This is a genomic window from Arthrobacter sp. 05T45 (assembly GCF_056395875.1).
The window spans coordinates 221,754-279,424 of sequence record NZ_JBFTKI010000002.1; the positions used below are offsets into that span (position 1 = coordinate 221,754).

The following is a 57,671-nucleotide window of genomic DNA, read 5'->3' on the forward strand; positions in this document are numbered from 1 at the left end:
GCCGGCAACCCCGAGTCCGCTGCACTGCTGGAACGCGTCGAGGCGAAGAAGCTCCCGGGCGACTTCGAAGCCGCCCTGCCGGTCTTCGAAGCCGGCAAGGACGTCTCCACCCGGGCCGCCTCCGGGAAGGTCCTGAACGCGATCGGCCCGGTCATGCCCGAACTCTGGGGCGGCTCCGCCGACCTCGCGGAGTCGAACAACACCACGATCGAGGGCTCGCCCTCATTCATCCCCACGTCCCGGTCCACCGCGGCGTGGAAGGGCAACCCCTACGGCCGGGTCCTGCACTTCGGCATCCGCGAGCACGCCGCGGCGTCGATCGTGAACGGCATCTCCCTGCACGGGCGCACCCGGGCGTTCTCCGGAACGTTCCTGATCTTCTCCGACTACCAGCGCCCCGCGATCCGGCTCGGCGCCCTCATGGGCGTCCCGTCGCTGTATGTCTGGACGCACGACTCGATCGGCCTGGGCGAGGACGGCCCCACGCACCAGCCCGTTGAGCAGCTCGCCTCCCTCCGCGCCATCCCGGGCCTGGACGTCGTCCGCCCGGGAGATGCGAACGAGGTGGCCGCGGCCTGGAAGGCCATGCTGGAAAACCACGAAAACCCCGCCGGCATCGTCCTGACCCGGCAGAACATCCCCACCTACGCCCGCGGCACCGGCGTGGCCGACGGCGACACCTTCGGCTCCACCGCCGGCGTCGAGAAGGGCGGCTACGTCCTTGTCGAGGCGTCGAAGGACGGCTCCACCGTCGAAGCCCAGGTCATCCTGATTGGCACCGGCTCCGAGGTCCAGCTCGCCGTCAACGCCCGCGAAGCGCTGCAGGCCGAGGGCATCCCCACCCGTGTGGTGTCCATGCCCTGCGTGGAATGGTTCAACAAGCAGGACGCCGCCTACCGCGACGCCGTGCTGCCCCCGGCCGTGAAGGCACGCGTCTCGGTCGAAGCCGGACTGGCCCTGGGCTGGAAGGAATTCGTCGGCGATGCCGGCCGTTCCATCTCCCTGGAGCACTTCGGAGCGTCCGCGGACTACAAGCGCCTCTTCCAGGAATTCGGCATCACGGCAGAAGCAGTCGCCGCCGCCGCGAAGGAATCCCTCGCCGGCCTCACCAACTGATCCACCACCACGGTTCCGGGGGACGCTGTGCCCCCGGAACCCATGATTTCCAGGAGTTATGAAATGACTACCCCCACCCAGCAGCTCTCCGACGCCGGCGTCTCGATCTGGCTCGACGATCTCTCCCGCGGCCGCCTCCAGACCGGCACCCTGCGCAAGCTGATCGAAGAGAAGAACGTCGTTGGCGTCACCACCAACCCGTCGATCTTCCACGCCGCCATCACCGCCGGCCACGACTACGACGCCGTGATCGCCGCCCAGGCCGCCGCCGGCGCCACCGTCGAAGAGACCGTCTTCGAAATCACCACCACCGACGTCGCCGACGCCTGCGACCTGTTCGCCCCCGTCGCAACGGCCACCAAGGGCGTCGACGGCCGTGTCTCCATCGAGGTCGACCCCCGCCTGGCCTGGGACACCGCAGGCACCATCGCCGAAGCGAAGCACCTGTACAAGAAGGTCAACAAGGACAACGTCCTGATCAAGATCCCGGCCACTCTCGAAGGCCTCGAGGCCATCACCGCCACCCTGGCCGAGGGCATCAGCGTCAACGTGACCCTGATCTTCTCGCTGGAACGCTACCGCGCCGTGATCAACGCCTTCCAGTCCGGGCTCGAGCAGGCCAAGGACAACGGCCACGACCTGTCCAAGATCCACTCGGTCGCGTCCTTCTTCGTCTCCCGCGTCGATGCCGAAATCGACAAGCGCCTCAACGCCATCGGCACCGAGGAAGCCAAGGCACTCAAGGGCAAGGCCGGCCTGGCCAACGCGCGCCTGGCCTACCAGGTCTACGAGGAGCTCTTCTCCACCGAACGCTGGGCCCTGCTGGCCGAGGCCGGCGCCCTGCCGCAACGCCCGCTGTGGGCCTCCACCGGCGTGAAGGACCCGGCCTACCCGGACACCCTCTACGTCACCGAACTCGTCGCCCCCGGCGTCGTCAACACGATGCCGGAGAAGACACTCGACGCGACGTTCGACCACGGCACCGTGACGGGCGACACCGTCTCCCGCGGCTACGACGACGCCAACGCCACGCTGAACTCCCTCGACGCGCTGGGGATTTCCTACAACGACGTCGTCGCCCTGCTCGAATCCGAAGGCCTGGACAAGTTCGTGGCCAGCTGGAAGGAACTGCTGGGTGACGTCGAAGGCGCCCTGGCCTCTGCACGGAAGGCTTCCTAACCCACCATGAGCACACTCAGCTACGACGCCACCGGCGCAGCCCGCCAGGCACATGAGCAGCACCTCCCGGCACTGCTGGAAGACCGCATCGCCACCCGGATCTTCGCGAAGGACCACACCCTGTGGGGTCCGGACGCAGAGCAGGAATCCGCTGTCCGGCTGGGCTGGGTCGAGGCGGCTTCCGTCTCCCAGCCGCTGGTCGGCGACATTCTCGAACTCCGCGACGCGCTGAAGGCCGAGGGCGTAACGCGGATCGTCCTTTGCGGCATGGGCGGCTCTTCGCTGGCGCCTGAAGTCATCGCGGGCACCGCTGGCGTCGAGCTGACTGTTCTGGACAGCACCGACCCCGAACAGGTCAGTGCCGCGGTGGCGGACCGGCTGGACGAAACCGCGATCGTGGTTTCGTCGAAGTCCGGCTCCACTGTGGAAACCGATTCCCAGCGCCGGATCTTCGAGCAGGCGTTCACCGATGCCGGGATCGATGCGAAGAGCCGCATTATCATCGTCACCGACCCGGGGTCGCCGCTGGACAAGGCCTCCCGGGAGGCCGGCTACCGCGCCGTATTCAATGCAGATCCAAACGTCGGCGGCCGTTTCTCGGCCCTGACCGCCTTCGGGCTGGTCCCGTGCGGGCTGGCCGGCGTCGACATCCAGGCTTTCCTGGATGAGGCCGAAGAAGCCGCCGAGATCCTCAATGAGGACTCGGAAGACAACATCGGCCTCGCCCTCGGCACCGCCCTGGGCGGCACCACCCMGCTGCGCAACAAGATCGTCATCGCGGAGGACGGATCCGGGATCGTGGGCTTCGCCGACTGGGCCGAGCAGCTCATCGCCGAATCCACGGGCAAGCTCGGCACCGGCGTGCTGCCGGTCGTAGCCGGTCCTGCCTCCCCGGAAGCCACCCTCGGCGCCCCCGATGTCCTGGTCATCCGGCTCGTCGCGGCGGATGCCGACGTGCAGCTCGGCGAGAACGAGGTCGCCATCGCCGGCGGCCTGGCCACGCAGATGATGGTGTGGGAATTCGCCACCGCCGTGGCCGGCCGCCTGCTCGGCATCAACCCGTTCGACCAGCCGGACGTCGAGGCAGCGAAGATCGCCGCCCGCGGCCTGCTGGACGCACAGCCCGCTCCGACGCCGGCGAATTTCACCGACGGCGCGATCGAGGTCCGCGGCGGGGAATGGCTCGGCAACGCCGGCACCGCGGCCGAGGCCGTCAGCGCCCTGCTGGGCGAACTCGGCCCGGACAACTACCTCAGCGTCCAGGCCTATTTCGACCGGCTGGCCTATGCCAGCCTCGAAGGCGTCCGGGACGAACTGGCCGCGGCCAGCGGACGCCCGGTCACCTTTGGCTGGGGCCCGCGGTTCCTGCACTCCACCGGCCAGTTCCACAAGGGCGGACCCGCGATCGGCGTCTTCCTGCAGGTCACGGCCGCATCCGCGGCTGACCTGGCCATCCCGGACCGGCCGTTCACGTTCGGCGAGCTGATCTCGGCGCAGGCCGCGGGCGACGCCCAGGTCCTGTCCGAGCATGGCCGTCCGGTCCTCCGGCTGCACCTGACCGACCGCGCCGCGGGTGTGAAGCAGCTCCAGGAGCTCATCACCTCCCTTGCCGGCCAGGCAGCATCCTCCACTGAAAGCTAAGGCACCCACGCAACCATGCCAGAAACCTACAACGGCGGCAGGAACACGGCCGGCCGGGGGCGCAATCCGCTCCGGGACCCCCGTGACCGCCGTCTGAACCGTATTGCCGGACCGGCGTCGCTGGTCCTGTTCGGGGTGACCGGGGACCTCGCCCGCAAGAAGCTCATGCCCGCCGTGTATGACCTCGCTAACCGCGGGCTGCTGCCGCCGAGCTTCGCGCTGGTGGGCTTTGCCCGCCGCGAGTGGGAGAACGAGGACTTCGCCGCGGAGGTCAAGGAGTCCGTCAAGGCGTACGCCCGCACCCCGTTCGATGAAACGGTCTGGAAGCAGCTCTCCGAGGGCATCCGCTTCGTGCAGGGCGAGTTCGACGACGACGAGGCGTTCAAGCGGCTCTCCGACACGATCGATGAGCTCGACGAACAGCGCGGGACGCGGGGAAACCACGCGTTCTACCTCTCGATCCCGCCGAAGGCCTTCGAACAGGTCTGCCGTCAGCTCTCCAAGCACGGCCTGGCCCAGGCCGCGGGCGACAACTGGCGCCGCGTGGTGATCGAAAAGCCGTTCGGACACGACCTCGAGTCTGCCCGGCAGCTCAACGACATCGTCGAGTCGGTATTCCCGCCGGACGCGGTGTTCCGGATCGACCACTACCTGGGCAAGGAGACGGTGCAGAACATCCTGGCACTGCGCTTCGCCAACCAGCTCTTCGAGCCGCTCTGGAACGCCAACTATGTGGACCACGTCCAGATCACCATGGCCGAGGACATCGGGACCGGCGGCCGGGCAGGCTACTACGACGGCGTGGGCGCGGCCCGCGACGTCATCCAGAACCACCTGCTGCAGCTGCTGGCCCTGACGGCGATGGAAGAACCGATTTCCTTCAACGCGGACGACCTGCGTGCCGAGAAGGAAAAGGTCCTCGCCGCCGTCCGGCTCCCCGAGGACCTCTCCTCCCACTCTGCCCGCGGGCAATTCACCGGTGGCTGGCAGGGCGGCGAGGAAGTCCTCGGGTACCTGGAGGAGGAGGGCATCCCGGCCGATTCCAAGACCGAGACGTTCGCCGCGATCCGGGTGGACATCAACACCCGCCGCTGGTCCGGCGCGCCGTTCTACCTGCGCGCCGGCAAGCGGCTGGGGCGCCGGGTGACGGAGATCGCCGTCGTGTTCAAGCGCGCACCAAACCTGCTCTTCACGGACCACGGCGAGGACGACTTCGGCCAGAACGCCGTGGTGATCCGGGTCCAGCCTGACGAGGGCGCCACGATCCGGTTCGGTTCCAAGGTTCCGGGCACCCAGATGGAGGTCCGCGACGTCACCATGGACTTCGGCTACGGCCACTCCTTCACCGAGTCCAGTCCCGAAGCCTACGAACGCCTCATCCTGGACGTGCTCCTCGGCGAGCCGCCGCTGTTCCCCCGGCACCAGGAAGTTGAGCTGTCCTGGAAGATCCTGGATCCCTTCGAGGAATACTGGGCCGGCCTGGACGAACAGCCCCAGCCCTACGCTCCCGGCAGTTGGGGCCCCGCCTCGGCCGATGAGCTCCTAGCCCGCGACGGACGAACCTGGAGAAGGCCATGATCGTAGATCTTCCCGATACCACCACCTCCAAAATTTCCAAGAAGATCATGGCCCTGCGCGAGCAGGGCGGCGTGATCGCCCTGGGCCGGGTCCTGACCCTCGTGGTCGTCACCCGCTCCGGGCTGGAAGAGGAGGCCATCGAGGCCGCCAACGAGGCCAGCCGCGAACACCCGTGCCGGATCATCGTCCTCGCCGACGCCGGGGCCTCGGCCCCAACCCGGCTGGACGCCCAGATCCGCGTCGGCGGCGACGCCGGCGCCTCCGAGGTGATCCTGTTGCGCGGCTACGGCGAACTCGCCGAGGAAAGCGAATCCCTCGTCGCGGCCCTGCTGCTCCCGGACGCCCCGATCGTGGCCTGGTGGCCGCACGGCGCGCCCAGGAACGCGTGCCAGACCTCGGTCGGGGGCATCGCGCACCGCCGGATCACCGACTCGGCCAATGAAGCGGACCCGGTCGCGGCGCTGGAGAACATCCGCCGCACGTACAAGGCCGGCGACACGGACCTGGCCTGGACCCGGCTGACCAACTGGCGCATCCAGCTGGCCGCGGTCCTGGACCAGGTGGACGACTCGCCGGTGACGGCCGTGGCCGTCGAGGGCGCCTCGGACTCACCCAGCACCGTGCTTCTCGCAGCCTGGCTCACCCTGGCCCTGGACGTTCCCGTGACGATCGTGGCGGATCCGGCCGGAACCGGCATCCGGCGCGTCCGGCTGACCCGGCCCGGCGGCGACATCCAGCTCTTCCGGCCCGGGCTCACCATCGCCGAACTGACCCAGCCCGGCCAGCCCGCCCAGCGGATCTCGCTGCCCCGCCGCAGCCTCAAGGACTGCCTGGCCGAAGAACTCCGCCGCCTGGATCCGGACGAAGTCTTCGGTGAAGTGATTACTATGGGACTGCCGCGTACCAATCTAAGGAGTGTCCGTCCCAGTGAGCGCTGACCCGAGAGTAAGCATCCATCCTGACTCGACCGTTCTGATGGCGGCGATCGCAGCCCGCCTGATTACCAAGCTGGTGGATATCCAGGACCGGCACGGCGAGGCCACGGTGGTGCTTACCGGGGGAACGATGGGCATCGGCTCGCTCAGGGCCGTGGCCGAATCGCCCGCGGCGCGGGCCGTCGACTGGTCCAAGGTGAACTTCTGGTGGGGTGACGAGCGCTTCGTGGCGGCCGGCGACGCCGAGCGCAACGCCCGCCAGGCCCAGGACGCCCTCCTGTCCCACATCAATGTTGATCCGGCGCGCGTCCATGTGCCCGGTTCCACCGATGACTTCGACAGCCCGGACGACGCCGCGGCCGACTATGCCCGCCGGCTCGCCGAGGCGGCGGCCGGTGAGCACGCCGCGGACATGTCCGACGACAGGCCGGAACAGCCGGCGCGGCTTCCCCGCCTGGACATTGTCCTCCTCGGCGTGGGGCCGGACGCGCACGTCGCCTCGCTCTTCCCGGAGCAGGCCGGCATCCGGGAGAAGGAACTGACTGTCGTGGGCGTCCACAACTCCCCCAAGCCGCCGCCGGCGCGGGTGTCGCTGACGTTGCCGGCGATCAACACGGCATCCGAGGTGTGGATGGTGGTGGCCGGTGATGACAAGGCCGGCGCCGTAGGGCTGGCCCTGGCCGGCGCCAATCCCGTGCAGGTGCCCGCCGCGGGGCCGCGCGGCCGCCGGGAAACGCTGTGGCTGATTGACGAGGACGCGGCCTCACGGGTCCCGGAGCAGCTCGTCCGGAAGGGTCCGTCCGGAGCGTAGACGTTCCAGCGCTCCAGCCAGCACGTCTTCGGCGTCCTGGCTGGAGCGCCGCTCTTTAACGTATTCCAGATGCGTCTTGAAGCCTTCTGTTGGCGTTTCCTCCAGGGCAAACTTTGATTCGTCGCGGGTTGCGGTGCCGCCGCAGCGCCGGCAGTCCCAAACTCCGGGGATCTGTTCCTCCGGAAGCTGTGCGAACACGAGCGAGGTTTCATGGCCCTTGGCGCACCGGAACGATACACGAATACGGGGCTGGCGTACGCCGGCCCCGTTCAGTGGTTCGTGGCGGGGAGTTGCCCCCTCGGTGGCGCCCACACGGATTCCTTTGAATCCGGAAGCAGAATGCAGCATCGGGAACTCCTGGCTACTTGGCTGGTGGAAGTGCAAGACGACAGCCACAGTGTAGTTCGTGAGTTCCCGATGCCGGGAGGGCCATAAGGACCCCATATGAAGTTGTCGGACGGGCGTCCTAGGAATCGGCGCCTGTGCTGAACCGCATGAGCAGGCCGAGGGCGATGATCACCACGCCCCAGGTGATTCCCAGGATGACCGTGAACCGGTTGAGGTTCCGTTCCGCGACGCCGGAGGAGCTCAGGCCCGAGCTCATGCCGCCGCCGAACATGTCGGACAGGCCGCCTCCGCGTCCTTTATGGAGCAGGATGAGCAACGTCAGCAGGAGGCTGGTGATGCCCAGGAGGACCTGCAGAATGACATGAAGAACGTCCACGACGGCCTTTCAGAAGGATTGGATTGCGGGGGTCAGGCTGTGTCCGGACTAATCCGTCAACAGGTGACTCTCGAACCTGACAATATTAGCAAACTCGGCAGCGTCCAGGCTGGCACCGCCGACCAGCAAGCCGTCGACGTCGCGCTCCTTCAGGATCGAGGCCGCGTTGTTGGCCTTGACGGAGCCGCCGTACAGCAGGCGGGTCTTGGCGGCGACGTCTGCTCCGAAGAGGGTGGACAGTTCGGCACGGATGGCGGCGCACATTTCCTGCGCGTCCTCCGGGCCTGCGACCTCGCCGGTGCCGATGGCCCACACGGGCTCGTAGGCGACTACAAGCTCGGCGGCCTGCTCCGGGGTGAGGCCCTCGACGCCGGCGCGCAGCTGGGCGAGGGTGTGGTCCACGTGGGTGCCGGCCTGCCGGATCTCCAGGCCTTCACCGACGCAGAGGACCGGAGTAATGCCATGCCGGAAGGCGGCTTTGGTCTTGGCGTTGAGCACGGCGTCGGACTCGTTGTGGATGGTGCGGCGTTCGCTGTGGCCGACCAGGACGTAGCTGCAGGCAAGCTTGGCGAGGAACTGGCCGGAAATGTCGCCCGTGTAGGCGCCGGAGTCGAACTGGGAAAGGTCCTGGCCGCCATAGACGACGGCGAGCTCGTCGCCCTGAACCAGGGTCTGGACGCCGCGGAGATCCGTGAACGGCGGGAAGACGGCGACCTCCACCCGGCTGTAGTCGTGCTTGGCGTCGGACAGGGTCCACGCGAGCTTCTGCAGGAGGGTGATGCCCTGGACGTGGTCCATGTTCATCTTCCAGTTGCCGGCGATGAAGGGCTTGCGGTCGAATTTACCGTTGGTTGACGTGGTCACGTGATCTCCAGGAGTTCTTGGTGTGTGGGAGCAGCCGGCAGGGCGCCCGGTTCCCTGCGGAGGGCACCCTGCCGGCTCAAATGCCGGTGCTTTTAGCGGTCAGTGCTTCTAACGGTCGAGGACGCTCAGGCCGGGGAGTTCCTTGCCTTCAAGGTACTCCAGGCTTGCGCCGCCGCCGGTGGAAATGTGGCCGAACGCCTCATCGGCGAAGCCGAGTGTCCGGACCGCTGCCGCCGAGTCGCCGCCGCCAACCACGGTGAATGCCTCCGTCTCGGTCAGGGCCTGGGCGATGGCCCGGGTACCGCCGGCGAAGGCCGCGAATTCGAACACGCCCATGGGCCCGTTCCAGAACACCGTCCGGGCGTCCTTGATCCGTTCCGCGAACGCCGCTGCCGAGACCGGCCCGATGTCCAGCCCGATGCCCTGGGCTCCGAAGCTGCCCGACTCGATGGCGTCGGCGGCAACGGTCTCGTGCTCGGCGTCGGCGGCGAACTTGCCCGCCACCACAAGATCGGTGGGCACGACGAACTCGGTACCGGCGTCGGCGGCGCGCTTCAGGTAGTCCTGGACGACGGGGATCTGGTCCTCTTCGAGCAGGCTGCCCGCGACCTTGTGACCCGCGGCGGCGAGGAAGGTGAACAGCATGCCGCCACCCACCAGGATCGTGTCCGCCTTGCCCAGGAGGTTGTCGATCACAGCGAGCTTGTCGGAGACTTTGGAGCCGCCGAGGACAACGACGTATGGCCGCTGGGTGTCGGTGGTGAGCTTGCGCAGCACCTCGACCTCGGTGCGGACAAGGTCGCCCTGGTAGGACGGCAGCCGCGTGGCGACGTCGTACACGCTGGCGTGCTTGCGGTGCACCGCACCGAAGGCATCATTGACAAAGGCGCCGTTGTCACCGGTGAGGGCGACCAGCTCGTCCGCGAAGGCGCCGCGCTCGGCATCGTCCTTGGAGGTCTCCCGCGCGTCGAAGCGCACGTTTTCCAGGACCAGCACTTCGCCGTCCTGCAGCGCCGCGGAAAGCTCCTTGGCCGACTCGCCAACCGTGTCGGCGGCAAGGGAGACCTTGAACCCGGCAAGCTCGGCCAGCCGTGCGGCTGCGGGCTTGAGGGAGTACTTCTCCTCCGGCGCGCCCTTGGGGCGGCCGAGGTGTGCTGTGACCAGCACGCGGGCACCGGCGTCCGTGAGCTTCGCCAGCACTGGCAGGGAGGCCTTGATGCGGCCGTCGTCAGTCACTGTAGAGCCGTCGAGCGGCACGTTCAGGTCACTTCTGACCAGAACGTACCGCCCGCGGACACCATCAGCGATCAGTTCGTTGAGGGTGTGAAATGTCATGAGTCTTACCCTAGCCCAGCTTGGACGCTACAAGCTCCGTGAGGTCCACGAGGCGGTTGGAGTAACCCCACTCGTTGTCATACCAGGACACAACCTTGACCTGGTCGCCGATCACCTTGGTCAGGCCGGAATCGAAGATGGACGATGCCGGGTCGCCGACAATGTCGGAGGAGACGATCGGCTCGTCGGTGTAGGTCAGCAGGCCCCTGAGCTCCTCGGTCTCCGATGCTGCCTTGAGGGCGGCGTTGACCTCGGCGACCGTGGTCTCGCGGGAAACCGTGACGGTCAGGTCCGTGGCGGAGCCGGTGGGAACGGGCACGCGGATGGCGTAGCCGTCGAGCTTGCCCTTGAGCTCCGGCAGGACCAGGCCGATTGCCTTGGCCGCACCGGTGGAGGTGGGCACCATGTTGATGGCGGCGGCGCGGGCGCGGCGGAGGTCCTTGTGCGGGCCGTCCTGCAGGTTCTGGTCGGCGGTGTAGGCGTGGATGGTGGTCATCAGGCCACGCTCGATGCCGAAGGCGTCATTGATGACCTTGGCCAGCGGGCCGAGGCAGTTGGTGGTGCAGGAGGCGTTGGAGATGATGTGGTGCGTGGCGTTGTCGTACAGGCCGTCATTGACGCCCATCACGATCGTGATGTCCTCATCCGACGCGGGGGCGGAGATCAGGACCTTCTTGGCGCCGGCGTCGATGTGCTTCTGCGCATCGGCGGCCTTCGTGAAGAAGCCTGTGGACTCGATGACGATGTCGACGCCGAGCTCGCCCCAGGGCAGCTTCGCGGGATCGCGTTCGGCGAGGACCTTGATGATGTTGCCGTCGACGACGATGTTGCCGTCCTTGACCTCGATGGTTTCGGCCAGGCGGCCGCCCACCGAGTCGTACTTGAAGAGGTGAGCGAGGGCTTCCGGGCTGGTGAGGTCGTTGACCGCAACGATCTCGAGGTCTGCGCCCTGTGCGAGGGCGGCGCGGAAGTAGTTGCGGCCGATACGGCCAAAGCCGTTGATGCCAATACGGGTCGTCACGTTTTCAGTCTCCTTGGTGCTCTTGCGAGCACGACTAGTTGAGAAGGCGTTCAAGCCAACTAACAGATCCCGCACGCCATTGGGCAGAGATAATTACCAGATCGGAGGGCGACCAGCCACATTGCTGAAGGCTAACCGCCTTCCGTGATCCATCTTACGTTTAACCGGGACTGCCCCCGCAAGTGCAGGGGCAGTCCGTCCACATTTCGGGCCGAAGGGCCCGTAATGTGAGGTTTGTTACAAACGGAAGTCGATTCCGTCACCCTGTGCAGGGTAAAGGGACCTGCCTAGAGGGTGATGAGACCCGTCGCGTTCTTGCGGGCGGCGTCGAAGCGCTTGGCGACGTCGGCCCAGTTCACGATGTTCCAGAAGGCCTTGACGTAGTCAGCCTTGACGTTGACGTAGTCCAGGTAGAAGGCGTGCTCCCACATGTCCAGCATCAGCAGCGGGGTGGTGCCGAGTGCGACGTTGCCCTGCTGATCGTAGAGCTGCTCGATGACCAGGTTGCCGCCGATGGGCTCGTAGGCCAGGAAGCCCCAGCCGGAGCCCTGCAGGCCCAGTGCCGCGGCGCTGAACTGCGCACGGAACGCGTCGAACGAGCCGAAGGCGTCGTCAATGGCCGCCGCAAGCTCGCCCTCGGGCTTGTCGCCACCGTCCGGTGAGAGGTTCTTCCAGAAGACGGAGTGGTTGATGTGGCCGCCGGTGTGGAACGCGAGGTCCTTGGAGAGGCGGTTGATGTTGGCGAAGTCGCCCTTTTCGCGCGCCTCGGCCAGCTGGGCCAAGGCATTGTTGGCGCCGGCCACGTAGGCGGCGTGGTGCTTGCTGTGGTGCAGCTCCATGATCTTCGCGGAGATGTGCGGTTCCAGCGCTGCGTAGTCATAGTCGAGCTCGGGCAGTACGTACTCGGTCACAAATTCCTCCAATGTCGTGGACGGGTTGTCCGGTTCGGTAACTCTTTTGATTGTGCATCCGGATGCGGGGCATCCGGAAAATTGCGGTGGGATCCAACGGCGACAACCAGCCGCGGCTCCCGGATATTTCATTCCCCGGGATATTCCTGCTGCTGATTCTAGGGGCGGGCTAGTCGTCGAGCATTTCGGGCGTCACATTGGCTTCCGTGCCCGGGATGCCGAGGTCCTGGGCCCGTTTGTCCGCCATGGCCAGCAGCCGGCGGATCCGGCCGGCGATGGCGTCTTTGGTCATGACGGGGTCGGCGAGCCGGCCCAGCTCGTCCAGGCTGGCCTGTTTGTGCGCGACCCGGAGCTCACCGGCATACTTCAGGTGGTCCGGGACGTCGTCGCCCAGGATTTCCAGGGCTCGGTCCACCCGGGCACCGGCGGCCACGGCGGCCTGCGCGGAACGGCGCAGGTTCGCGTCATCGAAGTTGGCGAGCCGGTTGGCCGTGGCGCGGACTTCCTTGCGCATGCGGCGTTCCTCCCAGACCATCAGCGCGTCGTGGGCGCCCATGCGCGTCAGCAGCGCGGCGATCGTGTCGCCGTCGCGGATCACCACGCGGTCCACTCCCCTGACCTCGCGGGCCTTGGCCTGGATGCCCAGGCGGCGGGCCGCGCCGACGAGGGCCAGGGCCGATTCGGGGCCGGGGCAGGTGACTTCCATGGCCGAGGAGCGGCCGGGCTCGGTGAGCGAGCCGTGGACCAGGAACGCGCCGCGCCAGACAGCTTCGGCGTCCGCGGCGGAGCCGTTCACCACTACCGACGGAAGGCCGCGCACGGGGCGCCCCCGCGCGTCCAGGAGTCCGGTCTGGCGGGCGAGGGCCTCACCGTCGCGCACCACCCGCACCACGTATCGGCTGCCGCGGCGCAGGCCGCCGCCGGAGACGACGATGATCTCGCTCTGGTGGCCGTACACCTCGGCGATGGCGGCGCGCAGCCGCCGGGCGGTCGATGCGAGGTCGACTTCGGCCTCGATCACAATCCGGCCCGAGATGATGTGCAGCCCACCGGCGAAGCGGAGCATCGCCGATACCTCGGCCTTGCGGACGGAGGACTTCTTGATATCCAGACGGGAAAGTTCTTCCTTGACTGATGCTGTCAGTGCCATGGCACCTTTCCTAACTATTCCCGAAAATATCGTGATACGCCGTCGCCAGCCGCAACGGATCGTGGACCGGACGGCGACCAGACGCCCCCACTTTACCCAAGACCACCTCGGCACCGAGCATTCCTGCCGCCGCCTCGAAGTCGGGCAGGTTCTGCACCGACGCCGGGTCGGCCAGGATGACGTCGATCGTGAACTCCGGCGCGTATTCGCGCAGCACCCGGAGGTGGTCGGCGGCGGACATGCCGGCCGTCTCCTTGGTATCTGTGGCCAGGTTCATGGTCAGGCACCGGCGGGCAGCGGTGTTGGCGAGGGCCTCGCGCATCTCGGGCAGCAACAGGTGCGGCAGCACGGACGTGTACCAGGAGCCCGGCCCGAGGATCACCCAGTCGGCCAGCTCGATCGCCGTCAGCGCCTCGGTGCAGGCCGGAGCGTTCTCAGGCAAGAGCCGGACGTGCTCCAGGGACCCTGCCACCGCGCACTTGGCCTGGCCGGTGAGGGTCTGCAATGCCGTCGCGCCGTCCGGGGCGGTGACCCGGACCTGGCCCTCGATGGTCAGCGGGACGCTGGACATCGGCAGGACTTCGCCGCGCGCGCCGAGCAGGGCGCCGGCCCACTTCAGGCCTGCGACGGTGTCGCCCAGGAGCTCCCAGAGCGTGACGATCAGGAGGTTGCCCATCGCGTGCTCATCGAGGGAGCCGCCGCGGCCTTTGCCGGGGGCGAAGCGGTGCTGCATGACATCGCGCCACGTGCGGCCCCAGTCGGTGTCGTCGCACAGCGCGGACAGGGCCATCCGGAGATCACCGGGCGGCAGGACGCCGTACTCTTCGCGGAGCCGGCCGGAGGATCCGCCGTCGTCCGCGACCGTGACGACCGCGGTGAGTTCGGAGGTCAGCAGGCGCAGGGCCGACAGCGAGGCGGAGAGGCCGTGGCCGCCGCCGAGCGCGACGACGGAGGGGCCTTTGTCCTGCTGGCTGGCGAAGGCCGCGCTGGCGGGCGGGACAAGGGGCAGCGGGCCGGTCAGCAGCGCCATTACTCGCGGCCCAGGTCCCGGTGCGTCGTGGTCACCGTGACGCGGGGATACTGCGCCAGCCTCCGTGAGAGCTCGACGGCGACCGCCACGGAGCGGTGCTTGCCGCCGGTGCAGCCCACGGCGATGGTGGCGTAGTGCTTGTTCTCCCGGCGGTACCCGTCCAGGACAGGTTCAAGGGCCAGGACGTAGCGTTCCACGAAGTCGCTGACGCCCTGGGCCTCCAGCACGTAGTCGCTGACGTCCTTGTCCAGTCCGGTGTGCGGGCGCAACTGCGGCACCCAGTGCGGGTTGGGGATGAAGCGGGCATCGGCCACGAAGTTGGCGTCCACCGGCAGCCCGTACTTAAAGCCAAAGCTCATGACGTTCAGCCGCAGCGCCACCGGCCCGGTCTCGCTGAAGAGTTCGGTGATGGCGGTGGCGAGGCCATGGACGTTGAGGGAGGACGTGTCCAGGACGATGTCGGCGGTGTCCTTCAATTCACGGACCAGCTCGCGTTCGGCGGCAATGCCGTCGAGGATCCGGCCACCGCCCTGGAGCGGGTGGGGCCTGCGGCCCTGCTCGAAGCGGCGCACCAGGACGTCGTCGTTGGCGTCGAGGAACAGGACGCGGAAGCTCACGCCGGTGGCTTCCAGGGCGCGGAGCGCCGCGCGCATGTCGACGAACAGTTCCTTGCTCCGGACGTCCATCACGACGGCGAGCTTGGACATGGAGTGCGGCGTCCGGGACACCAGTTCGGCGAGCGTGCCGAGCATCTGCGGCGGCAGGTTTTCCACGACGTACCAGCCATGGTCCTCAAGGGCGTCCGAGGCGGTGCTGCGGCCGGCTCCCGACATTCCGGTCACCACGAGCAGTTCAGCCTCGACGGGTTTGACGGGTGTCATGCCGTCCGCATCCGTCTCGGATCCTGCCGTCGACTCTGCCATCAGTGAAGCCCCATCTCTGCCTGTGCGATTTGCTGTTGTCAGGTTTGCGCGCGGGCCGCGGTGATGCCGCTGCCGTGCCGTACCCAAGTCTTTACCCTAGCTAAGTTTGGCGGCACTAGCTAAGCGTCGAGGATTTCGCCGGTGGTCATGTTGACGCCAGGAACCGTGGCGGCTTCCTCGACTCCGCCGCCAGCGAAGTGCCGGACGATCGCGGCGGCCAGGGAGGGGCCAATCCCCTTGGCGCCGGTGAGTTCCTCCTGCGTCGCGGCTTTGATCCCCTTGACGGAGCCGAACTCCGCCAGGAGGGCCTTGCGCTTGGACTCGCCCAGACCGGGCACGCTGTCCAGGGCGGAGGCCGTCATGGCCTTGCCGCGCTTTTGCCGGTGGAAGGTGATGGCGAAGCGGTGGGCCTCATCGCGGATCCGCTGCAGCAGATACAGGCCGGCCGAGGCGCGCGGCAGGATCACCGGGAAATCGCTGTCCGGCAGCCACACCTCTTCGAGCCGTTTGGCGAGGCCGACCACATACACGTCCTCGATGCCGAGCTCTTCCAGCGCCCTTGCGGCGGCATTGACCTGCGGTTTGCCGCCGTCGACGACGACGAGGTTGGGCGGGTAGGCGAATTTGCTCCGCGGTGTTGGCGTCGTGGAGTCCGCGACCGCCGCGGCGGTTGCCGCGTCCAGGGCGGCCTGGTGCGCCGGTTTGGCCGCGGCCGCCGCCTGCTCGTCTTTTTCTTGAAGATAGTGCCGGAACCGGCGGGTCAGCACATCATGCATGGCCGCCGTGTCGTCAGTGGCCGCGGCGCCGGTCACGGCGAACTTCCGGTAGTCGGACTTTTTCGGCAGGCCGTCCTCGACCACCACCATGGAGCCGACCACGTTGGTGCCCTGGACGTGTGAGATGTCGAAGCACTCGATCCGCAGCAGCGCCACGGGAAGCTCGAGCGCTTCCTGGATTTCCTGCAGGGCCTGGGAGCGCATGGTGAGGTCGCCGGCGCGCCGGGATTTGTGAAGTTTGAGGGCGTGCTCCGCGTTTTCACGGACCGTGGACAGGAGGGCGGCCTTGTCTCCGCGCTGGGGAACGCGGATGTCCACCCGGGCCCCGCGCAGGCCGCTGAGCCATTGCGCGAGCTCCGGGGCGTTGCTGGGTTCGGCAGGCACCAGCACTTCCCGGGGCAACCTGCCCTGGAGCCCGGCTTCCTCGCCGTAGACCTGCTGGAGCAGGTGTTCGACCAGTTCCGGGGTGGTGGAGTCCTCGACCTTTTCCACCACCCAGCCGCGCTGGCCGCGGATCCGTCCGCCCCGGACGTGGAAGACCTGCACGGCGGCCTCGAGCTCGTCTTCGTGCAGGGCGAAGACGTCGGCGTCCGTGCCCTCGGCCAGGACGACGGCGTTACGTTCGAAGACCTTCTTAAGCGCCACGATGTCGTCCCGGAGCCGGGCCGCGCGTTCGTAGTCGAGCTCAGCAACTGCCGCGGCCATCTCCCGTTCCAGCCGGTTGACGAAGGGCTTGGCTTCGCCGCCCATGAACGTGCAGAAGTCCTCGGCCAGGGCGCGGTGGTCCGCGGCGGAGATCCGGCCGACGCACGGCGCGGAACATTTGTCGATGTAGCCGAGCAGGCAGGGCCGGCCGCTGGCTTCGGCGCGCTTCAGCACCCCGGCGCTGCAGCTGCGGACCGGGAACACCCGCAGCAGGGTGTCCATGGTGTCCCGGATCGCGCCGGCGGTGTAGGGGCCGAAGTACCGGGTCCCCTTGCGCCGGTCGCCGCGCAGCACCTGGACGCGCGGGTACTTCTCCCCCATCGTCACGGCGAGGTACGGGTAGCTTTTGTCGTCCCTGAACATCACGTTGAAGCGGGGCGTGAATTCTTTGATCCAGGTGTATTCCAGCTGCAGCGACTCGAGTTCGCTGCCCACCACGGTCCATTCGACGCTGCTGGCCGTGTGGACCATGGCATAGGTTTTGGGCATGAGCCCGGCGGGGTTGGCGAAGTAGGTGTTCAGCCGGGCACGGAGGTTCTTGGCCTTGCCGACGTAGATGACCCGGCCGTGCGGATCGCGGAAGCGGTACACGCCCGGATTGGTCGGAATTTCACCCGTCTGGGGTCGGTAACTCGCTGGATCTGCCACACATCAAGTCTACTGAGCCGCCGGCGGTGCCGTTGCACGTGCACCGCCGCATGCCCGGCGGATCCCGGGGGGCCGGGAGCCGCGCGCTATTCGGCCGACTTGCTCTGGTTGTAGCTGGTGGAGCGTTCCTGGCGGCTCAGGTCTGCGATTGCGTCCATGATGCGGTCCGTGACCTGGCGGCGGGCCGGCAGGGAATGGTCCGGTCCGGTTTTCTCGAAGTACAGCGGCTCGCCGACCTTCATGGTGAAGTGCTGCGGTTTGACGGACTTGCTGTCCGCGGGCTGCAAGTGTTCGGTGCCGATCAGGCCCACCGGGATTACGGGCGCGCCGGTGGTGAGGGCCAGCCAGCCGACGCCGGTGCGGCCGCGGTACAGGATGCCGTCGCGGGAGCGGGTGCCTTCGGGATAGATGCCCACGCCCTTGCCGGAGTCGAGGATGTCCAGCAGCGTTTTCAGCGCCTGGACGCTCGCCGCCTGCTCGCCGCGTTCCACCGGAATGGAGCCGACGGCCTCGAAGAAGGACTTCATGGCCTTGCCTTTGATGCCGCCGGTGGTGAAGTATTCAGCCTTCGCGAAGAAGGCCACGGGCCGCGGCATGAGGGCCTGGACGATCACGCTGTCCAGGAACGAGAGGTGGTTCGGGGCGACAATGAACGGCCCATCCTTGGGCACGTTTTCCAGGCCGATGACCGTGGGACGGCACGTGGTGGTTACAAGCCCCCGCGTGGTCCAGCGGATTGCGTCAAACATTGCCATCGGTGTGCACCTCGTTCAGGGCTGTGGTTCCCGGGCGTTCGGAGAGCCGGTTGATCGTCGCGTGAAGCGCCGTGGTGTTGTGCACGATCTCGACGGCACCGGCCGCGTGCAGTTCGCCGTCAGGCGCAAACCCCCAGCCTACGCCGATGCAGTCCAGTCCGTTCGCAGCGGCCCCGGCGACGTCCTGTGCCCGGTCCCCCACCATCACGGCCCGGCCGGCGGCCGCAGGGTCCGCGGCAGCGAGGTCCGAGAGCGCGGCGGCGACGATGCCGGCCTTACCTTCGGGAACGGAGCCGTCGGGAACGGAGCCGTCGGGGGCGGAGCCCGTTCCGGGGCTGGCGGCCTCGTCGGCGGCGGAGCCCCGGATGCTGTGGAAGAGTCCGGCGATGCCGTGGTGCGCCAGGACAGTGCGGGCAAGCCCTTCCGGCTTCTGGGTCGCGACGGCGATGGGCCGGCCCGCGGCGACGAAGTCCTCGAGGAGGCCGCGGATTCCCGGGTACAGCCTGCTCTGCGCGATTCCCGTGGATGCGTAGTGCGCGCGGTAGATGCGGATGGCGTCTTTCAGCTGTGCGGCCGGAACGCCGGCGATTTCCGTCAGGGAATGGCTGAGCTTGGGCCCAATCATGGCGTCCATCCGGGACTTGTCCGGAACCGGCAGGCCAAGCTCGGTGAGGGCCGCGGCGATACCGTCGGTTATACCCCCGGCGGGATCGACAAGAGTGCCGTCAAGGTCAAAGATTACGGGCACTGTTGTATGCGTCACCGGCTTAGTTTCTCATGAGTGTGCGGTTGCCAGAAATTCGCATGCTCCTTCAGGAATACATCAGGGACTACATCACGCGATACATCAGCGGATACATCCGGTGGAGACGTCCCTGCGGGCGGGGACGCGTGCGGCGGAGGCTTACCTGGCCCGCCGCACGGTCCCTGGCGGCCGGTGTTCAGGCGAGGAGCTCGGCGAGGAACGCGGCCGTGTGGCTCTCGCTCGACTTGGCCACCTGCTCGGGGGTGCCGGAGGCGACCACACGGCCGCCACCGGACCCGCCGTCGGGGCCAAGGTCCACGATCCAGTCGGCGCTCTTGATGACGTCGAGGTTGTGTTCGATCGTGATCACCGTGTTGCCCTTCTCCACGAGGCCCTGGAGCACCATGAGGAGCTTGCGGATGTCCTCGAAGTGCAGGCCCGTGGTGGGCTCGTCCAGGACGTAGACGCTGCGGCCGTTGGAGCGTTTCTGAAGCTCGGCTGCGAGCTTCACGCGCTGGGCCTCGCCGCCGGAGAGCGTGGTGGCGGGCTGGCCCAGCCGGACGTAGCCAAGGCCGACGTCGACGAGCGTGTTGAGGTGCCGTGCGATCGGCGAGAAGGCCGCGAAGAACTCGGCCCCTTCCTCGATGGGCATGTTCAGCACGTCCGCGATGGTCTTGCCCTTGTAGTGGACCTCCAGGGTTTCGCGGTTGTACCGGGCGCCGTGGCAGACCTCGCAGGGGACGTAGACGTCCGGCAGGAAGTTCATCTCGATCTTCAGGGTGCCGTCGCCGGAGCAGGCCTCGCAGCGGCCGCCCTTGACGTTGAAGGAGAACCGGCCCGGGAGGTAGCCGCGGACCTTGGCCTCGGTGGTCTCGGCGAAGAGCTTGCGGATGTTGTCGAACACGCCGGTGTAAGTGGCCGGGTTCGAGCGCGGGGTGCGGCCGATCGGGCTCTGGTCGACGTGCACCACCTTGTCCAGGTGTTCGAGGCCCTGGACGGACTTGTGCCTGCCGGCCACCTGCTTGGCGCCGTTGAGCTTGTTGGCGAGCACCTTGTAGAGGATCTCGTTGACCAGGGTGGACTTGCCCGAGCCGCTGACGCCGGTGACGGCGGTGAAGAGGCCCAGCGGGAAACTGGCGTCGATGTTCAGGAGGTTGTTCTCCTTCGCCCCGACCACCTTGAGCTCGCGCTTCTTGTCGTATTTGCGCCGCTTCTTCGGGATCTCGATTTTCCGCCGGCCGGAGAGGTAGTCGCCGGTGAGCGAATCCGTGTTTTCCAGCAGCTCTTGGTAGGACCCGGAATGGACCACCATGCCGCCGTGCTCGCCGGCGCCCGGTCCGATGTCCACCACCCAGTCGGCCTCGTGGATGGTGTCCTCGTCATGCTCCACGACGATCAGGGTGTTGCCGAGGTCCCGGAGCCGGGTGAGTGTCTCGATCAGGCGGCGGTTGTCCCGCTGGTGCAGGCCAATCGAGGGCTCGTCGAGGACGTACAGCACGCCCACGAGGCCGGAGCCGATCTGGGTGGCCAAACGGATGCGCTGGGCTTCGCCGCCGGACAGGGTGCCGGAGGGCCGCTCCAGGTTCAGGTACTCGAGTCCGACGTCGAGGAGGAAGGTCAGGCGGGCCTGGATCTCCTTGAGGACCTGGTGGGCGATCTGGGCCTCGCGGCCGGTGAGGACGAGGTTTTCGAGGAAGTCGGCGCATTCCCGCATGGGCAGCGCGGCGACCTCGGCGATTGACTTGCCGTTGATCAGCACCGAGAGCGACGCAGGGTTCAGCCGGGCACCGTTGCAGGCCGGGCACGGGACCTGGCGCATGTATTCCTCGTAGCGGTCGCGCGCATAGTCGGAATCGGTCTCGCCATGCTTGCGGTGGACGTACTGCACGACGCCCTCAAAACCGGTGCTGTACTTGCGTTCCCGGCCGAAGCGGTTGCGGTATTGCACCACCACCTTGTGGTCCTTGCCGTGCAGGACGGTCTGCCGGACGTCGGTGTCGAGCTTCTCCCACGCCGTCGTCATGGAGAAGCCGAGTTCCTCGGCGAGACCGGCCAGCAGCCGGTTCCAGTACTCCGTGGTGGCGGTGCCCAGGGACCACGGCGCAATGGCCCCCTCGGAGAGCGAGAGCTCGGGGTTGGGGATGAGGAGTTCCTCGTCGACCTCCAGCTTGGTGCCGATGCCGCTGCACGCGCTGCAGGCGCCGAAAGGGTTGTTGAATGAGAAGGAGCGGGGCTCGATCTCGTCGATCGCCAGGGGGTGCTCGTTGGGGCAGGCGAGGTGTTCTGAGAACGCCCTGATCCGCTCGGGATCGTCTGCTTCGAGGTCGACGAATTCGGCCAATATGCGGCCCTCCGCCAGTCCGAGGGCGGTTTCGACCGAGTCGGTCAGGCGCTGGCTGATACCTTCCTTGACCACGAGGCGGTCCACCACCACTTCGATGGTGTGCTTGAACTGCTTGCCCAGCTTCGGCGGATCACTCAGGTGGACGAGCTCGCCGTCCACCCGGGCCCGCGAGTAGCCCTTGGCGGTGAGTTCCTTGAAGAGGTCCACGAATTCGCCCTTGCGGCCGCGGACCACGGGTGCCAGCACCTGGAAGCGGGTGCCGTCCGGGAGCTCGAGCAGCTGGTCGACGATCTGCTGCGGGGTCTGCTTGGTCACGGGCTCCCCGCAGACGGGGCAGTGCGGCCGGCCCACACGGGCCCAGAGCAGGCGCATGTAGTCGTAAATCTCGGTGATGGTGCCCACGGTCGAGCGAGGGTTCTTGGACGTGGACTTCTGGTCGATGGACACCGCCGGCGAGAGGCCCTCGATGAAGTCGACGTCGGGCTTGTCCACCTGGCCCAGGAACTGCCGGGCGTAGGCGGAGAGGGATTCGACGTAGCGGCGCTGGCCCTCGGCGAAGATGGTGTCGAACGCGAGGGAGGACTTCCCGGAGCCGGACAGGCCGGTGAACACGATCATGGCATCGCGCGGCAGGTCCAGGTCCACGTTGCGCAGGTTGTGCTCGCGGGCGCCCTTGACGACGAGGCGCGTCATGTCCGGACGCTTCAGGACGGGGCGGGACGGGGCCGCATCCCGGACTGCCAGCGGCTCGACGGCGGAATGGACTTCAACGGCTGGATCTTCAGCTACAGCTTTAGGCACGAATCTAATGCTAATCGAAAACTTCTTCGAAAAACTATTCCGCGCGCCACGGGCGGCGCCGGATGTGCTATTGGCGGTCGTAGGCGGCGGCCAGCAGCTGCACGGCCTCGGCGAAACTGGCGCCCTGGGCTTTGGCGGCCGCGGCGAACTCGGCGGCGGCGGCGGACAGCGAACTCCAGGCGGCATCGCGGGCACACACAACGGTCCCGTTTCGGCCCTTCGTCACTACGACGCCGGCGGCCTCGAGTTCCTTGTAGGCCCGCGCCACGGTGTGCGGGGCCACGCCCAGTTCGCCGGCGAGGCTCCGCACGGCCGGAAGCCTGGTGCCCGGCGCGAGTGTGCCGTTGTCGGCGCGTTCGATCACGTAGAGCCGCAGCTGTTCGAAGAGCGGGACGGAGCTGGCCGGATTGGTCCGCCAGGATCCGGGAAAACGCTCCCCCACGGCGTCCGCGGGGCTCACTGTTCGGCCTCCTGGACGGCCGGGACCTGTTCGCGGCCGGCGAACTGGGCCTCGTACAAATCCTTGTAGAGCCCCTGCCGGGCCACCAGCTGCTGGTGGGTGCCGTGTTCAACGATTCGTCCGTGGTCCATGACGAGAATTAGATCAGCGTCCCGGACCGTGGACAAACGGTGCGCGATCACGAAGCTCGTGTGACCGGCCCGCAGCTGCTCCATAGCATGGCGGATCTGCACCTCAGTGCGGCTGTCGACGGAGCTCGTCGCCTCATCCAGCACCATGATGCTGCGCCCGGCGAGCTGCGCCCGTGCGATCGAGACGAGCTGGCGCTGGCCCCGGCTCAGGGAGTCGCCGTCGTTGCCGAGCATCGTGGCGTAGCCGGCCGGCAGGGACCGGACAAACTGGTCCACGTGGCTGGCGTGGGCCGCCGCAACGATATCGGCTTCGGCGGCGCCGGGCCGGCCGTATTCGATGTTCTCCCGGATGCTGCCGGTAAACAGCCAGGCATCCTGCAGGACGATTCCGAAGGCGCGCCGCAGCTCGTCCCGCGGGATGGTGGCGATGTCCGTCGAGTCCACCAGGATCCGGCCGGAGTCGAGTTCGTAGAAGCGCATCAGGAGGTTGACCACGGTGGTCTTGCCGGCACCGGTGTGTCCCACGATCGCCACGGTCTGTCCCGGGTCCACCGTGAAGGAGAGGTCCTTCACCACGGGGGTGCCGGGGCTGTAGCTGAAGCTGACGTGCTCGAACGTGACCCGGCCCGCCACTGCGCTGGGATCCAGCAGGTCGCCGGGCGTGCCCGGGGCAGGGGCTTTGCGTCCGTTGGAGGATTTGCGCGGGACATGGAGCTTTCGCGCGGCCGTGAAGCCTTGCAGCTTGCCGGCGCCGTTCGCCGAAACGGCCGGCACGGCGCTGTCCGCAGGGATCTCCGGGGCGTCCAGCAGCTCAAACACCCGCTCCGCCGAGGCCAGGCAGGACTGCACGAGAGTCAGCATGCCGCCGATCTGGCTCACCGGCTGGCTAAAGAGACGGGAGAACTGGACAAAGGCCTGGATGCCGCCGATCGTCAAGAGCCCCGCGGTGACCTGCAGCGCCCCCACAACAGCAATTGCGATGTAGTTGAGGTTGGCGACAAACACCAGCAGCGGCTGCACGATGCCGGACAAATACTGGGCGCGGGTGCTCGATCGGGTGAGCTTCTCGTTGCGCTCCCGGAAGCTCGCCGCCGACTCTTCCTGCCGGCCGAAGGCCTTGACCACTTCATGCCCGGTGAAGAACTCTTCGAGTTGGGCAGTCAGCGCCCCCGTGCTGCTCCACTGCTCCTTGAAGTGCGCCTGGGAGTGCCGGGCCACGAGCACGGTGATCATCGTGGACACGGGCACCGAGAGGATCGCGATCAGCGCCAGCAGCGGCGAGAGCCACAGCATCATGGCGAGAGCGGCCGAGAGCATCAGGACGGCCATGATCAGCTGGTTGAGGAGCTGGTTGAGCGCCTGGGAGATATTGTCGACGTCGTTCGTGGCCCGGCTGAGCACGTCGCCGCGGCGCTGCTCCTCGAAATGGCTGGACGGCAGCACATGGAGTTTTTGTTCCACGGAGCCGCGGAGGCCGTAGCTGAGGCGCTGCACCGCGGTGGCGGTCAGGCTGCCCTGGATCCAGCTGAACAGCGACGCCCCGACGTACATGGCCGAAACGGCCAGTAGCCGCTCGGCCAGCTGTTGCTCGTCGAGGGAGCCGCCCAGGAAGCCGTCGACGACGACGTCGGTGGCGTCGCCCAGCACCTTGGGCGCCGCCACGTTGAGTGTCACGAACGCGCAGGTCGCGGCGATGACGCCGGCCATCCGCCACTTCAGCGGCAACAGCAGGCCAAGCAGCCGGGCGGCGGTGTGCCATTTGATGCGCTCCGGCACGCCGGGTCCCGCAACGGTCCCGGCGCGGTGTGCCCGCGCGCGGCTCACGGGGCTTCCTCCAGCACCAGCTGGGACGCGGCAATTTCCTGGTAGCTGGGCGAGGACTCCATGAGTTCGCTGTGCGTGCCCTGCGCGACCACCCGGCCGCCCTCCAGGACGAGGATCAGCCCGGCGTCCACGATTGTTGACACCCGCTCGGCCACGATCAGCACGGTCGCCGAGCGCAGCAGCGGCTCGATCGCCGCCCGGAGCCTGATGTCGGTGCCGTAGTCCAGAGCCGAGAAACTGTCGTCGAAGAGGTAGGCGGGGGCCCGCTTGAGCAGGGCCCGCGCGATGCACAGGCGCTGCCGTTCGCCGCCGGAGAAGTTGGTGCCGCCCTGGCTTACGGGCGTGTCGAGCCCGAGCGGCAGGGCGCGGACAAAGTCGGCGGCCTGGGCAGCTTCAAGCGCCTGCCATATTTCGGGCTCGCTCGCGGCGGGCGCCCCGAACCGGAGGTTCCCCGCGACCGTGTCCGCGAACAGGTAGGACTGCTGCGGGACTATTGCGATCAGGCCGCGCAGGTCGTCCAGGGGCATCGCCCGCACGTTCTCCCCGCCGATGCTGATCTCTCCGGCCGTCGCGTCGAGGAAACGCGGCAGCAGGTTCAGGAGTGTCGTCTTGCCGCTGCCGGTCGCGCCGATGATCGCCGTCGTGGTACCGGCCCTGGCGGTGAAGGAGACGCCGTCCAGCACGGGTGCTTCGGCGCCGGGGTAAGCGAAGGACACGTTCCGGAACTCGACAGCGCCGGAGCGGCCCGGGGCGCCGGCGACGGCGGGCGCACCGGCGGTGCCCGCCGCACTGGCCCCGCCGGCCGGAATGGTGGCAGCGGTGGCCCCGGCGGGAACGGCCGGATCCGCGATGGCCGGTTCCGTGTCCAGCACCTCGCGGATCCGTTCCGCGCAGGCCGCCGCCCGGGGGGCGGTCATGAAGACGTACATCGCCATCATGATGGCAATCAGGATCTGCAGGATGTAGGCGATGAACGCCGTCAGCGCCCCCAGCCGCATTTCGCCGGCGTCGATGCGATGGCCGCCGAACCACACCACGAACACGGAGGAGATGTTGACCACGAACATGATCATCGGCATCATCGCCGCCACCAGGAGGGCGGATTGCAGATTGTTCCGGGTGAGGTCCTTGTTGGCTTCATCGAACCGGCGGACCTCGTGGTCCTGCCGGACAAAGCCGCGGATGACATTCGCGCCGATGATCTGCTCCCGCAGCACCCGGCCGATCCGGTCCAGAAGGCCCTGGCCCTGGCGGTACAGGGGAATCAGGCGGCGGACGATCACCGTCATGATCACCGTCAGGACCGGGATCACCACAACCACAATCCAGGACAGCACCACGTCCTGGTGCACGGCCAGCACGATGCCGCCGATGAAGATCGCCGGTGCGGCAATCAGCATGATGAACACCAGGACGGCGAGGTTTTGGATCTGGGCGACGTCGTTGGTGGCACGGGTCACGAGGCTGGGCGCACCGAAAAGGCCCACCTCCTGGGAGGAGAAGGACTGCACCTTCGCGAAGAGCTCCCCGCGCAGCTGGCCGCCAATCTCCATGGCGACCACGGCGCCCAGATATCCGGCCGCGACGGCCGTGATCACCTGGACGGCAGCGATTCCGGCCATCCAGGCCCCGAGGTGGAGGATCTCCCCGGTGTCCCCGCCGATGATGCCGTCGTCGATGATCGCGGCATTCAGGGTGGGCAGGAGCAGGTTGGCGGTGGCTTGCACGAGCTGCAGCACAACGATGGCCAGCACGGTCCCTTTATGCGCGGACAACAGCCGCGACATCAGGCCTATAAGCACTGAACCTCCATTACTAGCCCAGGGCCCGGAATGGTGATCAGCCTAACGGCCGCCCCACACCGCCACGTCATTGTAAGCCCCATTCCGGAGTGCTTCGTGTCATGCGGCTGACACGCCGCCTACCCGGTCTTCTGCGCCACCGCGAACGTGCGGCGGAACGGGAAGACCGTCCCGTGCCGGCCTGCCGGATATGCGTCGTCCAGCCGTGCCGAATACTCGGCCTCGAACTCCCTGGCCTCGTCGTCGGGGAGGGCCGCGAGGACCGGCCTGAGTCCGGTTCCGCGGACCCACTCCAAAACGGGGTTGGCGCCTGGGAGCAGCTGAAGGTACGTGGTCTCCCAGGCGTCGGCGGCACAACCGGCGTCGAGCATGATCTCCAGATATTCCGCTGCCTCCCCCACCACGTCGTCGTGGCGGAGCACCCCGGCGAGCCGCCCCGCCCAGGCCGGAGAATCGGCCAGCTCCCGCATCAGGGTGTGCGACGGTGCATTGAAGTTCCCCGGCACTTGCAGCGCGAACCAGGCGCCCGGTTTGAGGGCATCGAGCCATAGGGGCAGGAGCTTTCGGTGGCCGGGCACCCACTGCAGGGCCGCGTTGGTGACCACCACGTCCGTGTCCCCGGACGGCAGCCAGTGCTCAATGTCGGCCAGCTCGTAGGAAAGATTGGCCGCCGCGGCTGCGTGGTCCTTGGAAGTGGCCAGCATTTCCGGCGACGAATCCAGACCCACCACCTGCGCGCCCGGCCAGCGGTCCGCGAGCGTCGCGGTCAGGTTGCCGGGACCGCAGCCGAGGTCCACCACGTGCCGCGGGGCTTCGGCGTGAATCCGACCGGTCAGATCAAAAAATGGTCTGTCCCGGTAGTCCCCGAACTGCACATATTTCTCCGGATCCCACTTCATGGCTGCCTCCAGTTCCCGGCACGTTGTCCTAACCGAAGCCTAGTCCCGGCCCGTGGGCCAGCCAAGGAAGCACGCCTGCGCTGCGGGCGGCTCACGGCGCGCGCCCGCACTGCGTGCGGTGCCGCGGCTACCACGCGGGCACTAAGCTGGACAGCAATGAAACTCGTTGATCAGCTCCCCGCCCCGGCCGCCCGTATCCCCGGCAGGACGGGCCTGGACCCGGACGAGCTCTACACCCGGTTTGTCGAGTGGACCGAGACCCGCGGCCTGGCCCTGTACACCGCCCAGGACGAGGCCATCATGGAGCTGGCCACCGGCTCAAACGTCATCCTGGCCACCCCGACCGGGTCCGGGAAATCCCTCGTGGCCATTGCCGCGCACTTCCAGGCCATGGCCCGCGGGCAGCGGAGCTACTACACCGCCCCGATCAAGGCCCTCGTCTCGGAAAAGTTCTTCGCCCTCTGTGAGATCTTCGGCGCCGACAACGTCGGCATGATCACCGGCGACTCCGGCGTGAACCAGGACGCCCCAATCATCTGCTGCACGGCCGAGATCCTGGCCAACATCGCCCTGCGTGAAGGTTCTGCGGCGCAGCTCGGCGCCGTGATCATGGACGAGTTCCACTTCTACTCGGACCCGCAGCGCGGCTGGGCGTGGCAGGTGCCGCTGCTTGAACTGCCCCAGGCGCAGTTCCTGCTGATGTCGGCGACGCTCGGCGATGTCAGCCGGTTCGAGGACGGCCTCAGCGACCTGACCGGCCGCACGACGACGACCGTCAGTTCCGCGGAACGCCCCATCCCGCTGCACTACTACTACGAGCAGACTCCGGTCCACGAGACGCTGGAGGAGCTGCTCGCCACCAAGCAGGTCCCGGTCTACGTGGTCCACTTCAGCCAGGTCGAGGCGATCGACCGGGCCCAAAACCTGATGAGCATCAACGTCTGCACCCGCGAGGAAAAAGACAAGATCGCCGAGCTCATTGCGGGGTTCCGCTTCGCCGCAGGCTTCGGCAAGACCCTTAACCGCCTGGTCCGGCACGGGATCGGCGTTCACCACGCCGGCATGCTGCCGAAGTACCGCCGGCTGGTCGAACAGCTTGCCCAGGCCGGTCTGCTGAAGGTCATCTGTGGCACGGATACGCTCGGGGTGGGCATCAACGTGCCCATCCGCACCGTGCTGCTGACGGCACTGAGCAAATACGACGGCGTCCGCACCCGTCTGCTGAACTCCCGTGAGTTCCACCAGATCGCCGGGCGCGCCGGCCGCGCCGGCTATGACACCGCAGGAACCGTGGTGGTCCAGGCCCCGGAGCACGTGACGGAAAACGTGAAGGCGATGGCCAAGGCCACGGCCAAGTTCGGCGACGACCAGAAGAAGCTGCGACAGGTGGTCAAGAAGAAGCCCCCGGAAGGCTTCGTGTCCTGGGGCGAACCGACGTACAAGCGGCTGGTCGAGTCCGTTCCGGATCCGCTGACGTCGAGTTTCACCGTGACGCATGCGATGCTGATGAACCTGATGGAACGCCCCGGCGACCCGTTCCAGGCCGCCCGCCGCCTCCTCACCGAAAACCACGAGACCCGTCCGGCCCAGCTGCGGCTCATGAAGAAGGCCCTGGGAATCTACCGCGAGCTGCTCGCGGCCGGCGTCGTGGAGCGGATCCCGGCCGGGGAGCAGGGTGCTGACGGCCGCACGGTCCGGCTCACGGTCCATCTGCAGGCAAACTTTGCCCTCAACCAGCCGCTGTCCCCGTTCGCGCTGGCGGCGCTGGAGCTGCTGGACCCGGAGTCGCCGTCGTACGCCCTGGACGTGGTGTCGGTGATCGAGGCGACCCTGGAGAAGCCGCGGCAGATCCTCTCGGCACAGCAGAAGAAGGCGCGCGGCGAGGCGATCGCGGCGATGAAGGCCGACGGCATCGAGTACGACCAGCGGATGGCGATGCTCGAGGAGGTCACCTACCCGCAGCCGCTCGCCGGGATCCTCGGCGAGGCGTTCGACGTCTACCGCAAGGCCGCGCCCTGGGTCGGCGACTTCGAGCTCGCGCCCAAGTCCGTGGTCCGGGACATGTACGAGCGTGCCATGAACTTCGGCGAGTTCGTCCAGTTCTACGGCCTCGCCCGCTCGGAGGGGATCGTGCTGCGCTACCTCGCCGACGGTTTCAAGGCGCTCCGGCAGACGGTCCCGCAGGATGCCCTCCGTGAGGACCTCGAGGACCTCATCGCCTGGCTGGGCGAACTGGTCCGGCAGGTGGACTCCAGCCTGCTGGACGAATGGGAAGAGCTCACATCCGGCGCGGCGCCCACACCGCACGACGCTCCGCCGCCCCCGCCGCCGTCGCTGACCTCCAACATCCGGGCCTTCCGGGTGATGGTGCGCAACGAGATGTTCCGCCGCGTGGAGCTGTTCGCCGATGAGGCCGCCACCGCCCTGGGCGAGCTCGACGCCGGCTCCGGCTGGGACGCCGAGCGCTGGGAAGATGCCCTCGATGACTACTTTGATGAGCACAACGACATCGGCACCGGACCGGACGCCCGCGGTCCCGGGCTGCTGATCATCACCGAGGAACCCGGGGTGTGGAAGGTGCGGCAGATCTTCGATGACCCCGCCCGCAACCACGACTGGGGCATCTCCGCCGACGTGGACCTGGCGGCCTCGGACGAGTCCGGGACCGCCGTCGTCCGCGTCACGGACGTCAACCGGCTCTAGGCGGGACGGCACGGGGGCTGGTCGGCACAGGGGCGGGACGGCACAGGGGCGGGACGCAGGGCCTGGGCCGGCGCCGTCGCACCAGCCGGGGCCTTCGCGCCGCGGGTAAACTCGGACAATGAGTGTAATCCGGCCTGCCACGGCGCATGACGTCCCTGCCATCCTGCAGATGATCCACGACCTCGCCCTCTACGAGAAGGAACCGGACGCCGTCCGGAACACCCCCGAGATGCTCACCGAGGTCCTTTTCGGCGAGCATCCCAAGGTCTTCGCCACCATGGCGGAGAACTCCGCGGGCGAGGTCCGCGGCTTCGCCCTCTGGTTCCTGAACTACTCCACGTGGGAGGGCGTCCACGGGATCTACCTCGAGGACCTCTACGTCCGGCCGGAGGCCCGCGGCGAGGGCCACGGCAAGGCGCTGCTGCAGCACCTGGCAGCGACCGCCGTCGACCGGGGCTACGCGCGCGTCGAATGGAGTGTCCTGGACTGGAACGAGCCCTCCATCAACTTCTACAAGAACCTCGGCGCCCTGCCGATGGAGGAATGGTCCACCTTCCGCCTCACCGGAGCGGCGCTGACGGCCTTCGGCAGCCGCCCGGCAGTTGCCGGCGCCGGCTCCCCTGCCGGCTCCAGCTCCGGTTCCCGCGAGGCGGCCACCCGTGGCTGATCTCCCAATGACGGGGCTCATGGGAGCCTCCCTGCTGGAGACTGCAACCAGCGCCGGGCGAAAAGTTCCGCACAGCGTCCGGGCACGCCACACCTACCGGGGAATGCGGACCGCGGAACATTACTTCCAGGTCCCCCTGGACCACTTCAGCGAGGCGGGGCGCCGCGGCGAAACCATCTCCGTGTTCGCCCGCGAGTACGTGTCCACCGAACACAGCGAGGCAGAGGCCGCCGGGCTGCCCTGGTTGCTTTTCCTGCAGGGCGGTCCCGGCGGGCGTGGAAACCGGTTCCCGTCGCTGGGCGGCTGGAGCAAGGCCGCCGCGAAGGACTTCCGGATCCTCATGCTGGACCAGCGCGGCACCGGCCTGTCCTCGCCCGTCGACCGCAACACGCTGCCGCTGCGCGGCACCGACGCGGAGCAGGCTGACTACCTGACGCACTTCCGCGCCGACTCGATCGTTGCCGACGCCGAGGCGATCAGGGCAGCCCTGGACGCCGCCCCCTGGACCATCTACGGCCAGAGCTACGGCGGTTTCTGCGCGCTCAGCTACCTTTCCTTCGCCCCCGGGGGGCTGCGCGAGGTCCTCGTGACGGGCGGGTTGGCCCCGCTGGGTGGCTCCGCCGACCGTGTGTACCGGGCCACGTTCCAGCGGGTCGCGGCCCGGAACGCCGAATACTTTGACTGGTATCCCGAGGACCGGGCCGCCGTCACCCGGATCGCCCGGCACCTGCGGGAAACGGAGGAGGTGCTGCCCGACGGCGGCCGGCTCACGGTGGAACGGTTCCAGATGGTGGGCTCGTTCCTGGGCGGGAACACCCGGGTGGACGCACTGCACCACCTGCTCGAGGACGCCTTCGTGGCCACACCGGACGGCGACCGTCTCTCGGACACCTTCCTGGAGCAGGTCCGGGGCCTCGTGTCCCGGGCCGCGAACCCGTTGTACGCGTTGATGCACGAATCCATTTACGCCCAGGACGGTGCCACCAACTGGGCCGCCTGGCGCGTGCTGGAGGAATTCCCCGAGTTCCGCCCCGACGCCGGCGAACCGCTTCTGACCGGGGAAATGGTGTACCCCTGGTATTTCGAGCAGGACCCGGCCCTGCACCCGCTGCAGGACGTGGCCCGGCTCCTGGCCGAAATGGACGGCTGGGCACCCCTCTACGACCCGGAGCGACTGGCGTTGAACACCGTGCCCGTCGCCGCGGCCGTCTACACCGACGACATCTACGTGGACCGGGAGCTGTCTCTGGAGACGGCGGCCGCGGTCCGGGGCCTACAGGTCTGGGAAACCGGCGACTTCCACCACGACGGCATCGCGGACGACGGCGAGGCGATCTTCGGGCGCCTGCTGGGGATGGCCCGTTCCGCCCGACGGTGACCGGCCGCGGCCAGGCAAAGGGCCCGGGCCGATGGCGCCCGGCTTGGCAGGTACTGCTTAAACAGGTACGGCGCCGGACCCGTGAGGGTCCAGCGCCGTACTGCTATGCGCCGCGGGGTGTGTCCTGCACTCTCACCCCGGCGGTTTGGTACTAGTCGACGTCGCTCAGGCTCTTGCGGGAGTCCTCTTCCAGCCGGGCATCCAGCTTCGACTTGGACGCCTTGGAGCTCATGAGGCTGGCGACCACCGCGACGACGATGGTGCCGATGATCACACCGAGCGAGACGTAGGTGGGGATCTCGGGGGCCCATTCGATGTGCTGGCCGCCGTTGATAAAGGGCAGCTCGTTGACGTGCATGGCGTGCAGGACCAGCTTCACACCGATGAACGCCAGGATCACGGACAGGGCGTGCTTGAGGTAGATGAGCCGGTTCATGAGGCCGCCGAGCAGGAAGTACAGCTGGCGCAGCCCCATGAGGGCAAAGATGTTGGCGGTGAAGACGATGAAGGCGCTCTGGGTGAGGCCGAAAATGGCCGGAATGGAGTCGACAGCGAAGAGCAGGTCCGTCATGCCGATGGTCACGAAGACGATCAGCATCGGGGTGAACACCTTCTTGCCGTCAACGACGGTGCGGAGCTTGCCGCCGTCGAACTTCTCGGACATCGGCAGGACCCGGCGGATCCGGGCGATCAGCGGGTTTTCCTTGTCTTCCTCGTCCTCGCCCTCGTCCTGGGCCTGCTTCCAGGCGGTCCAGAGCAGGAAGGCGCCGAAGATGTAGAAGACCCAGCTGAACTGCTCGATCACGATCGCGCCGAGCATGATGAAGATGCCGCGGAGGATCAGGGCGATGATGATGCCCACCATGAGCACTTCCTGCTGATACTTTCTCGGTACCGAGAAGCGCGCCATGATGATGATGAAGACGAACAGGTTGTCGATGCTCAGGCTGTATTCGGTCACCCAGCCGGCGATGAACTGGCCGCCGAATTCCGGGCCGGTGAAGGCGAACATGGCGCCGGCGAAGACCAGGGCCAGGGCCACGTAGAACGCGACCCACAGTCCGGCTTCTTTCATGGAGGGCTCATGCGGGCGTTTGAGGACCATCAGCAGGTCGATGGCCAGAATGACGCCGAGGACGACAAACGAGCCGATCTCGAACCACAGGGGAAGCTCGGGCACGGGGGAAATACCTTTCGTAGGGTACAGCTCAGCGGTGTAAGTCTCTCCGACCGCCGGCGCATGACGCTGCCTGGCTGCCCGCTACGCCCGGCGCGGCATCGTAGCCGTGCGTGTTGACGATCGTAGCGTTTGGGATACTCCCCTACGTTTGACCGAGTTTACCCTAGGCGTGCCCCGCGGATTGCATTTGCCGCAGTTCCTTCTTCAAATCCCCCACCTCGTCGCGCAGCCGGGCGGCCAGTTCGAACTGCAGCTCCCCGGCTGCGGCGTGCATCTGTTCGGTCAGCTGTTCGATCAGCCCGACGAGGTCCTCGGCCGGCGCGGCGGCGAGCCCGTCCGCACGGATGAGCGAGGTGCCCTTGCCCTTGCCGCGGTTCTTCCCGGCCGCGGCCAGCAGCTCGCGGGTGTCCGCGTCTTCCTTGGCCAGCTGGTCGGTGATGTCCGCGATCTTCTTCCGGAGCGGCTGGGGATCGATCCCGTTCTCCGTGTTGTAGGCCACCTGGATGGCGCGGCGGCGGTTGGTCTCGTCGATGGCATGGGCCATCGAATCGGTGATGCGGTCCGCGTACATGTGCACCTGGCCGGAGACGTTTCGGGCGGCACGCCCGATGGTCTGGATCAGGGACGTCGAGGAGCGCAGGAAGCCTTCCTTGTCCGCGTCCAGGATGCTGACCAGCGACACCTCCGGGAGGTCCAGGCCTTCACGGAGCAGGTTGATGCCGACGAGGACGTCGAAGACACCCATCCGCAGTTCGCGCAGGAGTTCCACGCGGCGGAGGGTATCGACGTCGGAGTGCAGGTATTCCACCTTCACGCCATGGCCCAGCAGGTAGTCCGTCAGGTCCTCGGCCATCCGCTTGGTCAGGGTGGTGACCAGGACCCGCTCGTTCTTCGCGGTCCGGGTCCGGATTTCGCCCAGCAGGTCATCGATCTGCCCCTTCGTGGGCTTGACGACGACCTCGGGGTCGATCAGGCCGGTGGGGCGGATGATCTGCTGGACGAAGCCGTCGGACTTGCCGAGCTCGTACTTGCCCGGCGTCGCGGACAGGTAGACGGTCTGGCCCACGCGGTCCTGGAACTCGTCCCATTTGAGCGGGCGGTTGTCCATCGCCGAGGGCAGCCGGAAGCCGTGGTCCACGAGGTTCCGTTTGCGGGACATGTCGCCCTCGTACATGGCGCCGATCTGCGGCACGGTGACGTGGGACTCATCGATCACCAGGAGGAAGTCGTCCGGGAAGTAGTCGATCAGGCAGTGCGGCGCGGTTCCGCGGGCCCGGCCGTCGATGTGCGAGGAATAGTTCTCGATGCCGTTGCAGAACCCCATCTGCTGCATCATTTCCAGGTCATAAGTGGTGCGCATCCGGAGCCGTTGGGCCTCGACCAGCTTGTTCTGGCTTTCCAGCACGGCGAGGCGCTCGGCCAGTTCGTCTTCGATCCGCTTGATCGCCCGGCCCATCCGTTCCGGACCGGCGACGTAGTGCGAGGCGGGGAAGACGTACATTTCGTTCTCGTCCCGGAGCACTTCGCCGGTCAGCGGGTGCAGGGTCTGGATATTTTCGATCTCGTCACCGAAAAACTCGATCCGGATCGCCAGTTCCTCGTACATCGGGATGATTTCCACGGTGTCCCCGCGGACCCGGAACGTGCCGCGGTGGAAGTCCATGTCGTTGCGGGTGTACTGCATGGAGACGAACTTCCGGAGCAGGTCGTCACGGTTCATCTCCGCCCCCTTGCGGAGGGTCACCATCCCGGCGATGTATTCTTCCGGGGTGCCGAGGCCGTAGATGCAGGAGACGGTGGCAACCACGATCACGTCGCGGCGGGTCAGCAGCGCGTTGGTCGCGGAGTGGCGGAGCCGTTCGACTTCCTCGTTGACGGAGGAGTCCTTCTCGATGAAGGTGTCCGTCTGGGCGACGTAGGCCTCCGGCTGGTAGTAGTCGTAGTAGGACACGAAGTATTCCACGGCGTTGTTCGGCAGCAGTTCGCGGAATTCGTTGGCCAGCTGCGCGGCGAGGGTTTTGTTCTGCACCATCACCAGGGTGGGCCGCTGGACCTGCTCGATCAGCCAGGCCGTGGTCGCGCTCTTACCGGTACCGGTGGCGCCAAGCAGCACGACGTCTTTTTCGCCGTTCTGGATGCGCTCAGTCAGCTCTGCGATGGCGGCCGGCTGGTCACCCGCCGGCTGGAACTCACTGATGACCTCGAAGGGCGCCACGACGCGGTTGATTTCCTGGGCAAGACTCATGTACCTAATCTACCGCCGGGCTGTGACAGGATGCCCTGATTCAGCTTTGGGCAGTACCGGGGCCGGCGGCAGGTGCCGTTGCGGTGGCGCCGCCGCCGGTGCCGGCACCGGCGTCGTCTGCTCCGGCGTCGTCCGCGTACGACGGCGGTTGCCATCCCGTGCGCTGCACCCACGCTTCCATCCGGGGCCAGGCATACCCGGTGAACCAGCCCTCCTTGTCGGCCGCGTAGCCGGCGGTGGACTTGTCGACGCCGTGCAGCCCGGCGACCCGTTGCTTTTCGGCCACATAGTCCGCCCGGGCCTCGGGATCGGCGCGCAGCCAGTCGCGGAAGCACAGCGCGTACCGCCAGCCCGGCGAGCCGGCCGCGCGGAGGTGGAGATTCACCGGCCGGCCGGGGTCGGCGTTGCCGTGCAGCCGCTTGCCCCAGTCGGCAGGGTCCGGGTGCGAGGGTTTCGGGTTGTCGGCGATGATGCCGGGCCAGCGCGGGAATCCTGCGTCGGCCAGCAGCGGCGCGATCCGGTCCGCGGTGTCGAGGTCCCGGACGCTGAGCTGGAGGTCGATCACATCTTTGGCGTCGAGGCCATGGACGGCCGTGGACCCGAGGTGGTCGACGGCCAGGACATCCTGCGGGACCGCTGCCCGCAGCCGGGCGATCAGCCGGGCGGCCTGCGCTGCCCAGGCCGGATCGGCCGGGGCGAGGACCGGCCCCGCCGTCCGCGGGGCGATCCTTTGTTCCTTGAGGTTCAGTGCGAACGGCATCAGCCGCTCCTCCCACAGCGCGTCGACCGCGTGCCGGAGGTCCTCCGGGGTGCCGGAGTTGTCCAGCACGACGTCCGCGGCGGCCAGCCGGTCCTCGCGGCCCGCCTGGGCTGCCATCCGGGCGCGCGCCTCGTCGGCGGTCATGTTGCGGTGTTCGGCCATGCGGCGGACCCGGACGTCGTCGGGGGCATCCACCACGACCACCAGATGGAAGTTCTTCCCTTGCCCGGTTTCGACCAGGAGCGGGATGTCCTGGACCACGACGGCGCCGGCCGGGGCGGCGGCGACCATCGCCGCGGCGCGCTCCCGCACCAGGGGGTGGACGATGCCGTTCAGCGCGGCCAGGCGCTCCGGATCACCGAAGACCAGGGCACCGAGCCGGGCCCGGTCCAGCCGGCCTTCCGGGCTCAGGACGGCGGCACCGAAGGCTTCCACCACACTGGCCAGCCCGGGCGTACCCGGTTCCACGACCTCCCGGGCCAGCGCGTCGGCGTCGACAAGCACTGCTCCAAGGTCGCGCAGGCGCGCGGCAACCATGGACTTCCCCGAGGCGATTCCGCCGGTCAACCCGATCTTCAACACCTCACCAGACTAAACTGAACCGGTGGCAGATGCGGCGGAATCCCCCGAGAGCAGGACGGCCGTCTACACCACCCTCGCCGCGGGGCCCGGGTTTCGGCACGAAATCGAGGTCAAGCGGTCCCGTTTCATCACCGTGCTGGCCCGCTCGGCGGACGAGGACGCCGCCCGGGCCGTCCTGGGCGGGTTGCGCCGCGAATTCCATGACGCCCGGCATCACTGCTTCGCCTTCGTGCTCGGCCCCGACCGGGACATCCAGCGTTCCAACGACGACGGCGAGCCGTCCGGCACCGCGGGCATCCCCATGCTCGAGGCGCTGCTGAAGCGGGAGACCGCACCCGGCGTCGCCGATCTCAGCGACGTCGCCGTCGTCGTCGTGCGCTATTTCGGCGGCATTCTCCTTGGTGCCGGCGGCCTGGTGCGGGCCTATTCCGAATCGGTGTCCGGAGCGCTGGAGCTGGCTCCCCTCGTGCGGCGCCGCCGGCTGCGCATTTGCTCGGTACCCGTACAGCACGCCGTCGCCGGCCGGCTCGAGAACGATCTGCGCGCCGCGGGGTATGTCATGGCCGAAACCCGTTACGAGGCGCAGACTACTGTCCTGAGGCTGGCGCTGCCGGATGATCCGGAAGAACTGGCCCGGGCAGCGGACCGCGTGGCCGCCATGTCGGCCGGCAGTGCGTCGCTGCTGCCCGGAGAAACGGAGTGGATCGATGTGCCCATCAGCTGAGCCCGTGCCCCCGGTCGCGCTGCTTGACGTCAGCGAGGACGTTCTCGAACAACTCCTGGAACTTGCGCTCCGGGACGCCGACGCCGACGAGGTCACCCCGCCGCTGGGCACGACCGCCGGCTGGAACACCGACCGGATCAGCTGGTTCCGCGAATTTCACCGCGCCGCCGCAGCCGGCCTGGACGGTCCCGCGGGGCAGAAGACGTGGGCCATCAGCTGCGACGGGCAGATGGCAGGGTCCGTGCGGCTCAGGCGTATGGACACGGAGCCGGCAGCAGCGGATGAGGGCTGGGCCGGTGGTGGCGCCGGGGCTGTTGGTGCCGCCGGGGCTGGGCCAGGTGGTGGCGCCGGGGCCGTTGCAGGGGGTGGCGGCTGGGCGCTGGAGACCGGAATCTGGCTCGCCCGGAGCTTCCGCGGCCAGGGTGTGGGCCGCGAGGCGCTGCGCCTCGTAAGGGCTCGCGCCGCGTCGACCGGGGCAGCCGTCCTGGTAGCCGAGACGACGGCCGGCAATGTGGGAGCCCTCGCGTTGCTGAAGTACGCGGGCGCCGAACTGGTGACCGGTGCCGCCTCGCAGACGCACACGGTGCCGGTCATAGCGAAGATCCCGCTGCGCTGAAGGCATGGCACCCTGGGCCGGGCCCGGGCTCCCTTCCGTCATTGGACATGCCCCCGTCGTCAGCGCCTGGCTGCCGTCAAGGAGCCTACATTCCATGGCGCGGCCCCTTGCTTGTCCTGACGAGCAGGAAACGCGTGCAACGGCAGCCCGGTGCCTAGTGTCAGGAATGCGCATGTCCGGCACCAACGCATGGCGCCGGCCTCCCCGCACTGGACATGTCCCGCACCCAGGGCCAGGACTGGGCACAATCCTCAAATGTCCACGGCCCGGCTCGAAAAATGGGCATGTCCCCGGAGGGAGGGCTTCAAAAATGGGCATGTCCGGTGGTCCGGGCGCCCGCGGGGCATATCCGGCACCAGGGCATGGCGCCGTCCTCCCCGCACCGGACATGTCCCGCGCCCAGGGCCAGGACTGGGCACAATCCTCAAATGTCCACGGCCCGGCTCGAAAAATGGGCATGTCCCCGGAGGGAGGGCTTCAAAAATGGGCATGTCCGGTGGTCCGGGCGCCGCGGGGCATGTCCGGCGCCAGGGCATGGCGCCGTCCTCCCCGCACTGGACATGTCCCGCGCACGGGGCCAGGACTGGACACAATCCACAAATGTCTACGGCCCGGCTCGAAAAATGGGCATGTCCCCGGAGGGAGGGCTTCAAAAATGGGCATGTCCCCTCGGGGCACACAAAAAGGTGGCCGCCCCCGAGGGGACGGCCACCTTCAAGCTACAAACTGCCTGGCCTCAGGGAGCTGACTCCTTGAGGATCACGGGCAATTAGTTGCCGGTCAGCTTCTCGCGCAGAGCGGCAAGAGCCTCGTCCGAAGCAAGCGTGCCTGCACCGGTCTCGGCTGCAGCCGGCTCGGAGGAGTAGCTGGTGGTGCCGGAATCGCTCTCACCGGACGTTGCAGCTGCAGCGTCGTCGGCAGCGTGCTGGGCAACCTGCTTCTTGTGTGCTTCCCAGCGGGTCTGGGCGTCAGCGTACTGCTGCTCCCAGGCTGCGCGCTGGTTCTCGTAGCCTTCAAGCCACTCGTTGGACTCCGGGTCGAAGCCCTCCGGGTACTTGTAGTTGCCCTCTTCGTCGTACTCTGCGGCCATGCCGTAGAGAGCCGGATCGAATTCGGTGCTGTCGGCGTCGACGCCCTCGTTGGCCTGCTTGAGGGAGAGCGAGATGCGGCGGCGCTCGAGGTCGATGTCGATGACCTTGACGAACAACTCGTCACCAACGGAGACAACCTGCTCGGCCAGCTCAACGTGGCGCACGGCGAGCTCGGAAATGTGGACCAGGCCTTCGATGCCGTCTTCAACGCGAACGAACGCGCCGAACGGAACGAGCTTGGTGACCTTACCCGGAACAACCTGGCCGAGGGCGTGGGTGCGGGCGAAGGTCTGCCACGGATCTTCCTGCGTAGCCTTGAGCGACAGGGAGACGCGCTCGCGGTCCAGGTCGACCTCGAGAACCTCGACGGTGACTTCCTGGCCAACTTCGACAACCTCGGACGGGTGGTCGATGTGCTTCCAGGACAGCTCGGAAACGTGAACCAGGCCGTCTACGCCGCCCAGGTCCACGAAGGCACCGAAGTTGACGATGGAGGAAACGACGCCGGGACGGACCTGGCCCTTTTCCAGCTTGTTGAGGAACGTGGAGCGGACCTCGGACTGGGTCTGCTCGAGCCATGCACGGCGGGACAGCACAACGTTGTTGCGGTTCTTGTCCAGCTCGATGATCTTGGCTTCGATCTGCTGACCGATGTACGGAGCGAGGTCGCGCACACGGCGCATCTCGACGAGGGATGCGGGCAGGAAGCCGCGCAGACCGATGTCGAGGATAAGACCACCCTTGACAACCTCGATGACGGTACCGGTGACAACACCGTCTTCTTCCTTGACCTTCTCGATGTCGCCCCAGGCACGCTCGTACTGAGCACGCTTCTTGGAGAGGATCAGGCGGCCTTCTTTGTCTTCCTTGGTGAGCACCAGGGCTTCGACCTGATCGCCAACGGAGACGACGTCTCCGGGGTCAACGTCGTGCTTGATGGAAAGCTCGCGGGAGGGAATGACACCTTCGGTCTTGTAACCGATGTCGAGCAGGACTTCGTCGCGGTCGACCTTGACGACGGTACCTTCGACGAGGTCTCCGTCGTTGAAGTACTTGATGGTGGCGTCGACAGCTGCGAGGAAGTCCTCAGCGGTACCGATGTCGTTAATGGCGACTACGGGGGTACCGGGCTTCTCGGTGGAGGTGATGGTCATGTAGTAGGGGCTCCGTTGTGGATAGTGAGTCGGTCAGGCAAACCGCTTCGCCGGCATTATGGAATGCAGGCCAAGAGCACGGCGTCACAGCAAGCGTTCCGCCGGGTCATCCTGATTTTGTGGATTGTAGATGCGCGCACGTAGTACGCGCCTGTTTAGTCTAGTCGTTTACGCGAACGCCGGTCAAAGCGCACGGGGCCGTCCGTGTCGCCTTAGGCGCCGAAATCGGACCGGAGGCCTAGAAGTGCGTGAGGCAGTGCGGTGAACGTTCGACGGCGAACATGAGGCGCGCCGTCAGCGCCGCCCCGGCGGTGTGCTCGGTGATCCGGCCGGCAGCTTTCAGCGTCACGGGACAAACGGCGCCCAGATAGATGGAGCCGAGGTCCGCAACATCAAGGGACAGGTCCGGCTCAGCCTCCGGAGCCGGCCGCACCGTGGCCTCTCCCCCGCTGACCGTGAGCGCGAAGGTGCCGGCCGCGAAGCCGAGACTGTCCCTGACCGCGAGAACGACCGTCCCGTCGGCCGAGTAGCGCCGGGCCCCCAGCACCCGGGCCGGGTCCAGGACGCGCAGCCACAGCATGTCGCGGTGGTCCGATGCCTCGACGCATCGCGGGTCCTCAAGCGCCCAGGTCAGGGGGTCGTCCACCGGTGCATCCTGCCAGCTGATCCGGTCCACGAGGTCGATGCTGCCCAGGAACTGCCAGAGTTCCAGGTACGCGGCGTCATTCGCGGCCACGAGGTCCACGATCTCCATGGTGTACGGCTTGGCGCCCCACCCGGCGAATTTATAGGACACGTAGCCGTCCACGGTTCCGGCGGCGTCGTAGTGCAGGGCGCAGCGGATTGCCTCGTCCTCGCTGCCGTCCCGGCCGAGTATGCCCGAAGACCGCAGCCGGTACGCTTCCTGCCGCGAGATCGATCCGGGCATGGACGCGTGGACCCGACCAAAAACCTCGGGGGCCAGTTCCAGCAGGACCTTGCGGTCCGCAATCTCCACGGTGCCGGCGGGCGCATGGCGCAGCCGGAAGCGCGGCCCGGTGTCGACCTTGATGCTGCGCTCGAAGGTGGCCACACCGTAACCGAACCGCCCGTAGATCGAGGCCTCCGAGGCGGTCAGTGCCGCCAGCGCGACGCCGTCCGCCTTCGCCGCGGCAAGGTCCTCGGTCATCATCCGCCGCAGCAGTCCCTGCCGGCGGTGGGTCCCGCGCACCGTGACGGCCGTGACCAGCTGGGCTTCGAGCTGACGGCCGTAGCCGATGTTCAGGTCCTTGCGCAGGGTGGCGAAGGTCGCCACCGGGACGTCGGCAGCCAGCGAGTGGGCCGCAACGCCGTCGGCCTGGTAAACGCCGGTCATTTCACGGTTGTCCACGAGATACATGGCCATGATCTTGTCCGCGAAGTCGTCTTTGCGCGGCTCGTCGTAGAAGCCGATCCCGACCCCGCGCAGCCACGCCGTGCCTTGCGCGTAATCCGCCTCGTCCTTCGCGACCGCGCGGAACCGCCTGAGCTCGTACTTATCTGCCACGTACTTCTCCCCCTGAGAATCTCGGGTCCCGGCATAGCCGGAACGAATACTGCCGGACCGAAACCTTGCCGGACCGAAACCTTGCCGATACCTGTCCAGCTTTAGTGCCCCGCCTCGTACCAGCTGGAGCCAATGCCGATCTGGACGTCCAGCGGAACGCTGAGGTCCGCGGCCGAGCCCATTTGCTCGGTCACCAGCTTCTCCACGGCCTCGCGCTCACCCGCGGCGACTTCGAGGACAAGTTCATCATGGACCTGCAGGAGCATGCGCGATTTCAGGCCCCGTGCCGCCAGTTCCGCGTGCACACCCAGCATGGCGCGCTTGATGATGTCAGCCGCCGATCCCTGGATGGGCGAGTTCAGCGCGATGCGCTCCGCATTCTCACGCAGCTGGCGGTCGGTGCTGGTCAGGTCCGGGAGGTAGCGCCGGCGCCCCTCGATGGTGGCGGTGTAGCCGTCGATCCGGGCCTGGTCCACCACGCCGCGAAGGTAGTCGCGGACGGCGCCGAACCGGTCGAAGTAGTCCTTCATGAGGGTCCGCGCCTCGTCGACGGAGATCTCCAGCTGCTTGGACAGACCGAACGAGGTCAGCCCGTACGCGAGGCCATAGGACATCGCCTTGACCTTGGACCGCATGGCGCTGGTCACCTGGTCGGTGGGCACATGGAAAATGTTAGAGCCCACGAACCGGTGGAGGTCTTCGCCGTCCTTGTAGGCCTGGATCAGGCCGGCGTCGCCCGAGAGGTGCGCCATGATGCGCATTTCGATCTGCGAGTAGTCCGCGGAGAGCAGGCACTCGTAGCCCTCGCTGACCACAAAGATGCCGCGGACGCGCCGGCCTTCCTCGCTGCGGATGGGGATGTTCTGCAGGTTGGGGTTGTTGGAGGAGATCCGGCCCGTGGCTGCGACGTTCTGCGCGTACGTGGTGTGGATCCGGCCGTCTTCCGTGACAGACTTCTTCAGCGACTCCAGCATCTGGCGCAGCTTCGACGACTCCCGGTGCGCCATGAGCTGGACCAGGAATTCGTGCCCGGTCTTTTCCAGCAGGTTTTTGAGTGACGCGGCGTCGGTGGTGTAGCCGGACTTGATTTTCTTGGTCTTCGGCAACTGCAGTTCGTCGAACAGCACGGTCTGGAGCTGCTTCGGCGAACCGAGGTTGACCTCGTGGCCGATCGCGGCGAACGCCAGCTCCTGGGCGTTGTCGATCACCTTGGCGAGATCCGACAGCTGCTCGTCCATGCGGGGCATGTCGATGGCGATTCCCGCGAGTTCCATATCGGCGAGGACGCGGCTGACGGGCAGTTCCAGCGTGGTGAGCAGGTCCTGCGCTTTGCGTTCCGTCAGTTCTGATTCGAAGAAGCGGCTCAGGGCCTGCACGACGGCGGCGACGTGGACCAGCGCGCCCGCAGCGGCGGCGTCGTCGCCGTCGAACGCCAGCTCAAGCTGGCCTTCCTTGGCGGCCTCCGTGGAAACCGCGATGTTGAGGTGATGCTGTGCCAGCTCGGCGAGTTCATAGCTGCGGCGGTCCGGCTGGATGAGGTAGCCGGAGATCGAGGTGTCATCCACCACGCCTTCCAGTTCCAGGCCGCGCGCGGTCAGGGCCTTCAGGGCAGCCTTGAACCCGTGCATGACCTTCGGTGCGTGGGCGTCGCGCAGCCATGCGGCCAGAACGTTTTCGGCGGCGGCGTCCTGGCTGGCCAGGTCGATATAGACGGCGGCGTCGTCGCGGACGATCGCCACCGCTGCGGCGTCCTCGCCGATCCGGCCGGGCACAACGTCGACCGCCACAGCGGAGCGCTTGCCGGCACCGGCCTCGAGGAACGCGCCGAGTTCGGCTGCGTCCGCCGGGATCACGAAGTCCGGGATGTCGAGGCTTTCCCGCTCGGCTTCGGTGACTTCACTGCCGTAGAGGGCAAAGAGCCGGGTCCGGATGGTCTTGAATTCCAGGGCGTCGAACAGCTCCTCGAGGGCGGCCTGGTCCGGCCGCGGGTCCGCGAGCTCGTCCAGCGTCACTGGCAGATCCAGGTCGGTGTGCAGCCTGTTGAGGCGCCGGTTGCGCTTGACGTCGTCAACGTATTCGCGCAGGGAGTCCCCCACCTTCCCGCCGATCGCGTCGAGGTTCTCCAGGACCCCCTCCAGTCCGCCGTAAAGGTTGATCCATTTCGCTGCCGTCTTGGGGCCGACGCCGGGAACACCGGGGAGGTTGTCCGCGGATTCCCCCACCAGGGCGGCGAGGTCCGAGTACTGGGCCGGGCTGACGAAGTACTTCTCCTGGATGGCGTCCGCGTCCATGCGGGGAATATCGCTGACACCCTTCTTGGGGTACAGGACGAAAACGTTGTCGGTGATGAGCTGGAAGGCGTCGCGGTCGCCTGAGACCAGCAGCACTTCGTAACCGGCCTTTTCCCCCATTGCGGCGAGGGTGGCCAGGATGTCGTCAGCTTCCCAACCGGGCATTTTGATGGTCTTGATGCCCCAGGCGCCCATGACCTTGTCGATGAGGTCGATCTGGCCGCTCATTTCCCGCGGGGTCTCGTTGCGTCCGCCCTTGTACTCGCTGTACTCGGCCTTGCGGTGCGTCGTGTCATCGGAGACGTCGAAGGCGACCGCCACGTGGGTGGGCTTTTGCTCCTTGATCAGGTTGATCAGCATGGACGTGAAGCCGTGGACGGCGTTCGTGTGCTGGCCCGTGGCGGTGGAGAACTTGTCCGCGGGCAGGGCAAAGAACGCCCGGAACGCCATGGAGTGCCCATCGAGGACGAGTAGCCGCGGCTGGTCCGTGATGGGAATCACGGGGGCCTCAGTGGCGGAAACCGACGCCGCGGCCCGGCTGGATTTTCCGGCACGCTTGGCCGCAACCCCTGAATCCGGCTCAGCTGCCAGGAGTTGGTCTGCGGCAGTGTCCGCGGAAAGGGGGGCAGCATTTTGGGAGGCTGCATTCTCGAGGGCAAGGGCCGGTTTGGTAGTTTCACTCACAGGTGCCAGCCTAGTTCCCATGATGGACAATTTCACGCCCGGCCCGTACGCGGCCGAGCTCGCTGCGGCCGGTGTTCCCGAGGAGATGCACGATTGGCTGGGCCAGTACGGCGTCGGAGCCCTTGTGGTGAAGATGGGGATCCGCTTCCTCGAGATGAGCCCGGAGCGCACTGTGGCCACCATGCCGGTGGCGGGGAACACCCAGGTGGCAGGCATCCTGCACGGCGGGGCCCACGTGGTCCTGGCCGAAACCCTGGGTTCTTTCGCGGCGGGCATGCACGCCGGACCTGACCGGCAGGCGCTCGGGATCGAGGTCGGGGCGACGCACCACCGGGCGATCTCCGAGGGCATCGTCACCGGCACCTGCACGGCCATTCACCTCGGCCGGACGCTCGCCACCCACGAAATCGTGATGACCGACGAACGCGGCCGGCGGCTCTCCACCGCCCGGATCACGAACCTGATCCGCGATATCGCGCGCTAGGTCCGCGATAACGCGGAGGGCGACCGGCCCGGCGGCGCCGGATCCGGCTAGGGCCGGGCCGCGAAGCGGTAGCGCAGCTCCACGATGCCCCGGCCCAAGGTGCGGGAAGATGTCAACTCGAGCGGCGGCGTCGGGCCCGCCATAGGCAGCAACTGTTTGCCGCCGCCCAGCACCACGGGAATGACCGAGACAATCAGTTCGTCCAGCAGCCCGGCGTCAGCGAACTGCGCTGCGAGCACGCCTCCACCCACAACCCAGACGTTTCGGCCGCCGGCCGCTTCTTTGAGGTCGTCCACGAACTCGCCTACCGCCCCGCGCACGAACGTCACATCCGCGCCCTTCGGGGCGGCGTGCTCGTGACGGGTGAAGACCCAGGAAGGTGTGCCCGGATACGGCCAGGTGTCCGGTTCGTGCTCCCGAAGCCACGCGTACGTCTCGCCGCCCATGACGATGCAGCCGACGTCGGCCATGAACCCGTCATAGCTGTCCTGTCCGCCCTCAAAGCCGTCGAACTGCAGCAGCCAGGCGAGATTGTCGTCGGCAGTGGCGATGAACCCGTCGAGTGAGGACGCCACGAAGTATTGGAAGCTCACCATGGCCCCAGCCTAGCCACTGCGGTGGCCGGTGTCCCATCCCCGTGACGCAACGGCTGCACGGCCGCGGGGACGTCCTATTTGTGGAAGTAAGGAATGATCAGGTAGAGCCCGAAGAGAATGGCGGCGCCGCACAAAGCGAAGCACGTGTAAGCGAGCGGTCGGGTCCAGGCCGCCGGGGAGGTCCGGGTGTCCCCCGCGATGGCCGTGAGCCGGACGCCGAGGGAGTAGAGAACTACCACGGTTACAGCGGACACAAGCGTGGCACTCGCCACGCTGAACAGTTCCAGCCATTTCATCGCTGGGCACCGCCGTTCTTGATCGACTTGGTGGCGGACTTTTTCTTCCGGAACTGCACGGCTTGGCCGACTTCCTCGATCTCGACGGCGTTGTTGCTGCCCACAGGCGACTTCCGTGAGCGCACAAACATGTAGGCCACTGCGGCGGTGCCGGCAGTTGCCGCGATGATCACGCCTACGACCCCGGTCTGCACGAGCAGAGCCGTCAGCGCGCCCATGATTCCGGCGGCCGGCAGCGTGAACAGCCAGCCAATGGCAATCCGGCCGGCGGTTCCCCACCGCACCGTAGTGCCGCGGCGTCCCATGCCGGAGCCCACGACCGAGCCGGAGGCCACCTGCGTGGTGGACAGGGCGAAGCCCAGGTGCGAGGACGCCAGAATGGCTGTGGCGGTGCTGGTCTCGGCGGCAAAGCCCTGGGCGGGCTTCACTTCGGTGAGTCCCGAGCCCATGGTGCGGATGATCCGCCACCCGCCGGAATACGTGCCGATCGCGATGGCGAAGGCACAGGCGGTGATAACCCACCACTCCGGACCGGAGCCGGCAGGCTGCAGGCCGGCGGAGATCAGGACCAGGGTGATGATGCCCATCGTCTTCTGGGCGTCGTTGGTGCCGTGGGCCAGCGCCACGAGGCTGGACGTGAAGACTTGACCGGTCCGGAATCCGCCGCGCTTCTGCGTGAGCTTGTCCCCGGTTTCGGGGTCATGGCGGGCGGTCAGGCCGTACGCCAGCCGCGTGCACAAGTAGGCTACGCCGCCCGCGATGATCGGGGCGAACACCGCGGGAAGAATGATCTTTTGGAGAATTGACTCGAAGTTGATCGCGTGGATGCCGATACCGGCAATCGCGGCCCCGATCAGGCCGCCGAAGAGGGCGTGGGAGGAACTGGACGGCAGGCCCTTGAGCCAGGTGATCATGTTCCAGAGGATGGCGCCCATCAGCCCGGCGAAGATGATGTCCGGGGTGATCTGGACCCCGTCCGAGCCTTCCTTGATGATGCCGCCCGAGACGGTCTTGGCGACTTCCGTGGAGAGGAACGCTCCCACGAGGTTCAGCACCGCCGCGAGGGCAACTGCTGTTTTCGGTTTGATGGCGCCGGTCGCGATGGGGGTAGCCATGGCGTTCGCGGTGTCATGAAATCCGTTGGTGAAGTCGAAGAACAGCGCCAGCGATATCACTAGCGCCACCATTACGGTGATTTCCACCTGTTGCCCAATCTGAAGTGTTCACGGTCGGCAGTTCCACATCCCCGTTGCTGCATGGCCACGACGTCCATTCGATGCCTGATCAGATGAATTCGGTGGCGCTAACGCGATTTGAAACCTTATCGATGGTACGTGGGAAGGACGGCTGGGCAAAACATGCCAGAAGTCCCTAAATTCAGTCCTCCTGTGCGGCACGGGCCTTCACGGTGGCGGTGCGGTGCCGGTCACAGCGGGCACCGCCCGGCTCCGCCGGCTGCGGCCCAGCTCAGACGGCCCGGCGGACGTCCGGCGCCGGGCCCGCGCCGAGCATCGAAGCGATCCTGTCCTCCAGCGCCGCTAGCGTCGCCTCGGGCAGCACGATGAGCCCGTCGAGTTCCCGGCGGGCGCGGCGGTAGGCCGTCTGCCGCTCGGCGGGAGTTGCGGCCGCGTCCGACGCTATCCGCAGAAGTTTCCGGGCTGTCTCGAGCCGCTGGCGTTCGGGACCGGTGAACTTGCTGTCCCTGATCCGTTTGGCTTCCCGTTCGGCGACGTCGAATGCGAGCTCAAAGCTGGTCACGGCCGCACGGTACTCCGCAAGCCGCGCGGCGGTCCTGACTTCCGCCGGGGCGGCGGGGCGCAGCCCGTCGGCCTCGCGTTTGGCCCGGAGGAAGGCCACGGTGAGGGGCTCCCGGACATCCGTCATGACCGGGTAGTCGATCAGCTTCCCCACGTCGAGTTCGTAATCCAGCCAGCGTTGGTTGACGGTGTCGTGCGCCTTCATGAGGGCCAGCACGTCGGCCTGGCTGGCCTGCTCTGCCTGCGCAGCCTGGTTCTTGAGCGTATAAAGCTCCACGCGGCGGCGGTGCCGGCGTTCGGCGGCTTTGGACCAGGACCGCGCCCACCCCCCGGCCAGGCCGCTCAGGGGAAAGACGAGCCACCAAAAGTGGGTGATGAAATTGAAGAAGGGGTCCACGGCATCATCCTCCCATCCGTTGGCGGCGCCGGAAAGCCCCCTCCAAAAGGGGGCTCTCCGCCCCGTTCCGGGACCTTGCCGGCCCGGGTTGCTTGCCGGGCGGTCAGTCGCCGTGCTTGACCTTATGCACCTTCGTCACGATGGTGGGGCACGGCACGTTCAGGAGTACAGCGTGCGCGGTGGAGCCGAGCACGGTTCGGGAGAACCCGCCACGTCCGCGACTTCCAATCACCAACTCCCTGGCGTCGGCGGCGATATCCACGAGGGCCTTCGCCGGTTCGGTGTTCGTCTCAAGGCGCTGATGGACCACCAGGTCGGGGTATTTGTCGCCGAGCCCGGCGACCGACTCGGCGAGAACAATCCGGTCCTCTTCGACGATGCTCTCGGCGAGACCACTGGTCGGCAGCTGCTTCTCGACCCACCGGGCAGGGCTCTTGAACGCGAGGACCACGGTGAGCTCGTCTCCACCCCGGTCAGCTTCGGCGGCCGCGAAGGCGACGGCCTGCAGCGACTCCTCGGAGCCGTCCACGCCGACCACGACGCCCTTTGCCCCGGTGGCCGGTTTCGCCGGCACGACGGCTACCGGGCATTCCGAGGCCGAGACAACCTGCAGGGCCCGGTCCGTCATGGGACCGCCGCCCATCCAATGTTTGTCATGGCCGCCAACCACGATCATGGCTGCCTCCTTGGAGACTTCCCGGAGCACCGAGCCGCCGCTGCCATGACGGAGCTGGATGTCGACAGTGACGTCCGGGGCCTGCTCACGGGCGGCCGTCTCAGCGTCCCGAAGCAGGTCCATCCCCGATTCCCGGATGATCTCGTGGTACTGAAAATCCGGTGACATCCAGCGGTCGTCCACCGCGTGGACGACCGTGACCGGGAGCTTGTCCCGGGCGGCCCGGTCAAGGGCCCAGGCCAGGGCGGCGCTGCTGCCCGCGGACCCGTTGATGCCGACGATGATTGCTTTGCTCATGCTGATTCCTGCTTTCCTGGAATGCACACCGGCCTAGAATCCGGTGGGCTCGGTCTCGAACTCCGGTTCGCGGGGCGGGCGTTCATGGTGCACCGGACGCAGCGCTGCGGTGTGTTCCAGCCAGATGAGGGCGTCGTAGCGCTCCCCCATCCGGGTCGGAACGTAGTTTCCGGCGTCCCGTTCCGGGTGGTAGACGACGCCGATCGCCCGGTGTCCGAGCCATGTCGAAAGCCACGGCCCGGTCCTGTCGTCGCCGAACACCAGCACTGAGGGCACCCCCAGGGCCTGATGCAGGAAGTCTTCGTGGCTGCCCGGGCGCGCTTCCGGCACCGTCAGGATGCGTTCGGGGCGGCCCCACCCGTCGGAGGCGAGCACGGAGCCGCGGTGGGATGCGAAGCCGACCAGCAGCACGCCTTCGCCCGCGTGGCGTTCGCGCAGCAGCTGCCCGACGTTGACCAGGCCGTCCTGCGCCATGTCGGTGGCCCGGGCATCGCCGATATGTGTGTTGTGTTCCCAGATCAGTCCCTTCGACGCCGGCCCGAGGTGCCTGCTGACCCGGTCGATGGTGTCGGCCATATGGTGGTCGCGGACGTTCCAGGACTGCCTGTCGCCGCGGACCATGATGCGGTAGTAGTGCTCGGCGTTGGCCGCGACTTCAGCGTTCTGGACGGCGTCGAAGGCGTCCTCCTCCTGCCGGCCGGGGCTGAAGGCCCGGTTCCTGACCTCGGTCAGGAGGGCCACGACGTCGGGCTCGCAGGACTGCGGCACCAGCCGCGTGCTCCAGGCATACTGGTGCGGGTCCTCGTGGTGGGGCAGGAAGCACTGCCAGGCGCGCTCCGCCGCGGGGACGGCGTCGGGAACGTTCGCCTGTAGCCAGCCGATGATTTCGCGCAGCGAATCCCAGAGCGAGTAGACATCCAGCCCGTAGAAGCCGACACGTTTGTCCAGCGGCCTGGCCAGGTTCCAGCTGCGCAGCCAGTCCAGGAACGCCGCGACTTCCTCGTTGGCCCACATCCAGGTTGGCCAGCGTTCGAAGCCGGCCAGCAGCGCGTGGACGCCCTGGTCCTTCCCCTCCTGGCCGCGGACCCATCGGTTGATCCGCCGGCAGTCGGGCCAGTCCCCTTCCACCCCAATCCAGTTGTAGCCTTCCTCCGCGATGAGCCGCCTGCTGAGGGTGTCGCGCCAGGTGTAGAACTCGTGGGTGCCGTGGGAGGCCTCGCCGATGGCGACAAAACGGCAGTCGGCCGCGCGCCGCACGAGGCCGTTGAGGTCCCGATCGGTTTTCAGCGGCCGGGCGAGATCGTGGACCTCCTTCAACACGGTGGTCCGGGTGACGGCCTCGGGGTTCATCTCGGATCCTCGATGTCGATCGTCTCCAGGTATTCGGGCACCCTGGCCCGCCAGCCGAGTTCGCGTTTGATCCTGATACGCAGGGCGTCGGACGCGTCCGGGTCACCGTGCGTGATGTAGGTCATCCGGGGCGCTACTTCTGCCGCCCTCATCCACGCGATGATGGCGTCGCCGTCGGCGTGCGCGGACAGGCTTTCCATCTGGATAACCTCGGCCCGCACCTTGACGTCTTCCCCGTAGATGCGCAACTCGCGTTCACCGGCAGCAAGGGTGGCCCCCCGCGTGCCGCTGGCCTGGTAGCCGCTGAGGATGATGGCGCTTTTCGGGTCGGGGCCGTACGCCGCGACGTGGTGCAGGATCCGTCCGCCCGTCAGCATGCCGCTGGCCGAGATGATGATCATGGGGCCGCCGCGCAGGTTCAGCAACTTGGATTCGTCCACGGTGCGGGTGAGTTTGGCCAGTTTGTACATGTCCACGTATTCCTCCCGCTTGAGCCGGTGTTCTTCGGGGTGGCGCTGGTACATTTCGGAGGCGTCGATGGCCATGGGGCTGTTGAGGTAGACCGGGATGCGAGGAATCGCGCCCTTGCGCAGGAGCCGGGACAGGTACAGCATCAGCGTTTCGGCCCGGCCGACGGCGAACGCGGCAAACATGATGACCCCTCCGCGTTTCGCGACGCGATTGATGATCTCTCCCAGCAGCTTCTCCGGATCCTCAGTGGAGTGTTTCCGGTTGCCGTAGGTTGATTCGGTCACCAGGATGCCGGTTTCGCCGAGCGGGCGGGGCGGATACATGAACGGGTCATCGGCCCGGCCCAGGTCCCCGGTGAAGTGCACCGACTGGGAGCCAACCCGGACGTGCACCTGGGCGGCCCCCAGGATGTGTCCGGCCGGCACGAACGTCAACTCCATGCCACCGCCAAGGTCAAGGGGAACATCAAACCCGACGATTTTGAATCTGTTGAGGGACGCGACGGCGTCCGCAGCCGTGTAGAGGGGCAGGGCGGGATCATGCGCGGATGACCCCCGCTGCGAGGCATACCGGGCCTCCTCCTCCTGCAGGTGGCCGCTGTCCGGCAGGATGAGTTTGCATAGGTCTGTGGTGCCGGCCGTGGCGTACACGGGGCCGCCGAACCCGCCCCTGACCAGAGCAGGGACATATCCGGTGTGGTCCAGGTGCGCGTGGGTCAGCACCACGGCGTCGATGGACCGCGGCGGCACTGGAAAGGGCGCCCGGTTGCGCTCGCGGCTGCGCTTATAGCCCTGGAAGAGTCCGCAGTCCACCAGCACGCGCCCGCCGCCGGCGTCGATCAGGTAGCGTGAACCGGTCACGGTGTCGGTGGCACCAAGGAAGTTCAGGCTCGGCTGCTGCTGCTTCATGGCGCCCCCGTGGACCTTCTTCTTGCGTAAATTGTGCGTTAATTGCGCGCGAACCTGTGACCTGCGCAAACCTGTGACCAGCGCGAACCTGTGTCCTGAACGACCCCAGAGAAGTGCGCGGACCCGCGGCTCGCGGTGTACGCCCCAGCTTCCGCCCGGGCCTGCCGGGTGCCAAGGGCCAAAAGTCACCTCCGGGCCGGCGTCGGCCGCCGCCGGGGCCTCCGCGGCACGCGTCCAGGCGGGCCGCCCCCGGTAGGATTTCTTGATGGGCCCGGCCGGGCCCGAGGCCGGCAGCCCGGCACCGCCCAGCACAGCGCAGCCCAGTCGCAAGGACACACCATGAGCACCAAATCCGCAGGGCCCAGGCGTCCCGACCGCCCCTGGACCCGCCACTACAGCCCCGGGGTTCCCGCCAGCCTCAAGCTCCCGGAAGGGTCCCTCGTTGACCTGATGGACTCGTCGGTCCGGCGCTACGGGAAGAAGACCGCACTGGAATTCTTCGGAGCGCGTACCAGCTACCGGGACCTCGGCACCGCCATCAACAGGGCGGCCGCGGGCCTGAGGAAGCTCGGCGTCCGGGCCGGTGACCGGGTGGCGCTGGTCCTGCCGAACTGCCCGCAACACATCATCGCGTTCCACGCGGCACTGCGCCTGGGCGCCGTGGTCGTCGAACACAACCCCTTATATACGGACCGTGAGCTGCGCCACCAGTTCGAGGACCATGGCGCCACCGTCGCCGTTGTCTGGGACAAGGCCGTGGACAAGGTCCGCCAACTGCCGGCCGACGTCGGGCTGCAGAGCATCGTCTCCGTTGAGCTGATTCCGGCGATGCCGCTGCTGCAACGGGTCGCGCTGCGGCTCCCCGTGCCGGCGGCCCGCGCCGCCCGCGCCGCCTTGACCGCCGGCAAGCACACGCGCCGGCCCGTGGCGCAGCCGGCGCGCCGGACTGTGCTGGCGTGGAAAGACCTCCTTGGCGCCGGCGACCTGAAGAAAAAGCATCCGCGCCCGGCCGCCACTGACCTGGCTGTCATCCAATACACGAGCGGCACCACGGGCCGGCCCAAAGGCGCCATGCTGACCCATGCCAACCTGCAGGCCAATGCCGCGCAGGGCCGCGCCTGGGTGCCGGGGCTCAAGGACGGCCGGGAAACCGTGTACGCGGTGCTGCCGATGTTCCACGCCTACGGCCTGACGCTGTGCATGACGTTTGCCCTGAGCATCGGCGCGAGGCTGGTGCTCTTCCCTAAGTTCGACGTCGACCTCGTGCTGAAGGCCCACAGGAAGTCGCCTGCCACATTCCTGCCGGCGGTGCCGCCGATCTACGACCGCATCGCCGCCGCAGCCGCCGAGCGCGGTATCGCGCTGGACAGCATCCGCTTTTCCATCTCGGGGGCGATGAACCTGCCGACGGCGACGGTGGACACGTGGGAGAAGGCGACCGGGGGCTACCTGATCGAGGGCTACGGGCTGACGGAAACCTCGCCCATCGCCCTGGGCAACCCCTTCGGTCCCAGCCGGAAACCGGGAACCGTGGGGGTCCCGTTTCCCCTGACGGACATTCGTGTGGTGGACCCGCGGAACGTCCTCCTGGACCGCGCCCCGGGAGAGGAGGGCGAGCTCCTGGTCCGCGGCCCGCAGGTCTTTGCCGGCTACTGGAACCGGCCGAAGGAGACCGAGGAGGCGCTGCTGGAGGGCGGCTGGTTCCGGACCGGTGACATCGTCTCGGTAGATAAGGATGATTTCGTGACCGTCCGGGACCGGATCAAGGAACTGATCATCACGGGGGGCTTCAACGTCTCCCCCACGGAAGTTGAAGATGTCCTCTCCGGGTACCCCGGTGTCCGGGACGTGTGCGTGGTGGGACTGCCCCGCCCGGGCGGCGGCGAAGACGTGGTTGCCGCCGTCGTCCCGTCCGCGGGCTCCGGCCTGGACCCGGAGGCGCTGCTGGCGTTTGGCCGGGAGAACCTGGCCGCCTACAAGGTGCCGCGCCGCGTTGCCGTGGTGGATGAGCTGCCGCGTTCGCTGATCGGCAAGGTCCTGCGCCGCGAGATCCGGGACACGCTCGTGGCCGGCCGGTAGCTTACCTCCGGCCGGCCACTGGTGCGCTCAGTGTCCGGACTCCTCAGTGTCCTGAATCGTCGGGGCCCGGGGTCGTCGCGGTTGTGCCGCTGCCCGAATCATCGCCGCCTTCCTCATGCGAGTGCGTCCCGCTGTCCCCCGCGGACGGTTCAGGCTCCGCCGGTTCCGGTTCGCGGGACATGTCCACTCCCTCCCCCGTGGTTGAACGGGGAGCCAGCGTCACGTCCGCTGGCTGGACCCCGGCGCCGCGGGCCATGCCGTTCCGCACGGATTCCACCAGCGAGTCGCTGAGCAGTGGTCCCGTGTACGTGACCGTCAGGGCTCCGCCATCCACCGACGTGCCGTAGTTCCCGAGCGCGTCCGAGAGAATGCCTTCCCTGGCGATGGAAGCGGCCAGGACTGCCGGATCGGCGGCAGCGACGCTGAACTGGAGGTCGTGGACCAGGACTGAGGCGACGTGGACATGCTCCACTCCGGGGTAGCTGCCCTCCGGGCCGAAGGCGCGCTCCGCCAGTCTCTCGGCGTCGTCGCTGGTGCTTCCGGGCGGAAGCGCCAGGATCAGTTCCGGCGCGAGGTGCTCCAGGATCGCTGGTTCGAGCACGTCCGGGGGGATGTCGGAAAGGACGATGCCGCCGGCAGCCGCGGTCTGCTCGAGCCGTGCGCGCGGCGGGCCCGGCTTTCCGCCCTCGGCGGGGTGGATGGCAATGACCGCGCGGCGTCGAACCATCAGCCCGTCGTGGCTCACTGCCGGGCGGCCGTTGCCGACGTCGGTCCCAGTCTCCAGGGACACGGGCGCCGCGCTCTGCACGGCGCCGGCGGCCGGCGCTGCCGTCGGAGAGAGCTGGGCCGGTGACGGCGCTCCGCCTGTGCAGGCGCTCAGCGTCAGTACAAGCAGGGCCGCCGCGCCCAGCGCCCCAACGCGGCCCATCTCAGGTCCCCGCCGGCAGTCCGGGCCGGTACACCGGCGGGAACGCGTCCAGAGCAGTGGTGTCTAGGGTCGGCGGGTCGGAAGTGATGGGGTCGTTGGTGCGGAGGTCGCCCACGGAGAACTGCACCATCATGTCGTGGTCCTCGTGGACCAGGTTGTGGCAGTGGATCATGTAGCGCCCGCCCCCGCCGGTACCTGTGTCGAACTGCATGAGGGCGGTGACGGACTCGTTCTCACCGGCGTAGAAGACATCTTTGGGGCCCTTTTCCCAGGCAAACGGCTGGCCGCCGTTAGTGTTCCTCGCGATGATCTTGGCGTCAATGAGGTGGATGTGCACCGGATGGAACCATCCCCCGGACGCGTTGATGATGGTCCATTGCTCGACGTCGAAGGGCTGGGGGTTGCCGAACAGCTTGGTGAACCCGGACTTCTCCACGTCGGCCCACGTGACGCCGTTCACGGTCCACTGTCCATGGTCCCGGAAGAATTTCAGTTCGCGCTTCGCCTTCGCCATCGCCGGGGTGAGGCTCATGGTGGGGATGCCGCCCCTGGAGGCGTTGACGGAGCCGCCGTCGTCCAGGGTGGCCGGGATGCTGGAAATGGAGCCGGCCCCGGGCCCGGAGTCGGCCACTACCTGGAAGCGCATGATTTTGTTGGTGTTCGCGAAGTCGATGTTGTTCTTGTTGCTGAGGTTCCGCAGCTCGATCAACTGGCCGGTCCGGTATTTCCGGAAATCGATAAGCACCTCATAGCGTTCCGCGGTGCCCTGCCGCCACGATTTCACGGCCTCCACTTTGGGCGTCATGCCGGCGTCTGTTGCGACCACGTAGACGGGGTCTCCGGTGGAGAGCGTGGGCCGGTAGGACCGCGAAATAGAGGCGTCGAGCACCCGGAAGCGGTAGATCCGGGGCTTGACCTTCATGGTCGGCCACGGCACGCCGTTGACCATGATGATGTCCCCCCACAGGCCTTTGACGTCGTTGTCGTTGTAGGCGAGCGAGCCGTCGGCGTTGAACATGGCATCCGAGATCATCAGGGGCACGTCGAATTCCCCTTGCGGCAGTTGGGCACGCTCATACTTGTCGGACAGGGGGTAGAAGGCCGCGAGTCCTGAATAGACGTTCTGGGCGGTGATGTGATGCTTGTGGTCGTGGTACCAAAGCGTCCGGGCCGTCTGCCAGTTGGGGTACCGGTAGTTCTTGACGTTGCCCGGGACGGTGATGTCGTTGGCGTAGCCGTCGTACTGCGGCAGCGACGCTGAGCCGTGCAGGTGGGTGACGGTATCAAAGCGGGCCGGCTGAACCAGCCCGGCGGCGGGCAGCGCGTTGCGGATCCGCACCTCGATCCGGGTGCCCTGGGTGGCCCGGATGGTGGGGCCGGGGAAGATGCCGTTGTAGCCCGCGACGGTGGTGTTCAGTCCGGGCAGGAAGTGGGCCTGGCCGAGCTTCTGGGTAAGGGCGTACCGGGCGAAAGGACGGGCCGGGTCGCCGCCGTCGAAACCCGTCTGAAAGGGGACCAGCTCGGGCGGGCGGCGAAACACTCCCGCATAGGGAACAGGCATGTTCTGCGGTGCAAGAAGACTGGCGGTGACCGGCGTCGCGGCCGGCGCGGTGGTGCCCGTCGTCGGGATGTCGTCGTCGCCGCCTTTGAAACCGGCAAGGCCGAGGGCGCCGACAGCGCCCAGTTTGAAAATTTCTCGTCGTGTAGTCATGGCCCCTCCAAGTGGGCAATAGTGCTGTATACCGTGTCGGAAAGTGGCTTTCCAACAAGTGAGGAAGCCGGCTGGCGGACCGTAGCGGCCCCGCCAGCCGGCGTTCTCAGACTGCTGTTACAGTGCTGTTCCCGTGGTGAATGTCCACGAACGGCTGGGCAACGGGTTGCCTGCCAGATCGCGGATCCGGGTGGTGCCACCGGTGATGATGACCCTGTACTGCGTGCTGGCGAGAAGCGTCGCACTGGGGTTGATTGTCAGCACCCTGGTTGTGGCGTTGTACGTCACCGCGACCGCGATGTCGGCCCCGGTGGAGGCCCGCACGATCCGGACGCTGCCGGCAGCGGCGAATCCGGTGATGGGCTCACTGAACGTCACCGTCGTGTTGCTGTTCCGCAGCACCCCTATGGCTCCCGAAGCGGGGGTCGTGGAGGTGATGACCGGAAGAGGTCCCGACGTGAACGTCCACGTGCTCGTCGCCATCGTGTTGCCCGCAAGGTCACGGACGCCGGAGACGGTCACGGTGTAGAGGCGGTCTGCCGGAAGCGTTGCGACCGGGTTGAGCGTCGCGACGCGGGTCAGCGAATTGTAGGAGACGACGGCGGCGATCGCCGTGGTGCCCTGCCGCAGTTGGAAGTTCGTTCCCGTCACCCCCGTCACCGCTTCGCTAAACGTTGCCGTCACGTTGGCGCCCTGGCTGACCGACAATGCCCCCGGTGCAGGGGACCGCGCGGTCAGGGTGGGAGCCACGAATTCGGTACGTGGTGTCACCGCTGCGGTGCGGGCTGAGAATCCGCCCGTACCCACTGCGTTGACTGCGGCGACGTCGAACGTGTACGCCGTCCCGTTGGTCAGGCCCGTCACGAGGACGCTTCCGACGTTTCCGGTGACTGCCTGCGTCTTGATCAGGGCAGTTCCGGCGAAGGCCCGCACCGAGTAGCCGGTGATGGGCGATCCGCCGGTGTTCGTCGGAGCGGTCCACCTCACGGTCACCGAGGCATTCCCTGCCGTGG

The 57,671-nt window shown here is 67.4% G+C and carries 46 protein-coding genes (2 of these 46 cut by a window edge); 13 read left to right on the plus strand and 33 right to left on the minus strand.

The window, feature by feature from the left end:
• The 6 genes from tkt to pgl form a co-directional block, all read left to right on the plus strand.
• Positions 1–1,116, plus strand: partial view of a transketolase gene (tkt, locus tag AC1DGD_RS03705; RefSeq protein WP_476856040.1) — the 3' portion only. Its footprint begins 1,002 nt before the window's first position; 1,116 of the gene's 2,118 nt are visible here — the last part of the coding sequence; its start codon lies beyond the left edge, outside the window; its stop codon occupies positions 1,114–1,116.
• 63 nt (positions 1,117–1,179) lie between these two features.
• On the plus strand, positions 1,180–2,295 hold the full coding sequence (tal, locus tag AC1DGD_RS03710; RefSeq protein ID WP_476855933.1) for a transaldolase: 1,116 nt from the start codon (positions 1,180–1,182) through the stop codon (positions 2,293–2,295).
• Between the two features lie 6 nt (positions 2,296–2,301).
• Positions 2,302–3,936, plus strand: a complete 1,635-nt coding sequence (locus AC1DGD_RS03715) for a glucose-6-phosphate isomerase (RefSeq protein WP_476855934.1) — start codon at positions 2,302–2,304, stop codon at positions 3,934–3,936.
• Positions 3,937–3,951: 15 nt separating this feature from the next.
• Positions 3,952–5,514 carry a glucose-6-phosphate dehydrogenase gene (gene zwf / locus AC1DGD_RS03720; RefSeq protein ID WP_476849618.1) on the plus strand — a complete coding sequence of 521 codons (1,563 nt, stop codon included), beginning with the start codon at positions 3,952–3,954 and terminating at the stop codon, positions 5,512–5,514.
• On the plus strand, positions 5,511–6,452 hold the full coding sequence (locus AC1DGD_RS03725; protein ID WP_028275501.1) for a glucose-6-phosphate dehydrogenase assembly protein OpcA: 942 nt from the start codon (positions 5,511–5,513) through the stop codon (positions 6,450–6,452). The genes zwf and AC1DGD_RS03725 overlap by 4 nt, the downstream gene beginning before the upstream one ends.
• Positions 6,442–7,260, plus strand: coding sequence for a 6-phosphogluconolactonase (pgl, locus tag AC1DGD_RS03730; protein WP_290370274.1), 819 nt, complete (start codon positions 6,442–6,444; stop codon positions 7,258–7,260). Before AC1DGD_RS03725 ends, pgl begins: the two co-directional genes overlap by 11 nt.
• Here the strand turns inward: pgl and AC1DGD_RS03735 are convergent.
• The 17 genes from AC1DGD_RS03735 to AC1DGD_RS03815 all read right to left on the minus strand — a co-directional run bounded on the left by AC1DGD_RS03735 (position 7,213) and on the right by AC1DGD_RS03815 (position 27,108).
• Positions 7,213–7,608: an RNA polymerase-binding protein RbpA gene (locus AC1DGD_RS03735; protein ID WP_079549567.1), complete on the minus strand. Its 396-nt coding sequence runs from the start codon at positions 7,606–7,608 to the stop codon at positions 7,213–7,215. The two genes, pgl and AC1DGD_RS03735, sit on opposite strands and share 48 nt — an antisense overlap.
• Before the next feature lie 118 nt (positions 7,609–7,726).
• Positions 7,727–7,984 carry a preprotein translocase subunit SecG gene (secG, locus tag AC1DGD_RS03740; RefSeq protein WP_018772994.1) on the minus strand — a complete coding sequence of 86 codons (258 nt, stop codon included), beginning with the start codon at positions 7,982–7,984 and terminating at the stop codon, positions 7,727–7,729.
• 48 nt (positions 7,985–8,032) lie between these two features.
• Positions 8,033–8,848: a triose-phosphate isomerase gene (tpiA, locus tag AC1DGD_RS03745; protein WP_018772995.1), complete on the minus strand. Its 816-nt coding sequence runs from the start codon at positions 8,846–8,848 to the stop codon at positions 8,033–8,035.
• Positions 8,849–8,956: 108 nt separating this feature from the next.
• Positions 8,957–10,183, minus strand: a complete 1,227-nt coding sequence (locus tag AC1DGD_RS03750; protein WP_476855935.1) for a phosphoglycerate kinase — start codon at positions 10,181–10,183, stop codon at positions 8,957–8,959.
• A 10-nt stretch (positions 10,184–10,193) separates the two neighbouring features.
• Positions 10,194–11,204, minus strand: coding sequence for a type I glyceraldehyde-3-phosphate dehydrogenase (gene gap / locus AC1DGD_RS03755; protein ID WP_028276841.1), 1,011 nt, complete (start codon positions 11,202–11,204; stop codon positions 10,194–10,196).
• Positions 11,205–11,491: 287 nt separating this feature from the next.
• A complete protein-coding gene (locus AC1DGD_RS03760) occupies positions 11,492–12,115 on the minus strand; it encodes a superoxide dismutase (RefSeq protein WP_028276840.1) in 624 nt (207 codons plus the stop codon).
• 169 nt (positions 12,116–12,284) lie between these two features.
• The gene (gene whiA / locus AC1DGD_RS03765; protein ID WP_018772999.1) at positions 12,285–13,265 is read right to left on the minus strand and encodes a DNA-binding protein WhiA; all 981 of its coding nucleotides are present in this window, start codon (positions 13,263–13,265) and stop codon (positions 12,285–12,287) included.
• Between the two features lie 10 nt (positions 13,266–13,275).
• The gene (locus AC1DGD_RS03770) at positions 13,276–14,295 is read right to left on the minus strand and encodes a gluconeogenesis factor YvcK family protein (protein ID WP_028276839.1); all 1,020 of its coding nucleotides are present in this window, start codon (positions 14,293–14,295) and stop codon (positions 13,276–13,278) included.
• Positions 14,295–15,218, minus strand: coding sequence for an RNase adapter RapZ (rapZ, locus tag AC1DGD_RS03775; protein WP_018773001.1), 924 nt, complete (start codon positions 15,216–15,218; stop codon positions 14,295–14,297). The genes AC1DGD_RS03770 and rapZ overlap by 1 nt, the downstream gene beginning before the upstream one ends.
• 119 nt (positions 15,219–15,337) lie before the next feature.
• A complete protein-coding gene (uvrC, locus tag AC1DGD_RS03780; protein WP_476855936.1) occupies positions 15,338–17,347 on the minus strand; it encodes an excinuclease ABC subunit UvrC in 2,010 nt (669 codons plus the stop codon).
• An 86-nt stretch (positions 17,348–17,433) separates the two neighbouring features.
• Positions 17,434–18,102 (minus strand): lysophospholipid acyltransferase family protein, encoded by a 669-nt coding sequence (locus AC1DGD_RS03785; protein WP_476855937.1) that lies wholly within the window; start codon positions 18,100–18,102, stop codon positions 17,434–17,436.
• Positions 18,089–18,865 carry an HAD hydrolase-like protein gene (locus AC1DGD_RS03790; protein WP_476855938.1) on the minus strand — a complete coding sequence of 259 codons (777 nt, stop codon included), beginning with the start codon at positions 18,863–18,865 and terminating at the stop codon, positions 18,089–18,091. The genes AC1DGD_RS03785 and AC1DGD_RS03790 overlap by 14 nt, the downstream gene beginning before the upstream one ends.
• A gap of 178 nt (positions 18,866–19,043) precedes the next feature.
• Positions 19,044–21,992 carry an excinuclease ABC subunit UvrA gene (gene uvrA / locus AC1DGD_RS03795; RefSeq protein ID WP_476855939.1) on the minus strand — a complete coding sequence of 983 codons (2,949 nt, stop codon included), beginning with the start codon at positions 21,990–21,992 and terminating at the stop codon, positions 19,044–19,046.
• A gap of 67 nt (positions 21,993–22,059) precedes the next feature.
• Complete coding sequence (locus AC1DGD_RS03800; protein ID WP_476849612.1) at positions 22,060–22,452, minus strand: GntR family transcriptional regulator; 393 nt, start codon at positions 22,450–22,452, stop codon at positions 22,060–22,062.
• Positions 22,449–24,290, minus strand: coding sequence for an ABC transporter ATP-binding protein (locus AC1DGD_RS03805; protein ID WP_476856041.1), 1,842 nt, complete (start codon positions 24,288–24,290; stop codon positions 22,449–22,451). Before AC1DGD_RS03805 ends, AC1DGD_RS03800 begins: the two co-directional genes overlap by 4 nt.
• 113 nt (positions 24,291–24,403) lie before the next feature.
• Positions 24,404–26,194, minus strand: a complete 1,791-nt coding sequence (locus AC1DGD_RS03810; RefSeq protein WP_476856042.1) for an ABC transporter ATP-binding protein — start codon at positions 26,192–26,194, stop codon at positions 24,404–24,406.
• Positions 26,195–26,328: 134 nt separating this feature from the next.
• Positions 26,329–27,108: a trans-aconitate 2-methyltransferase gene (locus AC1DGD_RS03815; RefSeq protein WP_079549556.1), complete on the minus strand. Its 780-nt coding sequence runs from the start codon at positions 27,106–27,108 to the stop codon at positions 26,329–26,331.
• Between the two features lie 156 nt (positions 27,109–27,264).
• Between AC1DGD_RS03815 and AC1DGD_RS03820 the strand changes: the two genes are divergently transcribed.
• From AC1DGD_RS03820 to AC1DGD_RS03830, 3 genes are all read left to right on the plus strand, one after another.
• Entirely contained in the window at positions 27,265–29,811 is a 2,547-nt protein-coding gene (locus AC1DGD_RS03820; protein ID WP_476855940.1) for a DEAD/DEAH box helicase, read from the plus strand.
• Positions 29,812–29,929: 118 nt separating this feature from the next.
• Positions 29,930–30,478 (plus strand): N-acetyltransferase family protein, encoded by a 549-nt coding sequence (locus AC1DGD_RS03825; RefSeq protein ID WP_476855941.1) that lies wholly within the window; start codon positions 29,930–29,932, stop codon positions 30,476–30,478.
• Positions 30,479–30,497: 19 nt separating this feature from the next.
• Positions 30,498–31,856 carry an alpha/beta fold hydrolase gene (locus AC1DGD_RS03830; RefSeq protein WP_476856043.1) on the plus strand — a complete coding sequence of 453 codons (1,359 nt, stop codon included), beginning with the start codon at positions 30,498–30,500 and terminating at the stop codon, positions 31,854–31,856.
• A gap of 151 nt (positions 31,857–32,007) precedes the next feature.
• Here AC1DGD_RS03830 and AC1DGD_RS03835 read toward each other — a convergent pair whose 3' ends face one another.
• From AC1DGD_RS03835 to coaE, 3 genes are all read right to left on the minus strand, one after another.
• The gene (locus tag AC1DGD_RS03835; protein WP_028276830.1) at positions 32,008–33,036 is read right to left on the minus strand and encodes a TerC family protein; all 1,029 of its coding nucleotides are present in this window, start codon (positions 33,034–33,036) and stop codon (positions 32,008–32,010) included.
• A gap of 163 nt (positions 33,037–33,199) precedes the next feature.
• On the minus strand, positions 33,200–35,281 hold the full coding sequence (gene uvrB, locus AC1DGD_RS03840; RefSeq protein ID WP_476855942.1) for an excinuclease ABC subunit UvrB: 2,082 nt from the start codon (positions 35,279–35,281) through the stop codon (positions 33,200–33,202).
• Positions 35,282–35,321: 40 nt separating this feature from the next.
• Complete coding sequence (coaE, locus tag AC1DGD_RS03845) at positions 35,322–36,623, minus strand: dephospho-CoA kinase (protein WP_476855943.1); 1,302 nt, start codon at positions 36,621–36,623, stop codon at positions 35,322–35,324.
• A gap of 22 nt (positions 36,624–36,645) precedes the next feature.
• Between coaE and AC1DGD_RS03850 the strand changes: the two genes are divergently transcribed.
• Positions 36,646–37,347, plus strand: coding sequence for an IMPACT family protein (locus tag AC1DGD_RS03850; protein ID WP_476855944.1), 702 nt, complete (start codon positions 36,646–36,648; stop codon positions 37,345–37,347).
• A gap of 4 nt (positions 37,348–37,351) precedes the next feature.
• The gene (locus tag AC1DGD_RS03855) at positions 37,352–37,963 is read left to right on the plus strand and encodes a GNAT family N-acetyltransferase (RefSeq protein ID WP_476855945.1); all 612 of its coding nucleotides are present in this window, start codon (positions 37,352–37,354) and stop codon (positions 37,961–37,963) included.
• Positions 37,964–38,732: 769 nt separating this feature from the next.
• On the opposite strand, the gene rpsA is transcribed toward AC1DGD_RS03855, so the two are convergent.
• From rpsA to polA, 3 genes are all read right to left on the minus strand, one after another.
• Positions 38,733–40,208 carry a 30S ribosomal protein S1 gene (gene rpsA / locus AC1DGD_RS03860; protein ID WP_018773018.1) on the minus strand — a complete coding sequence of 492 codons (1,476 nt, stop codon included), beginning with the start codon at positions 40,206–40,208 and terminating at the stop codon, positions 38,733–38,735.
• 238 nt (positions 40,209–40,446) lie between these two features.
• The gene (locus AC1DGD_RS03865) at positions 40,447–41,733 is read right to left on the minus strand and encodes a GNAT family N-acetyltransferase (protein ID WP_476855946.1); all 1,287 of its coding nucleotides are present in this window, start codon (positions 41,731–41,733) and stop codon (positions 40,447–40,449) included.
• 101 nt (positions 41,734–41,834) lie between these two features.
• Entirely contained in the window at positions 41,835–44,729 is a 2,895-nt protein-coding gene (polA, locus tag AC1DGD_RS03870) for a DNA polymerase I (protein WP_476855947.1), read from the minus strand.
• Here polA and AC1DGD_RS03875 point away from each other — a divergent pair.
• Positions 44,728–45,192: a hotdog fold thioesterase gene (locus AC1DGD_RS03875; protein ID WP_223917399.1), complete on the plus strand. Its 465-nt coding sequence runs from the start codon at positions 44,728–44,730 to the stop codon at positions 45,190–45,192. The two genes, polA and AC1DGD_RS03875, sit on opposite strands and share 2 nt — an antisense overlap.
• Positions 45,193–45,239: 47 nt before the next feature.
• On the opposite strand, the gene AC1DGD_RS03880 is transcribed toward AC1DGD_RS03875, so the two are convergent.
• From AC1DGD_RS03880 to AC1DGD_RS03910, 7 genes are all read right to left on the minus strand, one after another.
• On the minus strand, positions 45,240–45,788 hold the full coding sequence (locus AC1DGD_RS03880) for a dihydrofolate reductase family protein (RefSeq protein WP_476855948.1): 549 nt from the start codon (positions 45,786–45,788) through the stop codon (positions 45,240–45,242).
• A 74-nt stretch (positions 45,789–45,862) separates the two neighbouring features.
• Positions 45,863–46,084, minus strand: coding sequence for a hypothetical protein (locus AC1DGD_RS03885; protein ID WP_028276822.1), 222 nt, complete (start codon positions 46,082–46,084; stop codon positions 45,863–45,865).
• Positions 46,081–47,286: an inorganic phosphate transporter gene (locus tag AC1DGD_RS03890; protein ID WP_230010221.1), complete on the minus strand. Its 1,206-nt coding sequence runs from the start codon at positions 47,284–47,286 to the stop codon at positions 46,081–46,083. The genes AC1DGD_RS03885 and AC1DGD_RS03890 overlap by 4 nt, the downstream gene beginning before the upstream one ends.
• A 265-nt stretch (positions 47,287–47,551) precedes the next feature.
• A complete protein-coding gene (locus AC1DGD_RS03895; protein ID WP_223917392.1) occupies positions 47,552–48,238 on the minus strand; it encodes a hypothetical protein in 687 nt (228 codons plus the stop codon).
• A gap of 103 nt (positions 48,239–48,341) precedes the next feature.
• Complete coding sequence (locus AC1DGD_RS03900; RefSeq protein WP_223917390.1) at positions 48,342–49,211, minus strand: universal stress protein; 870 nt, start codon at positions 49,209–49,211, stop codon at positions 48,342–48,344.
• Between the two features lie 33 nt (positions 49,212–49,244).
• Positions 49,245–50,561 carry an erythromycin esterase family protein gene (locus AC1DGD_RS03905; protein WP_476849600.1) on the minus strand — a complete coding sequence of 439 codons (1,317 nt, stop codon included), beginning with the start codon at positions 50,559–50,561 and terminating at the stop codon, positions 49,245–49,247.
• Positions 50,558–51,940 carry an MBL fold metallo-hydrolase gene (locus tag AC1DGD_RS03910; protein ID WP_476855949.1) on the minus strand — a complete coding sequence of 461 codons (1,383 nt, stop codon included), beginning with the start codon at positions 51,938–51,940 and terminating at the stop codon, positions 50,558–50,560. The genes AC1DGD_RS03905 and AC1DGD_RS03910 overlap by 4 nt, the downstream gene beginning before the upstream one ends.
• A gap of 339 nt (positions 51,941–52,279) precedes the next feature.
• On the opposite strand from AC1DGD_RS03910, the gene AC1DGD_RS03915 reads away from it, so the two are divergent.
• Complete coding sequence (locus AC1DGD_RS03915; RefSeq protein WP_476855950.1) at positions 52,280–54,019, plus strand: long-chain-fatty-acid--CoA ligase; 1,740 nt, start codon at positions 52,280–52,282, stop codon at positions 54,017–54,019.
• Positions 54,020–54,062: 43 nt separating this feature from the next.
• On the opposite strand, the gene AC1DGD_RS03920 is transcribed toward AC1DGD_RS03915, so the two are convergent.
• The 3 genes from AC1DGD_RS03920 to AC1DGD_RS03930 all read right to left on the minus strand — a co-directional run.
• Positions 54,063–54,947, minus strand: coding sequence for a hypothetical protein (locus tag AC1DGD_RS03920; RefSeq protein ID WP_476855951.1), 885 nt, complete (start codon positions 54,945–54,947; stop codon positions 54,063–54,065).
• Between the two features lies 1 nt (position 54,948).
• Positions 54,949–56,658, minus strand: a complete 1,710-nt coding sequence (locus AC1DGD_RS03925; RefSeq protein ID WP_476855952.1) for a multicopper oxidase family protein — start codon at positions 56,656–56,658, stop codon at positions 54,949–54,951.
• 117 nt (positions 56,659–56,775) lie between these two features.
• Positions 56,776–57,671: the 3' portion of a peroxidase family protein gene (locus AC1DGD_RS03930; protein ID WP_476855953.1), read on the minus strand. 4,483 nt of this gene lie beyond the right edge of the window; 896 of the gene's 5,379 nt are visible here — the last part of the coding sequence; its start codon lies beyond the right edge, outside the window — the gene reads right to left on this strand; it ends in the stop codon at positions 56,776–56,778.

Excerpts from the sequence above, each read along its gene's own strand:
- tal (WP_476855933.1), top strand. The coding sequence starts at position 1,180 with ATGACTACCCCCACCCAGCAGCTCTCCGACGCCGGCGTCTCGATCTGG.
- zwf (WP_476849618.1), top strand. The coding sequence starts at position 3,952 with ATGCCAGAAACCTACAACGGCGGCAGGAACACGGCCGGCCGGGGGCGC.
- AC1DGD_RS03725 (WP_028275501.1), top strand. The coding sequence starts at position 5,511 with ATGATCGTAGATCTTCCCGATACCACCACCTCCAAAATTTCCAAGAAG.
- AC1DGD_RS03735 (WP_079549567.1), bottom strand. The coding sequence starts at position 7,608 with ATGCTGCATTCTGCTTCCGGATTCAAAGGAATCCGTGTGGGCGCCACC.
- AC1DGD_RS03750 (WP_476855935.1), bottom strand. The coding sequence starts at position 10,183 with ATGACATTTCACACCCTCAACGAACTGATCGCTGATGGTGTCCGCGGG.
- whiA (WP_018772999.1), bottom strand. The coding sequence starts at position 13,265 with ATGGCACTGACAGCATCAGTCAAGGAAGAACTTTCCCGTCTGGATATC.
- AC1DGD_RS03770 (WP_028276839.1), bottom strand. The coding sequence starts at position 14,295 with ATGGCGCTGCTGACCGGCCCGCTGCCCCTTGTCCCGCCCGCCAGCGCG.
- rapZ (WP_018773001.1), bottom strand. The coding sequence starts at position 15,218 with ATGGCAGAGTCGACGGCAGGATCCGAGACGGATGCGGACGGCATGACA.
- AC1DGD_RS03785 (WP_476855937.1), bottom strand. The coding sequence starts at position 18,102 with ATGGCAATGTTTGACGCAATCCGCTGGACCACGCGGGGGCTTGTAACC.
- AC1DGD_RS03805 (WP_476856041.1), bottom strand. The coding sequence starts at position 24,290 with ATGGCCGGCGTCATCGCCGCGACCTGCGCGTTCGTGACACTCAACGTG.
- AC1DGD_RS03810 (WP_476856042.1), bottom strand. The coding sequence starts at position 26,194 with ATGTCGCGGCTGTTGTCCGCGCATAAAGGGACCGTGCTGGCCATCGTT.
- AC1DGD_RS03815 (WP_079549556.1), bottom strand. The coding sequence starts at position 27,108 with ATGAAGTGGGATCCGGAGAAATATGTGCAGTTCGGGGACTACCGGGAC.
- AC1DGD_RS03820 (WP_476855940.1), top strand. The coding sequence starts at position 27,265 with ATGAAACTCGTTGATCAGCTCCCCGCCCCGGCCGCCCGTATCCCCGGC.
- AC1DGD_RS03825 (WP_476855941.1), top strand. The coding sequence starts at position 29,930 with ATGAGTGTAATCCGGCCTGCCACGGCGCATGACGTCCCTGCCATCCTG.
- AC1DGD_RS03830 (WP_476856043.1), top strand. The coding sequence starts at position 30,498 with ATGGGAGCCTCCCTGCTGGAGACTGCAACCAGCGCCGGGCGAAAAGTT.
- uvrB (WP_476855942.1), bottom strand. The coding sequence starts at position 35,281 with ATGAGTCTTGCCCAGGAAATCAACCGCGTCGTGGCGCCCTTCGAGGTC.
- rpsA (WP_018773018.1), bottom strand. The coding sequence starts at position 40,208 with ATGACCATCACCTCCACCGAGAAGCCCGGTACCCCCGTAGTCGCCATT.
- AC1DGD_RS03875 (WP_223917399.1), top strand. The coding sequence starts at position 44,728 with ATGATGGACAATTTCACGCCCGGCCCGTACGCGGCCGAGCTCGCTGCG.
- polA (WP_476855947.1), bottom strand. The coding sequence starts at position 44,729 with ATGGGAACTAGGCTGGCACCTGTGAGTGAAACTACCAAACCGGCCCTT.
- AC1DGD_RS03880 (WP_476855948.1), bottom strand. The coding sequence starts at position 45,788 with ATGGTGAGCTTCCAATACTTCGTGGCGTCCTCACTCGACGGGTTCATC.
- AC1DGD_RS03885 (WP_028276822.1), bottom strand. The coding sequence starts at position 46,084 with ATGAAATGGCTGGAACTGTTCAGCGTGGCGAGTGCCACGCTTGTGTCC.
- AC1DGD_RS03900 (WP_223917390.1), bottom strand. The coding sequence starts at position 49,211 with ATGAGCAAAGCAATCATCGTCGGCATCAACGGGTCCGCGGGCAGCAGC.
- AC1DGD_RS03905 (WP_476849600.1), bottom strand. The coding sequence starts at position 50,561 with ATGAACCCCGAGGCCGTCACCCGGACCACCGTGTTGAAGGAGGTCCAC.
- AC1DGD_RS03910 (WP_476855949.1), bottom strand. The coding sequence starts at position 51,940 with ATGAAGCAGCAGCAGCCGAGCCTGAACTTCCTTGGTGCCACCGACACC.
- AC1DGD_RS03915 (WP_476855950.1), top strand. The coding sequence starts at position 52,280 with ATGAGCACCAAATCCGCAGGGCCCAGGCGTCCCGACCGCCCCTGGACC.
- AC1DGD_RS03920 (WP_476855951.1), bottom strand. The coding sequence starts at position 54,947 with ATGGGCCGCGTTGGGGCGCTGGGCGCGGCGGCCCTGCTTGTACTGACG.
- AC1DGD_RS03925 (WP_476855952.1), bottom strand. The coding sequence starts at position 56,658 with ATGACTACACGACGAGAAATTTTCAAACTGGGCGCTGTCGGCGCCCTC.